The sequence below is a fragment of the Crossiella sp. SN42 genome (assembly GCF_023897065.1).
In the GTDB taxonomy this organism is placed as follows: domain Bacteria; phylum Actinomycetota; class Actinomycetes; order Mycobacteriales; family Pseudonocardiaceae; genus Crossiella.
In genome coordinates this window covers 1-56157 of record NZ_JAMHIV010000006.1, presented here as the reverse complement: position 1 = coordinate 56157, position 56157 = coordinate 1, and the positions used below count along the sequence as shown (strand labels likewise).

Genomic DNA, 56157 nt, shown 5'->3' with positions numbered 1-56157 from the left:
TGTGATGACGCTGAAGGAGAGCTCAAGGTTCTGGTCGTCGGCGACACCGACGCGCAGGAGGCAACGCTTGGCGTCGTTCTGCACCCGCACCGCTGGATGGCCCCCTATGTCGATCGGCTCGAAGGTCGTGAATTCCTTGCTCCGCCGGTAGATCCCGTCCAGCCCGGCCTGCCTGGTCTCCAGCCCGGCAGTCATGCTCACCGCCATCTCCGGCCGAGGATCCAGCCCAACCCACGTGCAAGCGGCCGTCGCGGCCGCGTCGTTGGTGATCGGACCGCCCTGCTTGCCGATGCCCAGTTCCGTGCGCTGTGTACTGGTCAACAACTCGCAGGGCTTGTCCAGCAACGCTTTCAGTTGCTTCGGCGTGGTCACCTTCGGCGCACTCGAAGGGACAGCTGAGCGCGTCGAACTTGTCGACGATGCCTCGGTCGGAACCGTGTACTCCACCCGGAAGCTGCACCCGCTCAACAAAACGACACCGCCCAGCAGCGCCGCGACCCGCGCCCAACACCACACTTCGGTCTTCTGCCGGGCACTGACTGATCCGTTTCCCTTACTGGTCAACGGTTTCCCCATTCCGCCAAGGCATCGCTCAGCCGTTCATCCAGTCGATCTCGGAGAAGTCCTCGTCCTCATCGGCGCGGCCTCGGCGCGGCGGGACGGAGCGTGGTCTGGGCTCAAGAGGTACCGTGGGCCGCACCGGAGCGAGCGTGTCGTCAGAGGTGTCATACAGCCGCATCTCCTCCGGCTCGGGGGAGGTGGGAGTTGGGGCCGGCTTCCGCTGGGCGGCCTCCACCTGGGCCAGCATCTCAGTCGCGCTGGCTCGTGCCTTGTCCCGGTAACGGGCGTCTTCGGCCTGAGACTCGGCGATCACCCGTTCCGCCCGCGCTTCGGCTTCGGCCAGCACCGCTCGCGATCGCGCAAGGGACGCCTCAAGATCATCAATCATTGTGACGTTTCTCCTTTGCTGTCAGCCTGTTCAGGGCCGTGGCACGATCAAGGTCAGGTCACCGAATGGATCTGTCGAGACCTTGCCGGCCAACGCGTCGAATTCGCTCCAGACCGTCTCCAGGTTCTTGGTGGTACCGGCGATGATCTCGTCCTGGAACTTCTTGTACTTGCCCTCGAACGCGGGCTTGAACTCCTCGTTCAAGCACTTTTTCAAGTAGGTCAACAAGCCCAAGCTCAGGTCGATCCCGACTCCCGCAGCCTGTCCAGCCGGTCCGCCCATGCCGCTGGCACTCTTGGCCGCACCCCCACCGACGTCCATGGCCATGCTGATTACGTTGAGCATGGGGGAGTCGGATTTGCCACGCAAGGTCTTGATCATGTCGTTAACGGCAAACGGGGCGTGCCCGCCGCAGACCGGGCTGTACAACCCGGCCGCCATGGACGCGGCGGACCGGATGATGCCCTCCATCACTCCAGCGTTGCCTGCCGACCATTCGCCCACACGTGCGATCGCCTGCGGCACGCTTTTGGCCTTCTGCAAGAACTTTTCCACGTGCGCGCCTGCTGCCTTGGCGGCGTCGCCATGCCAATGCTCGATCAAGCCTCGGAACTGTCTGTGCAGGTCCCCGTGGACCCCGGAGAGCCGGTCGGCAGCTGTCTGGAGGTTTCGGCCGTCTTCCCGGAAAGCGGAGAAGCTCATGCGGCGGAGCTTGCGATACGGCTTGAGAATGTTGGTCTGGAAGTCCAACTGGGAGAAGGTCCAGTCGTTGTAGACGGGGATGAACAGCTCGAAGAATCGCAATCCCGGCTCGCCTGCTGCCAGCAACTCGTCCGAGGTTTGCGCACCGCTGATGTTGTGCTGGAGGAACGCCTTGCCCTCGTTGACCGCGCGTTCATCCTGTTGAACTTGCGCTTCGTAGCTGGCGGCGTTCTTCACCGTGGCCTGCGCGATGCTCATCGAATCGGCTGCCATCGGTGTGCCGAACGCCTGCGCCACACTGTGGAGGATCTTGTAGAGCGTGTCGTCCACGTCAGCGCTCCCTGAAGGTGTGGGCGGCGCCTGAATCTGTGCCGGAGTACTGGCGAGCGGTCTGCTGCATGGCCGTCCCGATCGCTTGCGCATGCTCGGCGAATCCCTCAACCGACCGAACCAGGACAGCCACCAGCTCTTCGTACCGTGAGCCTTGGGCGGCGAACTGCTCACTGGCTGATTCCCGGTTCACCTGGCTGCTGGAGACCAGCAATCCCTGCTTGGCGATTTCCTGCACCTGAGCGGCATACGCCGCCCCTACCTGCGCGACCTCGGCTGAGGTCACCCCGAACTTCTTCGTGCTGGTCATCCCGACTCATCTCCCTCCCTGTCACGGCCGAACCGTCCCGCCCGGCCGTTCCCGCCCTACCGCGCCGTCCCCCCCATCGCCGCCGAGAAGCTCGGCCGACGAGGGCGAGGGCGAGGGCTCAGCCGCGTTGCTCCTCCACCAGCGCCCGTACCTGCGCCAGCAGCTGTTCTTGTCCGCCTGGGGTGATCGTGGCCCACCCGTTCCGCCGCACGTGCAGGTAGCGCCCCTGCGGCGTGTCGTGGAAGGAGACCACCCGGGCCGCTCGCCGCAGGCCGAGGCGGCCGTCCCGGACGGTGGCCCCGAACTGCCCGCCGCCCAGCACCGCGCCGAGCATGTGCGCCAGCTTCCGCGCGGTCGGCGCCGGTTCGCCGCGCTCGGTCAGGGCGTCGGCGAACTCCGGCGCGGAGGCGGCATCACGGCTGGCGTCCAAGGCGTCGGCACGAACGCTGACCGACTCGCCGGGCCCCGCAGGCATCGCCCCGACGAGGTCGACCATCGTGCCCAGCACCGCGTAGTCCGGCATCACGCCCAGCTGGACCTCGTCGCCGTATCGCACTGCCACAGCGGCCCATGGTCCGTCCACCGCCCCCACGGCCCGCACCAGCTCGCCACCCCACAACCGGAGGTCGACAGCCCACTGGAAACGCGCCAGCACCGTCACCGCGTCGCGCAGGTCCGGGCGAAGGCCTCCACGGACGGCCAGGCCGCGCTCGGTCAGGGCCGCAAGGACCTCGTGGCGGCGCTGGAGGCGTTCCTCCCAGCTGACGCCGCCGCTGGCGATCTCCAGATTCACCGGGGTCTCCCCCAGCTCGGCCAGCTCCCAGACCAGGTCGAACTCGGCGACCGTCAACGCGGTCACCGATGTGGGATGCGTGGTCATCGCTGTGGTGGTTCTCCGATCACCGGCGGCGGGATCCGCGGCAGATCATCCAACCCGTACAGATCATCGGAGAGGGTCTTGAACTTGTTCTCGTGCTCGGCGTCCTCTTCCGGCTGTCCCGCCGCACCGACTGGCGGCTGCAAGAGCGACTGACCGCCCGCGCCAGGTCGCCCGGCGCCCGGCATCGCCGGTCCGGTCCGGCCGCCCGGCTGGCCGGGCGCCACGCCCGCGCCGCCTCCTGGCATGCGCGCGCCCGCGCCAGGCCCGCCACTGCCCGAGCCGCCACTGGCACCGCCGCCGGTGTAGCCGGCGTAGAACCCGCCACCTGGCACGCCGCCGGTGCCACCGGGCTGACCGGCAACAGGGGCGGGAGCGGGGTCTAGTCGAGGCAGCACGGGGTTGCCACCGTTGCCGACCGCGCTGGGGGTCACACCCTGCAGCGTCGGATCCGGGCTGTCCTCCACCGGGCGAGACGGATCCTCGCTCCCACCGGGCAGACTGGGTTGGCCAGGATCGTGTCCCGGTTGCCCGGGACCGGTCCCCCCAGGGCCGGTTCCCCCGGGGCGTGGGCGACCAGGCTGCCGTGGATCACTCGGGTTGCGCCCACCCGGCGGCACCGGCGGTGGCTGTGGAGGCGGAGGTGCGGTGCCGGTGTCCAGGGCGATCTTCGGTGGCTCGGGCAGTACCGGCAAGGCGACGACGCGGTCCCGCGCGGTGGACTCGTAGCTGTAGAGCGCGCGGTTGGCCGCATCGTCTCGGGCGCGGTTGGCCATCAGCTGCTGCTGAACGTCGTGCTGCATGGCCACCACCGCCGCCGGGCTGAACACCCCCAGCACCAGCGACCCGACCCCGGGTTCGGAAACCGGCTTGTGCGCCTCGACCTTCGGCTTGGTCTCGGCGAAGGTCATCCCGTGCGAGGACGCCGAGCCCCCGCCGGTGGCCGCGACATCCTGCGCGCCCTGTGCCCAGGCGGCTGCTGGTCGCGCGGCCGCGGTCATGGCCTCGGCCGCTTGCCCGGACCAGCCGATTCTGATGGCCTCCAAGCCTTTTCGGACGGCGTGCTCGGCGTCGGCGGCGATGCGCTGCATCCCCCGCATCGCATCGACAGCATCATTTACCGCGCTGGTGCCCTGGCCTTGCTGCATCCAGGAATGCTTCTGTTCCAGCGGAACACCCTCGAACCGGTTCCGCCGGACCTGCGGCCCCTCACCCATGCCAGCCCCCTGTTTCCCTTCTACCCGCAGCTATCCGCGTAGCTTGATCAAGCCCTGCGTGGCCAACTCGGCCATCTCCAACGCCTTGGCACACAACTGCTCCGGCGTGTACGGCACTGGCTGGCTGTCGTAGGAGTACTGGATCCCAAGCCGCTGGCCGTCGGCAACGCTGACATCCACGAAGCAACCCCGATCGTCAGTCGGCCGCCGGTTCTCCACCGCGGGATATCCAGCAGCGCTGACCACCCGCGCCTTGACCGTGTTGCCCGGCTTCAGCCACACCTCAGCGCCCTGCTGGGTCGTCGGGGTGATGTAGTACGCGTAGCCATCTCGCGCCGTGGCCTTGGCCAGCCAGCAGCCCTTGTTCTTGAACTGCCCGATATCGTTCGTCTCGCGGACGGTGTCGATGCCAAGCTGTTTGGCCTGCTGCTCTGACACCAAGGCGCACACCTGTTGCGGGGTCAGCCCGTCTAGCTTGATTTCCTTGGGTCTGGCCGGAAGTCCAGCGGATGTTGCCGTTGCGCTGGCAGGCGTGTCAGGTGTGGTCGGTGTGCCCGGCGCCACCGTGCAGCCGGTGACAACTGCCGCCAGCAGGAGAACAGAAGACCAGCGGAGCAGACTAGTCAACGCGCTTGTATCCCTTCAACGCGCCAGCGATGTCGTCATCCGTGAACCCGTATTCTTTGGCAGTGACGCTGAGTTGTTCCGCTGTCGCCAGAAAGCTTTCTGCCAACGCCAAATAGCGCCTGTGATAGGAGTCTGGGGCGTCAACGAACCGCCAGCTCATGGCCACCGCCGTATCCTCGCTGACAGGATCGCCACCACACGGTGGCACCCGGAGCTTGTCCTGAAGCGCGCCGAGCTCGCGCCGCAGTTGCTCACCTTCACGCCGGAAGATCGCATGTGCCTGAAGGACCTGCTCACGACTCACTTTGATCTTCAGCTCGCCGCCACCCGACGGTGGCACTGCGTCCTCCCACCGGCCGTAATAGCCAGCCAGCTCGCTCATCCCAACCCCCTACTCGCGCCATCCCCGCGGGCCACGATAGCGCAGACGGCCTAGCGTGACCGACTGGTTCCCGTTCGGCCAGGAATGAGGGTTCAGTCTCACTCGAACGGCGGCATCGCACCGGCGCGTGGGAGTTCTCCCCGCGCGGACAGGTATCGGAACCCCTGGTCATATAGGAACTGCAACGCCCGGCGAAGCCTTTCCGTTGCCTCTAGGTCCGCGCGAGTGAAGCGCGTCGGGTCGGCTGCGGCGATAACCAATCGACGCCTCGCAGCCAGCACCGTCAGCTGGGGTACGTGGTGAGGACGGTCCTCGAATTCGACGTCAATCAGATCGCCGAGCGACAACACGATCGTCTCGCTGGGCGCTCCTGGCACATGTTCCATATCGGCTCCTTTTTCACAAAGCACGGAATCGGTGCACGAGCATGCAAAATGGGTCAGGCTGCCGCTCTACGTCACGGGGCAGAGTGCAGCGCTGCCTTGGCTCCGCACCCGGTTCCGGGGTTTCACGCCGGTCTCCATTGGCGTGCCTCACCAGCGACGGTCGCGGCGAGCTCGCGCACCTGCTCCTCGGTTGCATCCGCGGGCAGGCTGATCGCGAGCATGGTGTTCACCACCGTCCGCGCGCGAAGGCAGGGCTGCTGGACATAGTCGGCGAAAGCGGGAACTTGGTCTGCGGAGATCAAACCGTGGGTGCCGATGCTGTTGGGCACGCCCCGTGCGGCCAGGCAGGCGCTGAACTCCCGTGGGTTCGGCAAGCCGACGTGCGCCAGCATGCTGTGCCCGTTCCACGTCTCCGGCCCTTGGTCGTGCGGGATGACCAGATCGGCAACGTCCCGGAGCGTCTCGGACAGCAAGGCGGTCTGGCGGGCTCGGGCGCGAAGCCTGTCCTTCAGCCGAGCCAGCTGCAGGCGAGCGGCGGCAACGAGTGGATCTGCGAGCCGGTAGCTGAAACCCACCGCAGCGGGCGCGGTGGTGGCCGTGGCCGGTTCTTGGCCGTGCTGGCGGAGCACCCGGCAGGTGTGCGCGATCTCGGCTTCGTGGGTGAGCAGGAACCCACCTTCTCCGGAATCGAGCAGGTTGCCTTCCCGAGTGGAGAAGCAGCCGATGTCGCCGAGGGTTCCCGCTGGTGTGTCGTCGATGGTGGTGCCGATGGCCTGCGTGGCATCCTCGATCACTCGAAGACCGCGGGCGCCGGCGAACTCGACCGCCCGGCCGGCGTCTCCGGTGCGACCCCACTGGTGCACCAGCAGCACCGCCGCGGACTGCACGGTGATCTTTGCTTCGAGGTCCGCCAGGTCCAGTCCGACGCCGCTGGGGCCGCAGTCGACGAAGACCGGCCGTGCTCCGACGTAGAGCACCGGCGCGACCGAGCTTGCCGGGGCGAGCGCTGGCACCAGCACCTCGGCACCGGGTCCGATGCCCAGCACGGTCAGCGCCAGGTGGATCGCCGCGGTTCCGCTGGAGACCGCGACTGCCTCCGGCATTGTGAACCAGGCGGCCAACTCCAGCTCGTATTCTTTCGTCTCCATCCTGGAGTTCGCTTCCGATTCCATGCCCATTACCCCTTGCTCCAGAACGAATTTGGATGGATCAGGTGGGACGAGGTAGCTCAGGTTGCGGTCTTGTGGTCGTAGGCGATCAGCGCCGGGGCCAGTGCTTCGGTCACTTGTCGGGCGCGGGCCAGGTCGGGCAGCACGGGGCGGATGTCGAAGTTCTTGCGTGACTGGGGTTCCAGGTAGTCGTTGATCGTGTACTCCACCATCCACACCGCATCACCCATGTGCGGGATCTGGATGACCATGTCCACCACGGCAACCGAGTCGTTGAGGGGGTGGTGTTTGAAGGCGACCTTGCGGCCCGCGATCTCGACTACTTCCACTGTGGCTCCGGGGATCCCGGCGGTGGGACAGCTCCAGCAGGAACCGCCCGCCGCTCGTTCCTGTGGGCTGATGTCCCATGGACCGGCCCCGAATCTGGCGTACAGGACTGGCCTTGCCGGGTGATCGGTGCCGAAGACTCGGCACTCGCTGCCTCGGGTCGCCTTGTGGAATGCCGACAAGTCGAGCTTGCCGTCGGTCATCAGCGGCGCGAGATTGGCCCCGCCCAGCGCGTCGCAGGCGTAGACGGCGCCCCAGGGCGCGCGGTGCTCGGAAAGCTGGGCGAAGTACGGCTCGGCGGTGATCAGCGGGCGCTGTTGCGGCCGGGCCCAGGGTCGGCACGGCTGGCTTGAACGCGGGTGGACGCACGCCTGGTAGTCCGGCTCGCCGATGGAGTACGGCGCCGCCGCGTACTGATCTGGCACGGCGGCGGGGTCTCCGCACGCGCTGAGGCTCATGATGGTGCTGACGAGCGCCGTCACGGCCAGGGCTTTGCCACAGCGTGGCGACCCGCGCCTGCAGCGTCTACTTGTCATCGAATGTCCTTTCCCGTAACCCTTTCTAGGGGTGTCAGCTGTCTCTGCGGGCTGCATTTGTTGCCGCTGCTTGTCTTTGCGGCCACATGTTTCTGCGTTCACGGTTGCTCGGGTGCGAGTCGGGCCAGGGCGCGTTCATCGGCCAGCTCTCTGCGGACTTGGGGATTGGACAGGTAGTCGCACAGCGCGAGTTGCAGATCCAGGGTGTCCACGGCGAGCGTGGTCAGGTCGATGTCCATCGACAGCTGGTAATCGATGTGCCGGTAGAGCGGGGAGCCGTCGAGCATGCGGTGGCACCGCGTCAGGCCGCGGGCATAGACCCTCAGCACCGGCCGCCTTGGCAGGACTCCCCGCCACAGCGGCCGGGCCCCCTCGACGTCTTCCCAGCGCGCCGACCACTCAGTGTTGTTGCGAGAGAAGGCAATGCGCTCGGGGCTCATGCGCAGCGTGACGTAGCGGGCGCCAACCTGGCGCAGGTGCCGCATGCTGCGCCACGCGCACGCGACAAGCAGCAGCCACGGCACGGCCAGCCCAGCCACGGCCAGCGCGGCGAGATACCAGCGTGAGGTGAAGAATGGGTCGCCGAGGACGTCCAGCATCGCCGCGGTGGCCAGGGCTGTCCAGACGGTCACGCTCACCAACCAGGCCAGGACACGGCGCGTGCCATGCAGAAGAACCGCTTCCGATCTGGCCTGCACCTCGATCCAGCGCGTGCCGTCGAGGACCACGGTGGTCACTCGCGTGCACGGCTTCACCGGTGTGGCGGTGACGATGAGGCGCAGCAGTTCGTAACCAGCCACGGCGACCAGCACGGCGGCCGGGACGATCCATCCAGGACACGGCATGTCGGTTATGAAGGAGGCGAGGGCCGTGGCAGCGATGACGGTCGGACCGAAGCGCGCCGTGGCGGCGATCCGGTGCTGTGCCTGGCGGCGAGCCCACGCCGGCTGCGGTGTGGTGGTTCGCCTTGCGGGTTGGTTGCGGGTTGCCGCGATGTCGGCTCCCGGTGTCCGCGTGGGTCGGGCCGGCGAGCCAGCTGGGGTGGGCGCTGGCTCCGGTGGCGGGGCGGCGACTGCGGGGTCCCCTGTGCTCCCGGGCCTGTCCTCGTTGAAGATGTGGCAGCTCATGGTCGGTCCTTGCGTGGGTTCGATGGCGTTGCCGACGTGAGGTGCGGCCGGTACCACGGCCCGGCTCCGAGGGACGTCGGAGCCGGGCCGCGTCGGGGGCGCTGGCCGGTGGTGGTTCCGGTCTGTCCGGCCAGCGACCGCACCCGCTGGGGGGCTATGTCGTACTGCTCGCCGGCGGAAAGTGCCCGGGGCGCAAGGGCGGCAGACCGAGGAGCTGTTCCGCGACGATGATGAATCTGCCGATCGCCCGCCACTTCGTGACCTCGCGGGGCACGGTGAACGGCTCGTTGTCGTCGTACGGCGGTGCTGCGACGACGCGGTAGGCCAGCGCGCCGTCAGCGGAGGCGATGACGACATCACAGTGTCCGGCCCACCAGCACGCCCACCGCATTGCTGGGCGCTCGGTGCTGGGGTCGGTGATCTGGTCCTGTCGAAAACCCTTGCGCCGCAACCGCTCCGACATCAGGCGGATGTCGCGGCCCTCATCCTCAGCCGGGAGAGAGCCAGCTGGGAACCCGGGCGTCGTCATGCGCTTGCCTTTTCGTCGCCGTGCGGCGGCAGCTCGTGCCCGGATTCAAGTGCCCACCTGAGTGCGTCCTCCAGGGGCAAGGCGAAGCGGGCCAGGGTGGCGCCTGGATCGCGGGGGTGGTTCGTGGTGGGGCCGCCCCTGAGCCGAACGACCTGGGCGTCTCCAAGCTCGGGGAGGGTAACGACGTCGGTTGTCTCGTCACTGCACCGGATGAGCGCGTTCTCGGCGGCCCCGACTCCAGCCTGTGGCACGAGGGACCACCCGGCCTGCTGCGCTTGCTCGATCAGCACGGCATAGGGGTCGGAGCCCTCGGCACGATGGTGGCGGTCCACTGGTTCACCCCGCTGCGAGCAGGTCCGGGCTGGGTGATGCAGCCGGTGTCACCCGGACTCGGCGCGCCGAGGAGATGTCGATCGCGGTTGCCATCGCGCCGCGAAGGCGCCCGACCTCCAGGGGTTTGAGCAACGCGTGCTCGCCGGGAGGCGAGAGGATCGTGATGGGCTCGCCGAACTGGGAGACGACCGTGAGGTCGAACTCGCGTCCCAGTGTGTCGACGCACGGCACGGCGGAGCGAACCACCGCGGCGGCGCCGGTGATGGTGCAACTTGTCGTGCAGGAAAGTTCGTTGCTGGACAGGCATAGGCTCTGGAAGACCGCGCGCCGGAGGCGCTCGCGGAACTGGTGGGCCTGCAGGATGTTGAGGCGGGCGATTTCGCCGGGCGGGATGACGAGAAGGATGTCACCGCCGACGAGTGGCGTGATGGACAGCGATCGGCCTCGCCCGTTCAGGTCGCAACAGGGGACCCTGATGGTCTCCGGCGCGGCCGGGACAGTAGCCCTGGTCATGGTCAGCTCCTCCCGTGCGGGACGGATGCGAACTCGCGCACGTGGGCAGGAGATGAGCTGCTGCGGCTGGGTCGTGGATGCGCTCATCGCCTGCTCCGATGCCGTCCGCGCGATGGAACCCCGGCGGCACGAAGGTCGGGGGGCTCCGTGCCGCCAGGGGGCTGGGTGCCGAGCGTGGAATTGGCCAGCTGGTACAGGACCCGGATGGCGGCGGCCGCATGCCGACGCTCTTCGCGGCGCTCGCCGGCCGCGAGCAACACCTGGATCAACGCGCAGGTCGCGCGCACCGCGAGGTACGTGATCAGCAGGACAAGAGGAAGGGTCACTCCAGTCAGTGCCACCTCGGCCCCCTGATCTTGACCTCAACTCGGTCATGTAGTTTCTGTCGCCAGTATCCGAACTCGATACATCAGAGTTTGATACTTCCTAGGTTGATAATCAACCTTCGTCGGCGCATCCAAATGGGTACTGTTCGAAGCCACGCTGAGTGACTGAGGGAAGATGATCCCGACGCAACCGAGATGGGGCCGACTACAGGAAGGGTCTTCGGTGGCTGCTGTACGCACGGCGAAGAAGCTGGTGCTCGGCCAAGAGATCAAGCACATGATCGAGACGGCCGGAGTGACCCAGGCGGTCGCCGGAAGCTACATCGAGATCGGCCAGAGCAAGGTGTCGGGCCTGATCCGAGGCGAAGGCTCAATCACCGTAGGTGACCTCGAACGGCTGGCGACGAAGCTGGGATTCACCGACCCCAATTACATCGCGACGCTCCTGGAACTGCGGCGCGACAACCACAAGCGCGGGTGGTGGGACACCGGCTACCGGCGGGCGTACCACGAGGACATCCGCCTGCTGGTCGACGTCGAAGGGTGCGCTGATCGCATCCGCTCTGCCGAGGTCGAGATCCTTCCTGGACTGGGCCAGAGCCGTCGCTACGTTGAAGCTCTGCACGAGGGCTCCGGTACCGAGCCGGGCGGGCCGACCTTCGAGGACTACGTGACCGCTCGGCTGGCGAGACAGGAGATCTTCGAGCGGGCGAACCCGCCGGAGGTGCATTGGGTGCTTTCGGAAAGCTGCCTGCGCCGGATGCGGTGTGACGCCGCGGACATGGCTGAAGCCATCAGGTATCTGGTCACGTTGTCCAAGCGTCCCAACGTTTTCGTGCAAGTACTGCCGTTCAACTTGGTGCCCGGCAAGCGATCGCCGATCGGCAACCGGTTCACCCTCTTGCGGCTGCCAAGTCCGGGTCAGGCCGGGCCGATCGAACTTGCCTACACCGAAGGCGAGGGTCGCATCAGCTACCTCGACGACAAGGACGCGCTCAAGGCCCACGACGAGTCATGGACCCGATTGTCCGCGGCCGCCTTGGACTTCGTGGAATCCAGGAAGTTCATGGAGAAGGTGGCCGAGGCGTTCGAGGAGGTTGCGTGAAGGGAGTGCGCGGATGACCAGAGGTCCTGCGGCGTTCGCCGAGGACGAGTTCGTGAAGGCGATACGAAGCGAACCGGAGAAGAACTGTGTCCAGGTAGCCCGGCGGGACGGCTGGGTCGAGGTGCGGAACTCCCGGATGAAATGGCGTGCGGCAGACGACCACCGGCTGAGGTTCACCGCGTCGCAGTTCGACGCGTACCTCAACGGTGTCCGATGTGGACAAGTCGAAGGCCAGTGCATCGAGATCGTGGCAACAGGTAATGGTCTGTACCTGTTCCGCAGCACGATCGACGAGCAGAGCACGCCGGCACTGAAGTTCACCACGAGCGAGATCGAGGCGTTCCTCGGTGACGTGCGGGACGGCGAGTTCACCGAAAGCGCGATGGCGCGACGGATGGCCGCCTGATCCACTCGTGTGAGACTGAAGGGCTGTGACCGCTTGGCGGTTACAGCCCTTCGTCATGCAATCAGCACAAATGCCTAGGGAGACCTGGGAGCGACTGCTGACGAGGTGCTCGTCCGACTGTTGCAACCAGGTATCGTTCGCACGCCAGATGGGAGGGCGTCGAGCTCGCGGAAGCGGCCCCGATGAGCGTCAACCGATGGTGGGGCCGTAGCTCTTCGCCGCGTGACGCAGCTTCGTCAGCGCACCACGGAGCCGGGGCTTGAGCGCCTTGCCGATCACGATGCCGGGCAGGTGCTCCTGCACCACGATCCTGACCTTGGTATGGTCATCCTCGGCGACGGCCACACGCAAGTCGTCCAACGCCTGGAGCGTTCTCCGGTGCCCGGTCAGGGATTCCCGAGCATTCATCGTCACCTCGACGGCCCGGACGATCGCCTGGTGGAGTTCAGTCCGCATTCCCTTCTGCCACGTCGACGCCTCCCCCGCGCTGTCCCCGGTCCCGGCCCTGCTCCTGTTCAGGCTGTCCGCTGGTTTCCGGGGGCTGAGCGCGGTGGCCGGGAGGTCACCAGGAGCGGTCTGTTGAGCCAAGTCAGCACGGGAGGCCACCGGCGCCGTGACTTCCCGCGCGCCCGCGCATCCGGCACGGATGGTGAGTCCGAGATCGGCCGGGTTGAGCACGACCACGCCGAACCGTTGCAGCACAACACTTTTGGACACCGGGGATGCCAGGAGTGCTGTCTGCCTGTGGACATAAGCCAACGCCAGGGTGTGGGCCTCGCCCGGTGTGCCCCCCAGGTCGTTGACATCGATCTGGGCTTGGACCGCCAGTTGAGGTCGGTTCGCCGGGACCGAGGACACCCCGAGCAGCGCGAGTTCCTCCAGCACATCCTCCACCGACGGCGGATCGGCCTGATCTGCCGAAGCGACCCCGCGCAGCGTGTTCAAGGCGGGGCCGAGTTCAAGCAGTGAGCCGTCCGAAACCAGGGCGAACTGGGCGCGGGCCAGGATCGCGGCGAGGATGGCCGCGTCGCGGTCATCCAGCACGTCGGGGTCGAGCAAGTAGGCCAGCACCCTCGCGTCGATGACCATTGTGGACAACTGTGCCGCCTGCCCGTCGGGCTGGGCAGGCCCGACGGGCTCAATCGCTCCGCCGTGCGTGGCGCACGCCGCCGCCAGGCCTGCCAGTCGGGGCGGAGCTGGGTTATGACGTGCTCGGCGGTCTCGATGACGACCCGGCCTTCGGCATCGAGCCGACCGATCAGGCGACTGGGCAGGCCCCCGGGCAGCTGCTTGCACCACTCGGCCGGCAACTGCATCCGGCCCCGACCGTCCACGCTCACCCGCTGCCTGGTTCGCCCCTTGTCTCGAGGCGATCCTGACCGAGCGTTACTGATCATGCGCAGATTGTGGCTTACCGCTGCCACCGGGCTTCACCCGGATACCCCAAGGGCCAGTTCGCGGGCAGTGTGGATTTGCCGGACAACGTGGGTTTGCCGGACAACGTGGGTTTGCCGGGCAGATCGAGTTGCCGGGCATGTCGACCGACCGACAGCGTCCGCGGTAGCGAGCTGCCGTGAACGCTGCGCCTTAGGTTCGGCCGACAACACCAACCATCGGTCCACGCTGCCAGCGGAGGTCTCACGCCGATGACCTTCGAGACGGCAGCCCCGGCTGCGACACCACCGCACGGAGTCCGGGGTCCCGAACAACAACTGGGCGACCGCGGTTGCTGTCGATCTACCTAGTCATCCAGACTCGCACACGTGTTCGACCGAACGGTGCAACTCGCTCCCTCCCTCGGCCAGGTCTACGACCGCAGCAGACCGGTCTGGGTGGACCTCAACGAGCTGTACCGGCACGGCTTCCTCGGCGACGCCTCCTCCGCCACCCTGCTCATCCGCCAGCAGGGCCTCGTGGTGACCGGCCGGACACCGGGCACCCTGCACGCCTGGCTGCGCACCGAGGAGGGCTACTGCGCCGGGCTGATGTTCTTCCAGATCACAGCCCGCACCGAGAGCACCGCGCCACCGCTGACGCTCAAGCATCTGGTGCCCAAGGGGGCACTACGGCCGAGGGCACAGGAGGAAAGGGGACGGGAACCTCAGTACTGAATCCGAGGCGGGTGGCCACCCCACAAGCGGGTTGGTGATCAACTGAGGAGCAGTTTCGCGGCCACCGTCGCCCCGTCGGCCCGCACCGTGCCGGCCACGGCCTGCGCCCGCGCCCGGGTCTCCCGCGCCAGCGCGGTGCTCAGCGCGGCGGACAGAGAGTCCACGGTCGGCGTCGGACCGTCGTGGGCCGCACCGATGCCCAGCTCGGCCACCCGCGCGGCGAACTGCGGCTGGTCGGCGATCTGCGGCACCACCACCTGCGGCGCGCCGGCGTGGGTCGCGGTCGTCGTGGTGCCGGCGCCGCCGTGGTGCACGACCGCGGCCACCCGGCGGAACAGCGCCTGCTGGTTGACCTCGCCGACGACGAAGCAGTCGTCGCGGTCGTCGATCGGGACCAGGTCCGCCCAGCCGCGGGCGAGGACCACGCGGCGGCCCGCCGCCCGGATCGCCTCGATGGTCACCCGGCCGATGTCCTTCGGGACGTAGGAGGCCATGCTGCCGAAGCCCGCGTACACCGGCGCTTCGCCGACGGCCAGGAAGGCCTCGAGGTCGTCGTGGAGCGGGCGGTCATCCGGCAGCATCCACGCTCCGGTCTGCACGACGTCAAGATCCATCAGGCCCTCCGGCGGACACAGCACCGGGTCCGCCGCCAGCCACGGCCGTTCGGTGAAGATGTGATCGCGGACGTTGTCCACCGGCGGCAGGCCGATCTCCGCGCGGTGGTGGTTGAGCGGCTCGCGGTACAACGCGTTCGCCCGCTCAGCGCCGGCGTCCGGCTCCCCGGTGTCCCGACGTGGCGGTAGGCCGTAGGTCTGGAGGCAGGCGAAGACGTAGCGCAGGCCCAGCTTCTCGGCCACATCCCGCGCGCCGGCCGGCATCAGGCCGGTCGCCAGCAGTGCGTCACACCCCTCGGCGGCCGCCATGAGCGTGTCGAACCGGGCGGCGACCAGCTCGGCAGCGAACCGGCGCGCGTCGTCGGCGGTCGGTGGCTTCGCGCCGCCGACCAGTGAGCGCACCGACGAGCCGAGCGGCACGTGCGGCACGCCCACCCGTGCCAGGAGCGCCGCGAAGTCCTCATCCGGCGGCGCGACCACCCGTACCTCCGCGCCCAGGCCCCGCAACGCCACCGCGAGCCCCACCACCGGTTCGACGTCTCCACGCGATCCCACGGTGGTCAGCACTACCCGCATTTCGATCCCCTTTTCCCAGGTCACGGCTCCAAGCCGGGCAAGTCTGAAGCACGGCCCGGGTCTTGTGGCAAGCCCCCCGGTGCGCTATACGTTGAAGAGGGCAGGGAGCGCGGGCTCGGTCAGAGCAGGCGCGTGGCGTAGCGCGTGAGGGCGCCGTAGCGCACCGACGTGATCCGCACCCGCAGTCCCGACCTCGGCGCCTCGATCATCTTGCCGCCGCCGAACACCACATGATGGCCTCGGGCAGGCCACCGCGGCCTCGGCGTGCTGGCGGCATGTCGACCTCCCTCCGCAGCGAGGACCAGCAGGACGGATCAGCGGCGCCGCGGCGGATGCGACGCCTGTCGACGCTAGGCCGAATGGGTTAGCTCTGTCGGTTCGACACCGGAACGACCAGCAGGAAGACCAACTGCTCGCCAACCATTCCATGGAGTCGAACGTACGTTCGATTACGGTGGTAGGGTCGCTCGCCATGGACGTGCCGCTATCCCGAACTCCATCACCACACGGCGTGCTGCGTTGCCGCGTCGATAGCACCGGCTCGCAGGTGGCGGTCCTGCCCGCCCGATGTCCAGCTGGCGTGCACCACCTCGACGTGACCAAGCTCCAAGCCGCGGCGAGCGAGTCCGTGATCGTGATCCGGTGCCCTGCCTGTGCCGTCGACGATCCACATGGCGATCATCAGTGGCGGCTGACGGTCCGCGCCCCCTTGCCCGCTCGCGCCGAACTTGATGACGTGCCCTACCACGCTCTTCGACTGAGGCTCGGCTGCAACTGAGTGCACGGGGAGGATCCGGCTAGATCCTTCACCAGGCGCCGGCAGCGCCGTTGCAGGCTCCGTCGGCGGGCCTTTCGGCACCGCAGTGCGCGTGGTGGTGGATTCCCGCTGAGAACTACTACCCGGGAACCAGTTCCACCCGGGCGCTGCGCGTGACGGTGCCAAGTTGGGTCGTGGGGTCGCTGAATCGGGTGATATCACGGCCACGCGTGGTACGCCGCCTGGCGGCTTGGCGAGCAGTAGGACAGCTGGTGGCGCCAGTGCCCCAGCTCGCGTGATCGAGACAATCGCACGTACCAGGGCACCGGCATTCTGCGGACCAGAGTGGGGTGGGGCGCAGACCATAATCCTGGCCTGCGCCCCACCCTGCGTACGGAACTCAGTATCTCCGCAGTTCAGTACCTACTGATCTGCTGATCTCGGCCCGGGTGTCGGGCTATCGCCATGGGGCTCACCCACCACCTCGTACGTCTGTTTCCCGTGTCCGACGCTGACCTTGACCGGGTTGAGCAGGACAGGAATCCCCATCACGAGCACGAGCAGAAAGGCCAGTCCGATCGCGACATAGACCATGAACCCGAGCGGGGTACCAGTGGCCAGGTGCGCGATCATCACTACGCTCGCCACGAGCAGCGACCCGGTAACCATCCCTTGCCACAGCGTCGCAGTGGTCCTGGGCGAGGCCACCACAAACTGGAAAACCTGGGCACGCCCGGCACCGTCCGGGTCGACGGGCTGACCGGCCGCGCTCGCCTTGTCCTCTTCGGCAAGGCCAGGCGGCGTCTCGTTGCCCTTGCGCTCACGGTCGTAGAGATCAGCCCAGACCCGCATGACCTGGGTGACCGCGTGCGTGTCCAAGCCGCAGGCCTCGAGGAACTTGCGCACCTGGTCGCTCTGCTGCGGCAGGGCCTCCCGCTTGGGCTCGAGCAGGCTGTACAGCGAGGAGGAGGGGATACCCGAACGCCGGACCAACTCGGCCCGGCTGGCGCCGGAGCGGGCCTGCAACATGCGCAGCAACGCCAAGAACTCCGCCGTGTCCCCGGCCTTGAGCTCCGTCGCCGGGGTCGGCACCTCGGCGGGGTGAGCCGTTACCGGCGGTGAGGCGTGAAGGCGGGCGGCCCTGCCCGCTCGTCCCTGGCCCTGAAGGTAGAGCCGCTGCTCCCTGATCACCCCGTCCCGACTCCGCAACTGCGGACGGACTTTCACCCCGGTCAAAATCTCGATCAGCGAAGCAGGGTCAGCCCCGAAGGCGCGCAACACCTGAAGGGCGTTCTCCAGCTCCACCACTTCCTGCCCGTCCGGCCGGGTCCTGACCATGCTGTGGTGCCGGACAGCCTGCCACGCCTTGGCCGCGACTCCGGACTGGCCGAACAGCGAGTGCTCGTGGGAACGGAGAACCGTCTGCAAGAAGTCCAACTCCACTGCGGAATGCGCCAGAGCGGCGGGCAGGATGGCCCCCGCTTCGAGGCTCGGGGCGGCGTTGCTGATGGGGATCGCGTCGATGATGCCGGCCTGCACGAGGCGGCCGGTCACGTTGTTGGTGGCCTGGTTGTTGCTGGTCACGGTGCCTGCCCGTCACCGCCGGCCAGCGCGGCCGCGGCGGCGGTGCGTAACCGGCCCAGCATCCGCGCGCTGCCGAAAAGCAGCGCCCAGACCAGCAGCGGGACACCGAACGCCCATGGCAGCAAGTGGCCGAGACTGTGCAGCCAGATGCCCGTGCCCGTGATCACGGTGAAGACGAGCACCAGCGGCATGGTCACCGCGTTCGTGGGCGCGCCAGCGGGAGTGGGGGGACGGTCCGGCGCGGACGCTGGATGCGGGACAAGGGACCCCATGGGCCCTCCTACTCAACGAAGTGGCCACTGCCCCGCCGCCGGCGATGGCGACGGGGCAGACGGATCGGCCGGAAAGAGAGGGTGGTGCGCCCCCGGGAAACGGCTGCAACCGCATCGCAGGGGTGTCACGATGGCGTGACTACTTCAGGGTTTCAGAATCGACGCGCGGGATCAAATTGACAGCACATACCCTCAATCTACATAGACCAAAGGAACTACAAAACTTTGTCCCGAGAATTCCAGCGGCCGCCACGATGCCAGATTTTCTGGCCCTTGACATCTGACCATTCACCTGGCGTTTTGGCAGGTAGGGGCCTTCCAACGTTCCATCCGAGGTGCTGGAACAGCACCTGGACCCGTAGTATGGCGTGCGCCCCCGGCAACGGGTGGCACCTCTCAACGAGGCCCTTGATGCCAACGGATCGGCCAATCAAGGTCTGAACGGCCTCCCGCTGCAACGGGGGGCCGTTCCCGTCTCTCAGGTCTAGACATCCACCTTCGCCCTTCCCAGCGGGCTGTCACCATTCTCGCAAGCACTGTCCGGCTTGCGTGCCGATAAGTGAAAGGTCGTCGCGTTCCTGGACGGAGCGGACAGCGTCACAGGCCGAGTAGCCAGCCCACTCCGAACCCGCCCGCCAGCCCCAGCAGCAACACCAGGGCGAGCAGGAGCGCCAGCGTCCACGCCGACAGCGACCACCGCGGCAGGTCCGGGCAGGCCGCGCCGGCCGGTTCCTCCGCCGCAGCCAGGGCGGGGCGCGCTTCGGCGCCCGGCAGTGCGCGCATCTCGACCAGGTGCGTCTCGGCGAGTTCGGGATGCCGCGCGAGCGCCTGGCGGCGGTGCAGCCACCGGGAGATCAACCCGTTGTCCGCCCCGCAGCTGAGCAGGTACATCTCCAGTTGCTTGTGGGTGGGCAGGGTGTCGCGGTTGCAGATGTTGTGGATCGTCTGCCGAGAAGTCGGGCGCCCCAGGACCGCGCTGCGCTGCGCCAGTGTCTGGTAGGACACCCCGACCATCTCGCGAATGATGCGCAGCGCGGCCACGAAGTCGGCCACCGTCCCCAGCGACTCCGGCTGGGGCCAGATCGTGGTGTCGATGCCGGGCAGGAGCACCCGGCCGACGCCGATGCTCAGTTGGTTGATCCTGCAGACGGTGGCGTCGACGACCTGCAGCGACGGGTGACACCTGCTGGTCAACGTCCTGGACATGACGCAGACCAACGAGGAGTTGCGGTGCCCGCACTGCCAGGGCACCGGGACCTACGACCACCGGCGTGAGTTCGACCGGTGCGTGATGTGCAACGGGGAAGGCCTCCGCCACGGTGATCAACGCGGTGTGGCCGCGGTGCGGAGCCGCGGTACTGAACTCAGTGGGTCCGTATGTACTGAGCTACTGAGTTCATCCTCCTGCACGAAGAGCGCGGGGTACTCGACCCGGCTCGGCGGGACCAGGAGCGCGGCCGGCCCGTCCGGTGGTGCCCACCATCTCGGTGGTGGGCACCACCGGCGTGTCCTACACCGAGCGCAGCATCCGGAGCGAGCCAGACTCGGTCTGTGGCGGCACCAGCGGGTCCACCAGGTTCTTCACCTCCACCCAGCGGGCCTTCCAGGTCCCCTCGACCTCCTCGGCCGAGACCCCGAACCCGTGCAGCAGCAGCGCTTCCAGTACCGGCCACTTCGGCAGCGTGCGCCCGGCGAAGACCCGGTGCAACGTGCTGGCCGAGTCCGGCACCACGCAGGGCATCGTCTTGCACAAGGCGCGCAGGGAGGGCTCGCCCTTCTCCCTGCGCAGCTGGCAGAGCTGGAAGGCCAGCTCCGCGATCCCCGCGCGCGCCGCGGCGGAGAGCACCATCTTCTTCACGAAGGTCTCCTTCCTGGTGGTGACCCCCGCGAGGGTCGCCACCAGGTCCGCAGCGTCAGGGGCAGGCCGGTGCCGCCGGCGGGGAAGGCGGGGCGCCGTTGCCCTTGGTCAGCAGTCGGATCGCCACCTCCCCCAACGCGACGGTGATCATGCCGACGACCGTGGCCGTGAACAGTGGCTCGTGGCCGGTGAACAGCAGCATCGGGAAAAGGACCAGGTTCACGGCCACGATGAGCACGAAGGCCTTGAACCAGTCAGAGGTTTTCTTCAACCATCACTCTCCTGTAAATCAGCCGCACCAGCCAGGTGTGGGCTTTCGGGTATGGACTTCTCACGAGAGCCACTCGCGAGATAAGGCATCTTACACATAGGGCGACACAGACGTCATCCCGGCGTGTTATGCCACCACGGCCGTGTCGCCAGAACACCCCGATAGGTGACGAAGCGTTGATCTACTTGCCCCAGAAATTGCTACCGGCCAGTAGCACACAAAGGACCAAGTGGTCCGGACCATGGGCTTTCCGGCGAAACAAAATGAAACATGGGAGCGCGCACAGGTATCGATTGCTGGCGGAAAGTTGTCCAGATAGAGAAAGAACCTCTCGGTGGCTAGCCGAGAGGTTCTTTGATTCCCCGATGCCCACACCTGGCTGGTTTTGGCGATCTACAGGACTTCGGGAGTCTGTGGTTGGCAGCGCCCGGTCAGCACGCTCGCCCGGCGACACGCCGGACCTGGAGCAACTCGGTGGTTCCGGAACTCGCGCGAACCAGGCCGGGACATGCCGACCGGAGGTTGCCGTCCTGGGCGTGAGCGCGGTGTCGCCGGGCCCAGGACCGCGAGTTCACGGCACGAGAAGTCCGCCAGGCGGGGACACCCGCTGGCCACCACGGACGCGAACGTTCTCCTGCCACACGGTCATCCTACCGCTGGCACCACGGGAGAGCAGGCCGAATACGGCCAGGATCGCATCGCGTGCACGTGCTGCACCCGCAGCACCATTCGGAGGTCTGCACCAAGCCGTGCGCATGGTTCGTCGACGGCCCACGCGGCCCCGCAAGGCCCGCTGGTCAGCCTCCCGCACGGGCGAGACTAACCACTGGAGGAGGTCTGCCCGCGTCTGTGTCGCTGGGACTACCTGAAGAACCACACGCTGCGCGGTCACCAGGTGAGCGGAGGGGGGACCCTCCGGCGCCACGCGCAACCACTTCGTCACCCTGCGGGACGCCGCCATCGGATCGAAGTCCAGCCGGTCGCCATCGGAGAACAAGTTGGCGGCACACTGGTCGCCCAAAAGGCGTGTGACCTGTGTTTCCATGCAACTTCACTCCTAATTTGGCGAACGGCGACATTCGATCTGGCGGCGCTACGTCATGCCGAGGACTTAACCACCCGAATGGGCTTAGGGCAACCTCAATACCTCATTCGGGATGGGTTGGAACACTCTGAAACACCCTGCAACATTCTGCCGTTCCCATGAAACAGACTCAGACTTAAGGAAGTGTTATACATACGCGCCCGTTGTAGACCCGACACGGTGATGTGACGCAAGCGAGATAAACCCAGTTCAGGGTGTCACGTCCAAATTCGTCTTGCCCCTGCGGCGTCACTTTCCGGGTTTGTCATTTGAGAGAAAATCTGTCCTCCGAATTGATCTTTTTCCGCTGACCTCGCTCCCCTGACCACCGGGCAACCACAGCGGCCGAGCCGCCGTGGTCCGCACCGCCCAGGCACCGGCGCGTGCTGTGCGGCGGAGGACGGCCGGCGCCGGTGAACACCGGGGCGCGCTCCTCCGCCTTCGCAGGCCGGGTGCGGTCAGTCGAGGATCTCGGTGATCTTGACCGTGATCCGCCGACGACGAGGTACCAGTGGTCGTCGTAGGGCACCTCCAGCACGAAGGAGGTGAACTCCTGGAAGCCGCCGTAGTACTCGTACTAGTTGGTAGTCCTCGGCGGGGTCGGGGTGCGGGGTGTCGGTGGTGCCGGACACGAGGTGCTTGCCTTTCCGGAGGGTTCAGGCTGCGGTTGTTCTCGGCCGATGTCAGCGGGGAGTCAGGCTGCCGCCAGGGAAGCCGGGGCGCGGGCCTTGCTCAGGACGAGGGCATCCCGGCGCGGATGCCACACCAGGATCGAGTTCTTCTGCGGGCTGGCCCTCGGAACATCCCCACGGGCGTGGGGCGCACAGCATCGACTCGAACTGGCGCTCAGCCCCAGCGGAACATCCCCACGGGCGTGGGGCGCACGTTGACCGAGGTGAACTCCCCCGGCGCGAAGGCGGAACATCCCCACGGGCGTGGGGCGCACCCGACGTCCCGTTCTGGCTCACCGCGTGTGTGCGGAACATCCCCACGGGCGTGGGGCGCACGAAGGCTGCTGTTCAGCGTGGTGCTGGCGCACCGGAACATCCCCACGGGCGTGGGGCGCACAGGGCCAGGCGCTTGCGGGTGGCGGTGGCCATCGGAACATCCCCACGGGCGTGGGGCGCACCGGGACGGCGCGGCCACGCTGGAACACGCGGTCGGAACATCCCCACGGGCGTGGGGCGCACCCCCTGGAAAGGATGTCGGCCAAGGCGTCGAGCGGAACATCCCCACGGGCGTGGGGCGCACGGCACCCGCGTCCACTCCCGGCACTCGGTGGGCGGAACATCCCCACGGGCGTGGGGCGCACACTTCGCGACCTGCACGTTTACCACGGCACTTCGTGTTCTTCAGCGTCCTCACCCTGAGCTGTCCAGCGGATCAGGGTGAGCCCGTCAGCCTCGTAGGGCTGGCGCCGGCGCTCTCCGGCGGTGCGGATGGCAAAGCCCTGCTCGGTGTCGGCTGGGTAGACCAGCACCGCCGCGCCGTCCCCGATCACCGCGCTCACGTTGTCCCACAACAAGTCCCGGACCCGGGCCGAGACGCTGCCGACGAACATCCCCGGCATCGTCTCCAGCATCCACCGGCTCAGCGCCCCGTGCACGTGGTCGGGAACCGCGGTGGTGGCCAGCACAACCATCGACGGCACAACAACCTCCCCAGCTCAGCCGATGCTGTGTTCGGCATAGTTGACCCCCGCCGGCAGCACCCCCAGCTCGGGATCCCACAACGACACCAACTCCACCGCCTCGTGTTCCGGCACCGGATCGGCCTCCTCAGGGGCGAGGAGCTGCTGGATGTCGGTGACGATGCGGGGCAGCAGCTTGATCAGTCGCAGCTCGTCGCGGAAACGGCGGCGGGCCTGTTGTTCCGGGTTGCTCGCGGCGTGCAGGGCGAAGGCCAGCGGGATGGTGGTACGAGCCTTATACAGATCGGCGATGTCGTGGACGAAGGCGTGTTGCTTGCCGCTGTGGACAAAGCCCAGCGCGGGGGAGCAGCCCAGCGCCAGGATCGCGGTTGGACGATGCCGTACAGGCAGGTGTTGGCCGCCGACAGCGCCAGGTTGACCGGGTCCTGCTCCTCCCACCGCGCTGGGTCGTAGTCGCGCCGGAACCGGGGAATCCGGTGTTGCTGGGCCAACTGCTTGTACAGCGCCTTGACCCGCTGCCCTTCCAGACCACGCAACTGCGCCAGAGTCGTACCCGGCGGGAGTCCGGTGCCGAAGCGTTTCTCATACATCGCCACCGCCACCCGCAGCCTGATCTGCTCATCGGCCCAGGCGCGGGCCTGGTGCTCCAGCCACCGGGTGGTCAGGGAGTCGGGCAGGATCCCGGCGTAGCTGCGCACCCCACCGGCGCCGGTGCACACCACGGTGGCGCCGTGGCGGGCGATGGTCGCCAGCGCCGGTTGGGTGATGGAAGTGCCAGGGCCCAGCAGGATGCAGGACAAGGCAGCCACCGGCAACGCGATCCGATCCACCCCGCGCGGGGTGTCGATGCGGGCATGTACCCCGGTCTCGTCCTGCACGATCCGCACCAGGTCCAGGTAGAGGAAGCTCAGCGAGTCGGCCACCCGCGGCAGCATCACCACCGACGGCGCGGCCAGACGCCGCCGCGCCGGGCCGGTCACCAAGGGCTGCGCACCGGGGCGAGGCTGAGCAGGCCGCAGCCGTAGGCCTTGCCGCGTCCGATCCCGCGCAGCACGGCCTGGCGGGCGATCTCGGCGTCGGTGATGGTGGCGATGCCCTGGAAGCGGGTGCGGGGGTGACGGATGGTGTCCTGGCTGCGGGCGGAGCGCTCGGCGGTGATCATGGTGGTCTGGGTCTGGTTGAGGGTCAGGCCGTGTTCGGGGGCGCGGAGTTCCCACCAGGCCAGGGCTTCGGCCTCGGTGCGGGCGATGCGCTGGCCTTTGCGGTAGGGCGGTTGGTCACGGGCCAGGCGTTTGCTGCTGCAGGCCACAATCCGGTAATGCACCACCACTCCGGGGCGCAGCTGTTCGATCAGCGGGGTGATCTCGCGGCACTCGTGCGTGCCGTAGTCCTCGACCAGGTTCTCCGGTGCGGGTTCGATCTGGCTTTGCACCAGGATCTGCGGGCCGGCCGCATCGTTGTCGAGGCGGAAAAGGACGCCGGCATGCCGGCGCGGTTGGTCGCTGGGCTGATCAGGGAACAGGGACATGACGGTGCGGTGCATGCCGACGGCGTTGTGCAGGTCGGCGCGGCTGCGCTGGTGGCGCAGGTTCGGGGTGATCCGGGTCAGCCAGAGGGTCATGACGTGGTGGATTCCAGGTAGGTGTGCAGAGCGGTGAGGTAGTCGCTGCCGTACCCGCCGCACAGCGCGGCGGGCAATGCCCGGGTGTGCAGGTAGACCCGCCGGTCGTGGTGGGCGCGCTCGTGCGGGTGGAAAGAGGAGGGCAGGTCCGGGAGTTCCTCACTGCGGCAGACCTCCTCCTGTGGTCCGGGTGGGGCTTCCAGGACGAACTCCACGCTCACCGTGGTCTTGTCCTTCCCGCGGGGTGCCGGGCGCGCGAGGGGGAGATGGTCGAGTTCGGCCGCGGCGTGCTCGATCGGCGCGGGGGTCAGTAGCAGCGGGGCCTCGGCGGGGCAGCTGCGCCGTCCGAGGTAGGGCGCCCAGACCGGGTGGGCCAGTGCCGCGGCGATGCCGGTGATGACCTCGGCGGGGCCCTCCAGGGCCGCAGTGAAGGCCGCGTCGGCCAGGTAGTGCCGGCGAGAGGTGATGGTGGCGGTGTCCAGGGAACGGCGTTTGCCCTCGGAGGTGGGCACGGTCTGCTCCGGGCGGCGTCCGCCGCCGACGGTGTGGAAGTCGCTCATCCGGACACCGGGCCGGTCGATCCGGACGGTGAGCACCAACTTGTCCCACCGGGCGTCCAGCGGTGTGGTGCGGGGATGGCCGTGGGCGGAGCTGATCAGCCCGAACAGCCCGGAGCGGGTCGGGTAGCGGTGGGTGTCGCGATCGTTGAAGGCCGCCGCAATCCCCCAGGACTGCATCGGGCCGGCCAGGTGCAGCAGGATCCCGATCACCGCGCCTCCGGCGCCGCCGCGGCCAGGGCCGCACCGATAAGCTGACCGAAGCTGGCGTGGCGCTGCCCGAGCCCGTCCAGGGTTTCCTGTTGCAGGGCGGCGTGTCCGGCAAAGGGCAGGGTCTGGGTGCCCAGCAGGGTGTTGACCTGGGTCGCGTAGGTGGCCAGGCCCTGGCGCGAGGGTGCACCGAAGCCGCCGGTGCCACTGGCCGGGGAGACCGGTTTCTCAAACGCCGCGGCCAGGGAGACCGGGCGGTCGGCGCGGACGGCGAGGTAGGCCAGGTCGGGGACGGTGAACGGGGCGGTGCTGTTCTTTTTGGCCTGCGGCATCGCGGTGCAGAAGGTGTCCAGGAACGCCTCGGTCACCGACAGCGCGTGCGCCGCATCGCCGTTGAGGTTGGTGGTCAGGTCGGTGAGGTTGATGCTGGCGTAGCGGTAGAAGACCCCGGTGGTGAACTCGTTCTGGCTCAGGTGACCGCCGCCGGTAAGTTCGGCCGGGTTGAGGTCATCCACCGCGGTGAAGAAGTCCACTTCGATCTCGGTGGCGTGGGTGGTGAAGGCGTGAGCGACCTGCACCGCGCCGTCCACTTTGGACCCCGGGACCTCGGCGAGCATCCGGCCGAACAGGGCGGTGCTGCTGTTGCGGCTGGTGATCAGCTCGACGATCTGCTTGCGGGGCAGCACCTCGGCCAGGTCGAGCGCCTTGTCCCGCTTGTTTGCCTTGCCACCCTTGGGTTTGCCGTCCTCCTGCTTCTCACTCGTCTTGTCCTGGGCGGTCAGGGCCTGTTCCAGGGTGTCGCGGTGGCCCAGACAGACCTGGACCAGCTCGGCGATCGAGTCCTGGGGAAGGTAGACCAGCACGGTCAGCCCGGCCTTGTCGATGCCCAGCTCCGCGGAGGCGGCCACCGCACGCCCGGCGAGACCGGCCAACTCCTGCGGCCACTGGTGCACCGCGTGGAGGTCTTCGGCGATCTTCTTGGTCAGCCGGCGGGTGCGGACGGCGGGGTCGGCCAAGCGCTGTTCGACTTCCAGGCGCACGGCGCGTTTCCAGCACTGGCTGGAGACCCGGGCGCGTTCCTTTCCGCCGTATACCACCGATTTCGGCGATCCGAGGTCATCGCGGTTGAGGTTGGCATAGGGCAGGGTGTGCAGGAGGTGGAGGTCGAGGTAGCGGGCGGGGGCGCTGGTCACGTCTTACTCTCCGTTGTCGGCGGTGTCGGGGTCGAGATCGATGAGGGTGCGGTAGAAGTCCTGGAGCCATTCCTTGGCCACCAGGCGCGGGGTGTGTTCCCAGCGGCACAGGTCGTGGAGCAGGCGCACCCAGTCCGGGCTCGCGTTGACCTCGTTGAGGCGGCGGATGACCACGGGCAGGTGGCGGTGCAGGCCGGTGAGGCTCTGCCGGCAGAGCACCCGCAGATGCTGTTCGGCGCTGTGGGGGTTGATCGCTTTGGGCTGGCCGGGACGGGATACCGCTGCCCGAGCCAAGGACACGCCCACCGTGGGCAGCTCCCACCACCTCGCCGCTTCGGCGGGTTCGTCGGGGACGGCGTTGTCCGGTGACGTGGTGGACTCCTCGGAACCAGCGTCCTCGGGCGGGGTGGTGGGGTTGTTGCGGTGGTGGGTGGCGGCGGGCTGGGCGGCGATGAGGGCGGCCACGGTGTAGTAGGCGCGTTCGCGTCCCGGGCTGGGATCGCGGGGCAGCCAGCGGGCGAGCACCTTGTGGGTGGCGGCGTTGGCCTCCTCCGGGTTGCGGCGCTCCGCGCGGCGCAGGTTGGCCCGCGCGCTGGGTGAGGTGGCGCAGAGCCGGTGGATGTGGGCGACGAACTTCACGTACCCGGTCTCACCGGACGGGGCGACGGTGGTGCTCACCTGTTCTCCTTGCCCCACTGGGGGTTGTCGAAGTTGCGGCGGGCCGCGGCCAGGGCCTTGACCACGGCGGGCTTGGTCCCCTCGGCCTCCGACAGCACGGTGTTGATGGCCCGGTGGGCCAAGGTCCGGAAGGCGGCCGAGGAGGTCTCGATCTTCTCGGCGCGCAGCCGGGCCCAGAACTCTTCCTCCGCGGCCGGCCAGTAGAGCTGGGCCGCGCGTTCGGGCCAGGGCCCCCGTTTCTTCCGGTCGGTGGTGTCGAGGACCTGCTGCCAGGCCCGCGCCAGCACCGCCTCCAACCGGGTCCCGACGGCCTCGGCGCGCTCGCGCAGCAGGCCGATCTGGTGCGGGATGCGCGGATTGTTCTCCTCCAGCCAGTTCAGCACCGGCGGGGTCACGGAGGAGAACCACCGCTTTTCCCGGGTTTGGCCGTCCTGATCGAAGCCGTAGGCCCGTACCCGCAACCGCGCCCGCACCTGCTCAGGCAGCTCGGCGAGGGTGGCAAAGGCCGTCGGGCGCCGGGGTTGGGCGCTGCTGGTGCTGGTGGAGCGCAGCAGCGCGTCGAGGTCACGCCAGAGGCTGCGCTCGACCTTGGCCGGGCGGCCGTAGAGGTTGCTGTCCTTGCTGAGCTGATAGATCAGGTAGGGATCGGGCACCTCAGCGGCGGGCTGGCGCCAGGCCCAGGTGACGTAGGCGTCCACGACGTGCTCCCCGGTGGCATCGGGGCAGAGCAGGACCGCGTGCCGGGAACGCCCGGTGAGCAGCCCTCCGGGCCAGCTCGGCCGCGGCGGCAGCCCCAGCGGGTCCACGGGCTCGGTGCGTTCCCACGGGCACAGGCCGGGTTCCTGCTCGGGGTTGCCGACCGGGGCGGGCAGCCCGGCCAGCAGGGACTCGAACAGGGTGTTGCCGATGGGGTGGTAGGACAGGGTCGAGCGCAGGATTCCTTTGGTGGAGTTGGAGAACCGGGCGCCGTTGACGGTGCGGGCGGTGCACTTGCCTGCCGGGCCGTAGTAGTGCTGGATCAGCAGGTGCAAGACGGCGTCCCGGGTGCGGATGGGTTCGGGTAGCTGATCGGTGAAATGGCCGAACCAGACCTGGTTGTTGCCGGTGGGCCGCCCGAAGACCAGCTTGTTGATCCCCGAGGAAGACGGGCACTGCTGGGCGAGGGCGGGTTCTTGCATCCACGGCCGAGGCCCGAACAGGTCGAAGGCCTCGGAGTGCTGGGCGAAGTAGGACTCGATCGCCTCGGGGTCGAACCGGCCGCTGCCCGCTTCGGCGGGGTCGAGCAGGTGGAAACGCCGGTCCAGCCAGTCGTCGGGGCTGGGGTGTTCGGCGGGGTCGCTGGGGGCCAGGCCGGTGATCCGGGCGGCCAGCGCGTAGAGCACCCGCCACAAGGCCGCGGCCGCCGGCGGGATCGACACCGCGAGGTCGTCGATGTCGTGTGCCTGGGTGAACAGCTCCCGCAACCCAACCCAGGACACGCTGGCTCCCCGGCGCACCGGAATCCACTCCCGCTCCAGCAAGTCGAATCCGACCTCGGTTGTGCCCATTATTTGTGCCCCATCCACAAAACCACCTTACGAAAGCTTGTCGACCGAGTCGCCAGGTTGCCCTAAAAGGTAGCCACCACGGACCAACACAGAGCGAAGCAACCCATTCGGGTGAACCTCCACGTCCCATCTCAGGTCGACCCGAAGCACACGACCTCCCACCGACAACATTCTGAGCAGCGGATACGCGATGGGTCGCGCTTACGGAACCCTCAACCTTGTCTCGCGCGAGCGATCAACACACTGTCGTCTTCTGCCTCACGCCTCGCGTCCGCTTGACTTGACGAATCCGCAGGTCATAGGGTCCCGTCCCATCAGAGCCAGAACCTGGAGGGAGCAGTAGCAGGTGAGCCGATGGTGGGTCGCGGGTGGCGCGGTGGTCGTCCTGTTCTTCTTGATAGATGAAGTTCGAAGAACGGTGATCGCACGCGCCGCATTCAAGGGATCAAGCTCGAAGGACCGAGCTGAAATCCTTGAGGTCGCAAACAGATGAGTCGACCCTTAGACTAAGTCACAGAAAACGCATATCCACTCAGCATCCAGGCGGTCAACCCTCTCCGACTCCGCCAGACTAGAATCACCAGGGCAACCTATCAAGACCGGTGGACAACCTCCACTTTCTAAGTGGCGAAATCTGTCGGAATGCAACGAGTCCCATCAAACATGTGAGGGTGTTCCAGCGACCGTGTGTCGATCGCTAGAGCCTGGAGACGCCTCCATGCCTCCTCACGCTGGTGGGGAACGGTGTCGTGGGGCGTGCACTCGCCCCACGACACCGATGTCAACCGCAGGGAGTCCGCGCCGTTCAACTCAGCTTGGTGACCACCAGACCGAGACGGTCGTCCAGGGAGAACCTGCGCCTGCCGATCACTACCGACCCGGACCCGGCCTCGGTCAGCGGCAAGGGAATGATCCGCAAGTCCCCTAACCACGGCGTGTTCTCCCAGCTCGCCGGCAACCGGGCAGCCTCGCTGTCGCAGTGCTCGTTCAGCAACGAGGCACGGACCGGGATCGAGCAGCCCATCACCATCCGGATCACCGCCGCCGACGGACGGGACTTCGCCGCGGCATGCTCGCCCGGAAGCGCGATCCACCGGTTGCGATCCAGCCACCGCCGCCCCTGATCATCGACGAAGCAACACACCACCCGCTGGGTATCGGCCCCCAGCCGGGTGGTCAGCTCCACCTCCCGGCGCTCCAGCAGCCCCGCATCCACCACCGGCGCCTGCGACAGCTCCTCCAACCGGGAGATCACACCGGCTTCCGGCACCATCACCCACCCGGCTTGATCACGCTGGGCAAGCCGCTGGCCTTCATACTCTGTCCACCAGCGCTGATCGTCCTGGTCCATGCTGAACTCGTCATAGACCTCACCGACCAGCCCGGACACCTCCCCGGGGATCGCCACCGGCTTGCCCTGTCGGGCCCGCAGCACCGTCAGCGTGCGCTCCAGCAGATACCGCGGATAGATCGACCGCCACACCGGCGGCATCGCGAACTCCCCGGACTCCTCCACCGGCACCAGCACCACCAACCTCGCCTGCCCCGGCCACGCCCCCCGCTCCCGCTCGGGCCGCTCGTGGCGGTGGCACCGTCCCGCCCGCTGCAGCAGCTGGGCCACCGGCGCCACATCGGTGATCACCAGATCGAAGTCCACATCCAGGGACTGCTCGATGAGCTGGGTCGCCACCACAATGCTCGGCTTCTCCTTCCGGCGAGGACCTTTCCCATGCCGGGTAAGGACATCGGCGGCGACCGCGGCCCGATCCTCATCCGGCAGGCGGGCATGCAGCAACGACACCTCCACCTCCTCCCCAGCCCACTCCAGGAGGTCCTCAAAGGTGGCCTGGGCGGAATCGACGGTGTTGCACACCACCGCCACCCGTCCACCCCGCACCCGCAGCGGCGTCAACAGCTCCCCCAGCACCGCCGACCGGCTTTCCCGGCTGTTCTCTGGGCTCTCCGGAACGTTGATCAGGTCCACGGCCAAGGTGGAGGTCCGCATCACCGCCATCTCCGCCACCGCCGCCGGGCTGGGCCTCACCGTGTCACCGCCGGCGGCATCGACGAAAAGCCACCCCGGATAGTCGATCGCGAAACTGCCCGGCCGGTGAGCCTTGCCGCGGCTGCCCCGCAGGTAGGCGTTGATCAACGCGTCGCTGATCACCCGCGGCAACGTCGCCGACAACAACACCACCGGGACCCGGTAATGCCCCAACCAGGTCAGCAACGTGGCCAACAGCGACTGCATGTAGGCGTCGTAGGCGTGCGCCTCATCGATCACCACCACCTTGCCGGAAAGCCCCAGCAGACGCATCACGTTGTGCCGCACCGGCAGCACCGCCATCAACGCCTGATCCACCGTGATCACCGACATCGGCGCCAACAGGCCCCGCTTCGCCCCGTACAACCACTGCAACGCCGTCCTGGCCACCGCGGACTCATCCGAGACCATGCCTGCACCTGATCCGGTGGCCAGGTGCAGGCGGGACATGCTGTGCACCAGGGTCACCGCCGAGGGCCCGGTCACCGCCCGCTGGGTGAACTGCCGCACCCGGGTGTGCATCTGATCAGCGGTGGCCATGGTGGGCAAGGCGAACACGACGCCTGAGACCCCGGCGGCCTGCCCCAGCATCGACGCGGCGACCAGCGCGGTCTCGGTCTTGCCGTCCCCCGGCGCCGCGGTCACCACCAACAACCCTGCACCCTTCACGCCGGTGGCCAGCTGTTGCTGCACGCTGCGCTGCAACGCATTCGGCGCGAACCCCCACACCGCGCTCACCTCGGTGGCCGCCACCACCGCCTGCCCCAGTCCGGCCTCCCGGATCACCTCCGGCATCGCCGCCAGGCTTCCCGCATACCACTGCGCGACCGTGCGGGCCGGGTCGTCCTGGCGGGCGGTGATGAAGGAGAGCTGGCTGACCAGCCAGTCGGCCAGCACCACCACCCCGGCCACCAACGCCGCGGCCGGCACCTCGAAGGTCACCGGCATCGGCGGGGCGCCCAGCGCGGTGTGCAGGTGCTCGACCAGCAGGCGCCGCTGCTGGGCCCACTGCTGCTCGCCCATGGCCTCCGGCCAGCGGTAGAGCCTCGCCTCGCGCTCACCCACCTCGTGGAAGCAGCCATGGTGGCCCCCGATCACCTGAGCGGCCACGCACTGCGGAGAAGCCCGCCACCGGCGCGCCCGCGCCGCGCCGAGTTCGGCCAGCAACGGCGCCACCGCGATCTGGCCCGCCAGGTCATGCCTGACCTGCGGAATCGAGCCGTCCACCGGGTAGCCGGCCAGGTGCTCAAGCTCGGCGAAGGCGGCCTTGTCCAGTTGCTGGAACACTGCGGTGATCTTGCCCAGATCGTGCAGGCCCGCCCACAACGCCACCAACCGCCGAGCATGCTCCCCGGTGACCCCCATCCCCCGCGCGATCACCCCACGCTGAGACGCAGACAGCACCACCTCCCACAACACCCACGCCGCCGCGGCCGCATCCGCCCCATGACAGGCCACCGGGTACCGCTTCCGCAACCCCCTGGACTTGCCCCACAACCGCCACTCCACCAACGCCCACCCATCCACTCCCAGAACACTGGCAACACCACGGCACCCGAATGGATACCGTGACCCCCTGACAACTCCAGGCCCGGGACCACTCGCACTACCGAACGCCAGCGGCGCTGCCCCTTGAAAACTCAACATGGCGCGGAAACACCGCAGGTCACGAAGTGTCCGCCCCACGCCCGTGGGGATGTTCCGGCGGCCAGGTCGGTGCGCGCCCACTCTCCGGTGTCCGCCCCACGCCCGTGGGGATGTTCCGATCACCACCCCCCACCTGAATGGACGCGTCCGGTCCGCCCCACGCCCGTGGGGATGTTCCGGCCTCGGTGAGCAGGTGGGCGTTGGCGGTGGCGTCCGCCCCACGCCCGTGGGGATGTTCCGTCGTCTCCGTTAGTCGCGCCCGCGAACTGGAGGTCCGCCCCACGCCCGTGGGGATGTTCCGTGATCTGTGGATGTAACGCGGACGCGGTGGATGTCCGCCCCACGCCCGTGGGGATGTTCCGCCGGAACCGATGGTGCTGGTGGAGGGCACGGCGTCCGCCCCACGCCCGTAGGGATGTTCCGTTGTCCAGTCATGACACGAACGGACGCGTCCAGTCCGCCCCACGCCCGTGGGGATGTTCCGAGTCGATGGTGCCACCGTTGGCCGCCGGGCCAGTCCGCCCCACGCCCGTGGGGATGTTCCGAACCGCTCCTGACACAACTGAGGCCCCGTTGTGTCCACCCCCATGCCCGTGGGGATGTTCCGCCGTGCTCGCCGACGATCCGGTCCGCGTCCGTCCCACGACCCGGCGGCCGGGTCGGACAGCGAGCATAGGTACCGGCCTTCCGCTACGGGGTCGGCGAGCGTGAGCTGAAGTGCGTTGGCGGCTTCTCCAGGTAGGCCTGCATCTCCTGGCGGGCCTGGGCCATCCACACTTGGTCAACGCTCATCGCTGACCGGCTCCCGTCGCCCACTAACGTCCTCGGCAGCTACTGGTCCGTGCCGATCTCGGCGGGGACCGATCGGCTGCTCTCCAGATTCTCTGCACTCCGCACGCAGGACCGCGACCAGCCGTCGCGACCTGCTCGCACCGACTTTCAGTCGACGACGCAATCCCTCGGCTGAGATCGGCCGCTGATGCTCGGCCCGATGCCGGGCGTCCTCTTCCCGCGCCCTCGCCAACAGGTCATCGGAACGGGCGGCCGGTCCGTCCTGTTTCTGCGCGGAATGGCTGGCCTTCGCGGGGCTCACCCGGCAAATGGCCTCCGACGCCGCTACCGTTCCGGCGTCACGGGCCTCCGACTGACCAGCTGCCGAGGGATGCCTGTGCGGCTTGCGGGAACCACCTGCCTGAGCGGAGTCGACAACAGCCTGCAGCAGGCCCGGTCCCACCTCAGCCCAGCCGATCAACAACAACGGACCGACAGCGTCGAACGCCGCCCGGCCGAAATGCCCGCTCACCAGCGGTTCGGCGACGTTGAGCGCCAAAGTCACCACGCTACAGAAGACCAGAAGGCGACGTGCCGGACGAAGAAGGTGCGGTGCCGCCCCAGTCGTCACCAGATGCCGGATCGCCAGCAGCAGGCCGAGGATCGACAGGTCGACCGCCGGGGCGACGAGCGGAGCCACCCAGACGGGCACCCCGAGGCGGAGAGCCAGGTTCAGCACGTTGCCGAAGCCGAACAGGAAGGTCAGGCCAACTACCGCGGCCATGATCAACGTGATCCAGCGGATGATCGGTGACTGGTCACCAACCGGGCGGGCTGGCGCTTCCGCTGCCGAGGCCCTCATCACGCACCGCCACCTGGTTCGCCGAGCCGGAAGCTGTGCTCGATGACCAGCCTGCCGAGCAGAAACTGCTGGCCAGAGGGGGATGGTCTGCGTTGTATCCTGCCGGGGGCACCACACAGACGAGACCGGATGACCATCAACTTCCGGCGCGTCTTTTCTCTTCTTCCTTAACCTCCCCAGATTGCGGCCTTGTCGCACCTGCTTCGTGATGTGACGGCAGCGTTGTCGGCCGAGCGGTTGCCTGCTGCACTGATGGAGCTGGCCAGGTGCAGCGTGACTGGAGCGGCGTTCCGCCAGGCAACTGTCGATCTTGACGCGATTGACCTCGACAAGGCTTGTCGCCGACGTTCTCCGCCGACGGTTCGGCTGCCCCGGAGCGCTTCCTGGACCGTCTGCTCAACCCACGCCGTCCGGGCCTAGTGCGGCCAGGGCTCGGTTGTGTGGACCTGTTGCCAACATCGAGCGCGACCTGTTCAGCAGCAGAAGACGTTCAGGGTATCCATCGGTGGTGAGAGCTCGCCGTGGAGCAGTGGCGCTGGTCGACAATCAAGAGAGCAGGGGCCAGCATCCCGAGTCCTCGACGCAGCCGGACGCATCCGTTCTGCAGGCCTGAACTCCCACTTGACCTCGAGACGACTGAGCTGATGTAGCGAGGCAGGCCCGACTCAGACACTTGTACCGCTACCGGGCATCGGGGATGCTTTCCGAACAGAGCGCAAGGCAGGGCGCACCCGATCCGACGCCGGGTGCGCCCCAGTCAATCGCTACCTCACGCGCTTCTTGACACCTTTATTTACAATCTTTTTGAGATACTCAGTCAACTGCTTGACGTCATTCGGTGTGTTCTGGAGATTGTTCCACTTGCGCTCCTCGCCCTCCCCGAACTTCCAGACGCCCGAGGTCCAGGCCACGTGTGGCTTAAGGCTCTCCACCGCTTTGCGAATGTCGTCCTCTCTGATCCGCTCCACCGGGATGTCCTCGGTCAACTCGTCCATAATGAAGCCTAGCGACTGGATTCCTACGCCGTGCGTGAGCCTCGAGTCCTTGGGCGGCTTCCGCCATTCTTCCTGAAAAACATCTCGCACCACCGACCAGAAGAGGATCAAGTGGTCGAGGATCGCCTTTACATCACCGCTTCCGTCACTCGGATCGCGATACTGGAAGAGAGAACCGTTGAACAGACTGTGCTCCAGCATCTTCAGAACACTGTTGTCCTTGATGTAACCGTTCGGCGCGGTAGGTGTCGCGATGCGCCGGTAGAAGGGGCTACGGCGCTGCCCGTTCAACCTCGTCATCAGTTCGGCCGGCAGCTTGCGCTTGAGGTATGCGGCTGGCAACTGGCCAGAAGTGTTGGGCAGCAACTCGTGAATGAGCCCCTTCGGCAGCGCCCTGGTGGAGTTCACCAAGATGAACTGAGAGCGTTGCTCTTCTTCGGCGTCGGTAATGAATCCGACGACCGCGACCGGAAACTCAGCGATGTTGGCGTCCCGGATGGCAGCGCTGCGCTGTTGCCCGTCGACGAGCCACGCGGGCTTGTCGTTCTCCGGCAGGGTCTCGTCGACAGGGATGACGAGTTCCCCTAGCACCGAGTAGTCAACCTGTTCCCCTTGCATCAGCGAGGGAACGAACTCGACTCTGCTGTCGAACGCTACGACGATCGCGTTGGGCAGCATCGCACCGTCCGACTCGAGATACCGACGGATGCTCCTGATGTGGCTGAGCACCTCTGGTCGCTGGTAACCGAGCAACTGCTCGTCCTCGTCCCGCCGGATGCGCGAAACTGCCGCGAAACTGTGCAACTTCTTCCCGTCGACTGCGAAGCAGTAGATGCGCCGCCGTCCTTGGCGCACCTCGAGCGCGGGGAGCCGCAGCGTGTACTGGTCAGCCACTTGTTCTCCTCATCTGAGCGGCCTCACCAGTGCGGCGGCCGGCAAAACTGAGCTTGCGCATCTTGGCTTCGAGCACTGTGAGGTTATGGAATCCTCTTCGCTTGTTCCGCTCAGTACCGCGGAAAATCGCGATCTCAATTCCGTGCTTCTGACAGAGTGCACACGGACAGTGCTTCCACGGCATCTCCTCCAAGGTGCGCCGGTACCGAGGGAGATAAGACTTCTTTTTGGCACCTTCGCCCAGTACCAGCTTCTCGTACTGCTCCAGCGCACTGAGCGTTTCTTCGATGCCTGCCCGGCACTGGTCGTAGTCACGAAGCAGGGCGAGACACTTTCTCTCGAGCGCTATTACATCCGCTTGGGACACCAAACCAGCCAAAACGCGCCTTTTCAATGCAGGATTACCGTCAACCTGCGGCACCCTGATCGCTGCGTATGTGTCATTGGCCGTGTGGTAGTTGTTGCGCTCATCCATGAACGCCTGCCGGAAAACCGAAGTGCTGTCGAAGCTTGCCACGCCATGCTCGGCGAACTTCTCCATGCTGTCCACTCGGTTGATACCCAAGAGGTGAAGTGTGGTCTGATCCTCCAGCCGCGACTCGATCTCAACAAGACAGTCGAGGATCTCGCTGGTCTTGAGCGGCACCATGCCACCGAGGGCGATGCGGTGGTACCCCATTTTCTGCAACTGGACGACACTGTCGGCGTAACTGGCTGGACTCCAGCCCTGGGCCGCACCAACAGGCTCGAGGGGACTTTCGCGATCCTTGACCGCGCTGATGAACTGCTCGGCCAGATCCAGCGAGATTATCCGCCGCTTTTTCCAGGCGGGGTCGACGTCGTCCTCTGCCCCTGAAGGAACATAGCCGAAAATAACATGGTCGATACTCACGCCCGCGTCGAATCCGCAGCCATCGTAGAAATCAAGTACCTCTTCGATCGAGTACGGCGGGTACTCCTCGTCGATGTAGTTGAACGCACCGCAGTCGCCGAGACTGTCCATCTCGTCTGGCAGCCGGAAGAACCTCCTGACGCCCAGCCGGTATAGACGCGCCCGCTGCGACGCAGCGTACTTCCCGGCACTGCGAGAATCTGCGGGATCAACAATGGCTTTACTGAGGAGAATACCGTCGTATGGACGAGGCGCCACGATCTCGTGCGCATAGACGTCATCTCGTTGTCGAACTCGGGTCGCGAGATACTCATCGTTGAGAAAGTCATAAGTCGGACTGACCAGGTCCTGACTGTCGGGAAAGTAGAATCTCACGAAGGGTTCGACCTCGACCTGACGTATTCGCGGACAATAAAGTTCGACAAAATGCTGATGTGCCTGGGAGTGTTCTGCAGTTCGTTCCAGGCGATGTTGAGCTCCTCCCAGCGCCCCTGCGTCCACCGGCACCTGCCCGCGATCGAGCTGAGTTCCCGGCGGATGAGACCGACCATGTCGTCAGCGCCAGGGTCGACATGGGTCATGACGCGATCCATGAGTCTACCCATCGCACGGATGCCAACACCGTGCATCAACCTGCTCTTCGTCGGTGGTAGTCCCCACGCGTCGGGGAAGGTCTCCTTCACCGCCGTCCAGTAAGAGATGAGGATCTTACGGATGGCTGTGGTGTCAGTCGTGCCCGCCGACAGGTTACGGAACAAGAAGAGCGCACCCGAGGAGGAGTTGAGCGACTCCTCGATCGCAGTAATGAGGCTGTTGTCAGTGACCACGGCAGAGCTGCGCTGCTCTTGGGGAGTCGACGCTCGCTTGATCAACTTTCGGAACGGCGAGTCCCGATCCTGGTTGAGCACGTCGACGAGCGCGGAGGGCAGTTTTCTCGCGGACACCTTGGTGGGCAGCGGTGTTGGAACCTCGGGAAGAAGTTCCGACACCAGGTTCGTCGGCAGCGGCGAGACGGTGTTGACGCGGAGGAACTGGTCACGTTGCGTGGCAAGATCTTCCGCCACGAACCCAGCGACGATGATCGGCAGGCCCTTGTTCGTCGTCTTCGCCAGCGCCGCACTGCGCTGCTGCCCGTCCACGATCCAAGCTGGCCGGGGATCATCCGGCGAGTCCGGCAGCGGGATTTCGATCGTGCCGCTCACGGCCATGGAGTCGTACCCGGTCACTGGGCCGGGACTCGCCCGGAACCGCACGGTTTCGGGCAGAGCCAGGATCAAACCGTTGGGGAACAGCACGTCGTTCCCGTCGAGATACTCCAGGATCTGGTTCACATGCTGCTTCTTCTCCGGCCGCTGATAGCCGAGCAACTTGCCCGCAGCGTCGCGTGAGATCCGGGCGACGTCAGCAACCTGGCTCACCTCGTGCGCAGCGAGAGCGAAGACGTACAAGGGAATCGTGGGATGCTGCTTGATTCTCAACGCCCGACGCTTGATCATCGCTCCCCCATCACTTCCAGGAACAACTGTGCGAACCGACTCTGCTCGCATGCCAGGCCGCTGTCGCGGAGCATGCGGTGCAGCCTGCTCCGCGAATGGCCCGGGTGTTCGACGACCTTGCGGCGGATGAAGTCCTTGACCTGAGCGTCTGTCTGCGGCACCCGGTTGTACCGCATCGGGTTCGCCACAGTCTCCGCCCAACTCGCCCAACTGCGGCAAGTCGCATCGGCCGTCAGTACGCCGCCTGAGCAACGGGCCAGCCAGGACGCCGCCATCCTGGCGTTGAGGCCTGTCATCGTGCCTCCCAACGCGCTGCGCAATGCGCCATTGGCCGGCAAGCGCCGCATGCCCTCGACATCCTCACTGCCACCGACGAGGAGGACGTCTTCGCTTGACCGCGCCAACTCGTGCAACTCGGGGTGCAGAACGGCCCCGTACACGTCGGAAAGCACCAAGAGCACAGACCGCTGGCCTCCCAGCTCCGCTACCCGGGGGGTACTCATCTGCTTCTGCAGTCCCTTCCACCAGAGCCTCCGGTCAACGGGGGAGGTGGCGACCGAGTCGTTGTGCCGAGGGCTGAACGTGGCGGCGTACGCGGGGAACTCACTCGACACCGGCTGGAGGCCGAGCCCCGCCGACGCCACCCAGAGTTCGGGGGCGAAGCCGGCGGAAGCCGCCACTCGCATGAGCTCCCAGGTCTGAACCCAGTGCTCGCCCTTGTAGAGCCGGGCTAGCGGAATCTTCGACGCCCCTCGCTTCAGCCGTTCGTGCCACACGCCGAGACGCTGCGTCACGCTTCCCCCTGGCAGAGACCTCACCTGGAGCTCAGGAGCGGCAGCAGCGATCTTGCGATCGGTGCAAGTCACCACCACGACCAGTTGTCTCACGCTCCCAAACTCCCGCCTCGTAACTCGCCCACAGTGCAGATTACTCATCTCTCAGTTACCGCGTTAGGATGCTCCGAGCTACCCAACACTATTAAGGAGGTGACGTCGATGAGCCGACCGGCGATCGTACTACTCAGTGGTGGACTCGACTCCACGACGGTGCTTGCCATCGCGAAGGACAAGGGGTTCAAGCCCTACGCCCTGAGCTTCAGGTACGGGCAGCGGCACAGCGTGGAACTCGAAGCCGCCGCGCGTGTGGCTGCATCCCTCGGCGCAGCCGATCACAAGATCGCCGAGATCGACTTGCGGTTGTTCGGCGGTTCAGCACTCACCTCCGACGTCGCGGTGCCCAAGCACGACAGCGTCGACGACATCGACGCGGACAGCATCCCGGTGACCTACGTCCCGGCCCGTAACACGATCTTCCTCTCGTTTGCGCTCGCCTACGCGGAGGTCGTCGGCGCGTCGGACATCTTCACGGGGGTCACCGCGGTTGACTACAGCGGTTATCCGGACTGCAGGCCGGAGTACATGGCGGCGTACGAAAAGATGGCCAACTTGGCTACCAAGGCAGGCGTGGAGGGGCAGGCTCGATTGAAGCTGCACTCGCCGCTGATCACTATGTCCAAGGCAGACATCATCCGAGAAGGGCTGCGCCTGGGCGTGGACTACTCGATCACCTCCAGTTGCTACGACCCCGACGCGGAGGGCGCGGCGTGTGGGCGCTGCGACACCTGTCTGTTGCGTCTCAAGGGGTTCGCCGAGGCAGGCATGAGCGACCCCGCGCGGTACCAGATTGCTCGCGCATGACATATTTGATCAAGGAGATCTTCTACACCCTGCAGGGCGAGGGCAGTCACGCTGGCAGGCCTGCTGTGTTCTGCCGGTTCTCGCGGTGCAACTTGTGGACCGGCCTCGAGAAGGATCGGTCACGGGCGATCTGCCAGTTCTGCGACACGGACTTCGTTGGCACCGATGGTGAGGGTGGCGGTCGGTTCGCCACCGCCGTTGAACTCGCTGAGGCAGTGGAGCGCCAGTGGCCCTCGGACAGCCGCGATCATCGGTTCGTCGTCTGCACCGGAGGGGAACCGCTCCTGCAACTGGACGAAGCGGCGATCGACGAGCTGCACGCGCGCGGTTTCACCGTGGCCGTGGAGACCAACGGCACGCGCCAGGCACCGGTCGGCCTCGACTGGATTTGCGTGAGCCCGAAGGTGGGTGCTGAGCTCGTGATCACCAGCGGGGACGAACTCAAACTCGTCTACCCACAAGTCGGCGGCGACCCGGCCCAGTTCGAGCACCTCGACTTCCAGCACTTCCGTCTGCAACCGATGGACGGCGCCGATGTCGAGGAGAACACGCGAGCGACCGTCCAGTACTGCCTCAAGAACCCCCATTGGTCGTTGTCGCTTCAGACACACAAGTATCTCGGGATCCAGTGATGGAGATCTTTCGCGAGTTCACCTTCGAAGCAGCTCACCGCCTGCCAAATGTGCCGGAGGGCCACAAGTGCGCCAGGCTGCACGGGCACTCCTATCGGGTCGTCCTGCATGTCGAGGCACCCGTCGACCCGCAGGCTGGCTGGGTCATGGACTTCGGAGACGTGAAGGCTGCCTTCAAGCCGCTAGAGGCCGAACTCGACCACCACTACCTCAACGAGGTGGGCGGGTTGGAGAATCCCACCAGTGAGAACCTGGCCGTGTGGATCTGGGACCGGCTGCACCCGGCCCTCCCCGCGCTTTCGGCGGTGACCGTGCGCGAGACCTGCACCTCCGGGTGCACCTACCGAGGCAGGTGAACGTGCACGACGTGCAAAACGAAGTGGATCGACGTGGTATCGCGGTCGACCAGGTGGGCATCGCCGGCTTGCGCTACCCGGTGTCGTTCAGTGACGGCGAACTCGTCCAGAACTCGATCGCTGAGGTCTCCGTGACGGTGCGCCTTCAGGCCGAGCGCCGAGGAACCCACATGAGCCGCATGGTGGCCCTCGCTGACGAACACCTCCAGAGCTTCGACCCTAGGCAGATGCCGCAACTGCTCAAGGCGGGAGCGCACGAACTGGACGCCCCTGCAATCGAGATGACGGTCTCGTTCCCGGTCTCGACGCGGGTCACCGCCCCTGCCTCCGGCGCCGAGTCGTTCGCCGTCCACGACCTCACCGTCGCAGGTCGGCTCGACGGTGAGGTCTGTCGGGTCAGTACGTCAGTTCGAACTGAAGTCACGAGCCTGTGCCCATGTTCCAAGACGATCTCCGACTACGGCGCGCACAACCAGCGTAGCGAGGTGACTCTGACCGTTCAGGGCAGCGGAGATACCGCCTACCCGCTCTCCGTTTCGAAGATGGTCGCGCTGCTCACGACGAGCGGGTCAGCACCCGTGATCCCCCTGGTCAAGCGACCCGATGAACGGGTGTTGACGATGCAGGCGTACGACCACCCCGCATTCGTCGAAGACATGGTCCGGGACCTCTCCACAGCCTGCCGTGCACGACGGCTCCCTCACCGGGTGCACGTGCGCAACCTTGAGAGCATCCACAGCCATGACGCCGTTGCGGTCATCACCAGCAGTGACTTCGCCTGACCCAGTTGCCCGCTGCACGCCCACCATTTGCACGAGGAATCGATGAGCCAGACCAGCACCGACTCCACCTCCTTATCCCACGGACCCCGCACCGCAACGCGGCGCCGCGTCGTGGGTTCTACTGCCGTGGTCCTGTACCTGGGATCGATCGTGCTGGCCAACTGGCTCATCGACGAGTTCGGCATCGTCCCAGTCGGGTTTGGGCTCGCCGCGCCGGCAGGAGTCTTCGTTGTCGGTCCCGCCCTTGTTTTTCGAGACCTGGTCCAGTGGTCACTCGGGAAACGCATATCGCTCATCGCACTTGCGGTGGGCACAGCACTCTCGTTCGCGGTAGCTGAACCAGCGGTCGCGACTGCGTCGGCCGTAGCCTTCGCACTGAGCGAACTCGTTGACTTCGTTCTGTTCACCTGGCTCTCCCCTCGCTGGACGAGGGCAGTCTTCTTCGGCGGCCTCGCGGGATTGGTCCTGGACTCGGTTGTGTTCCTGCTGATCGCTTTCGGCTCGCTGGAATTTCTGCCGGGCCAGATACTCGGAAAGCTCTACGGAGTGTTGGTGGCCACGGCGATCATTGGCCTACGCCGACGACGGATCACTGACTCTCCAGCGGTTTGATCGCGGATGCCGCTACTGAGCCCACACCATGCTGTGAGGCGCGGGAGCTTCAGCGAACGAAACGTACTCGGCCTTCCTCTCTGACTCTCATGGTCGGGGCATATGTCATACGCGGCCTAGTTGTTCAAGCGGGCCAGGACCGGGAGTGATCGACCCTGCAGTGGAGACAGGGCAGGTAATGATGGCTCCGGTCATCATTCGAACCCTCACTTTGCTGTGACCCGGCCAGTTCATGCTGGCTGCATTGTCTGTGAGGTGTAGCCGAAGTTCGCACTGTTGCCGTGTAGCCCGATACTGGCGAACTCCTCCTGCGTGTTGGCTGGTGTTGCCCTCGCTCACGCCAGCGACTCATCAAGAGCTGCGCGCATGTGGGCCAGAACTGGCGGCCGTGACTGCACGAGGCTCTCGACTGGTTCAACAAGAGGGATGGGTTACTCCATCAGCGCCCTTGCGACGAGGTACCCGGTCCTCCTGCGCCCGAGCGGTGGTTTGGAAGGTTTCCCTACGAACGGCTGTTCAGCTTGACCGATCACGCGGCTACCGTTGCGGGAGAACGTGGACGGTGTCCTTCCCTCTGCCGTTGGCCGGCCGCGATCCCGCCGCCATGGCTCTGTTCTCACCGCCCTGGAACAGGAAGAGGATCGGCATGTCTGACGGCAGGCGTGTTCGGGTGACGCAGGTGGTTGCGTTGCTTGTGGCGTTGGTGGTTCTTGTGTTGGTGCCTGGGCAAGGGGGTAGTGCGGCGCCCGCGGTGCCTCGGTACAAGGTGTTGGGGTTGTACCAGGGGACTTGGGATGCGGCGCACATCTCGTTTGTCAAGGAGGCTAATCCTTGGTTTTCGCGGATGGCTGCGCAGCACAATTTCTCGTATACCGCGAGTACTGACTGGAACATTCTGGCCAATGACTCCGCGTTGAACCAGTACCAGGTGGTCATGTTCTTGGACGCGTTGCCGGGGTCGGCGGCGCAGCGGAGTGGGTTCCAGCGGTATGTGGAGCGGGGTGGGGGGTGGCTGGGGTTCCATGTGGCCGCTTACAACGACAATCCCCATGGGTGGGGCTGGTACCACAACACGCTGTTGGGGACGGGGCGGTTCCGGAACAACACCTGGGGGCCGACCACGGCCAAGCTCAAGGTGGAGAACCGGTCGCATCCGGCTACGGCTGGGCTGCCTTCGGTATTCACCTCGTCGGTGAGTGAGTGGTACAGCTGGACGAACGATCTGCGGCAGAATCCGAACATCCAGATCCTGGCTTCGGTGGATCCGTCGAGCTTCCCGTTGGGGACGGATCCGAACCAGACCTGGCGGTCGGGGTACTACCCGATCATGTGGACCAACAAGAATTACCGGGTGTTGTACACCAACTTCGGGCACAACGCCATGGACTATCCGAACAACCGGCCGCTGTCTTCGACTTTTGCCAGTGAGACGCAGAACAAGTTCTTGATTGACGGGCTCAACTGGCTGGGGAGCCGCTGATCCAGGACTCCGGGCGCATGCTGAGCAGGACCGCGTCCGGGGTCTGGTTCGCTTCGACGAAGGCGGCGGCAGCTTCCGGGGGTAAGTAGCGGCTGACGATGCGGAGCAGGGTCGCGTGGGGTGGGTTGGGCTGCCAGGTGACCGGGCCTTCGACGGTGACGTAGCCGTACGGGGGTTCGGCGTGCTGGACGGCCAGGCTGAACCGGCCGGCGGCGCGGACCAGTTGCGCCTTGCGGGAGCTGTCGCGGGTCCACACCAGCACCTCGCCGTCCCGGTAGTCGTACCAGACCGGGACGGCGAGGGGGCCGCGGTTCTCGCGGGTGACGGCCAGGATGGCGACGTGGGGGGCGGCGAGGAAGTCGGTGCGGTCCTGCACGGACATGGGCACTGGCGAATCTCCTAGCCGGGTTGGGGTCCTGGTCGGCGGCCGGTTCCTGGTCACGTGGCCGAGAACCTGGTTGTTGATCGTCGCAGGGCTGGGGTGGTCAGGGGAGGGTGTCTTATATATCCCGATGTGACTGTGATTTTTGGTAGTGCTGGGCGATAAACCAGTGGGCCGAGGGGCCGGCGGCGGGGTTCACTGGGGGCCGATATGGATGAGAAGAAGATGGTTCGGGTGTCCAAGCGGCTTTCGCGGCACCTGCGGCACGCACCCGGCGAGATCGGGCTCGAGTTGGGCGACGGGGGCTGGGTTTCCGTCGATGAGTTGCTGAAAGCCTTGGGGCAGCACGGGTTCCGGGTCAGCCGGGCCGAGCTGGACGAGGTGGTGGAGCGTAATGACAAGCGGCGGTTCGCCTTTGACGAGACCGGGACGTTGATCCGGGCGAGTCAGGGACACTCGGTCGCGGTGGAGCTGGGGCTGGCGGAGGCCGCGCCGCCGGAGGTGTTGTTCCATGGCACGGTGGGGGCCGCCTTGGACGCCATCTGGCGGGAGGGGTTGCGGCCGATGCGGCGGCATCACGTGCACCTGTCCGCCACGGAGGAGACCGCGGTCCGGGTGGGGGCACGGCGGGGCAAGCCGGTGGTGTTGCGGGTGGACGCGGCGGGGATGTCCGTTGCCGGGTACCGGTTCTACGTCAGCGCCAATGGGGTGTGGCTGACGGATCGGGTGCCGCCGGAGTACCTGCGCCAGGTGAGTGAGTAGTGGGCTGGTCAGTGATCGTGGAGCCAGGGCTGGTGGTGGATGTGCTGGCCCAGTTGGCCAGGAAGCGCAGGGCTTCGGCGGAGCGGGAGCCGGGCTCGGCGGTGTAGACCACGAGCTTCTGGTCGGCCGCGTCGCGCAGGTCCATGGTCTGGTAGTCCAGGGTTATCGGGCCCGCGATGGGGTGTAACAGGGTTTTCTGGCCGAACTCCTGGGCGCGGACGCGGTGGGCAGCCCACCAGTGGCGGAAGTCCGGGTCCTTCACCGAGAGCTCGCCGACCAGGGCGGCCAGTTTGGGGTCGTCGGGGTAGCGGGAGGCGTCCTCGCGCAGGTGGGCCACGCAGTCGCGGACGACCTGGTCCCAGTTCTGGAACATCGGGCGCACCCTCGGGTCCAGGAAGGTCAGGCGCAGCAGGTTGCGGTCCGCGGGCGGGAGCGTGGCGAAGTCGAGGTAGAGGGCGGCGCCGAGGGCGTTCCAGGCCAGCACCTCCATGCGCCGGCCGAGCACCATCGCCGGTAGGCCGGGCAGGCCGTCGAGCAGCTGCTGGGTCTGGCGGCGTACTGAGGTGGCCGGGGTGCGGGAGGTCTGGCCGCGGACGGGTTCGGCGACGCGCAGCAGATAGGCGTGTTCGTCCTCGCGCAGGTTGAGCGCGCGGGCGAGGGCGTCCAGGACGGCGCGGGAGACGTTGCGGGTGCGGCCCTGTTCCAGGCGCACCAGGTAGTCGACGCTCACTCCGGCCAGCTGGGCCAGCTCCTCGCGGCGCAGGCCGGGGACGCGGCGTCGGCGGCCGTCCTCGGGCAGGCCGCGGTCGGCCGGGTCCACCCGCGAGCGGCAGGCGCGCAGGTATTCGCCGAGTGCGGCGCCTGCGGGTGGGGTGCGGTCCATGGGGTCCATTCTGGCGGAGGCGGGGTGGGGTTGCCTGGTACTGCCAGTCCCAGGGACGGGGCGTCCCAGGGACGGAGAGGTCCTGGTAGGGCGGCTGCGGGATGGGGAGAGTCGGTGGCAGCACAACAGCGACCAACGACTTCTGGGAGTCAGCACATGACCACGTGGTTCATCACCGGCGCGTCGCGGGGCTTCGGCCTGGAGATCGCCCGGCAGGCGCTTGACCGCGGTGACTCGGTGATCGCCACCGCCCGCGATCCGAAGGCGGTCCAGGCCGCGTTGCCCGGTCACGGCGAGCGGCTGCTGGCCGTGCCGCTGGACGTCACCGACGAGGCGGCCGCGGCCCGGGCGGTCGCGGACGGGGTGGCCCGGTTCGGCCGGATCGACGTGCTGGTCAACAACGCCGGGCGCGGGCTGCTCGGCACCGTGGAGGAGCTCAGCGACGCCGAGGTGCGGGCGGTGTTCGACACCAACGTCTTCGGGCTGCTGTCGGTCACCCGCGCGGTGCTGCCGGTGCTCCGGGCGCAGCGCGCGGGCAAGATCCTCAACATCAGCTCGGTCGGCGGTGTGGTGAGCTGGGGCGGCTGGGGCGCCTACTGCGGCACCAAGTTCGCGGTGGAGGCCTTCTCCGAGTCGTTGCGGCTGGAGCTGGCGCCGCTGGGCGTGCAGGTCACCTCGGTGCAGCCGGGGCCGTTCCGCACCGACTTCCTCGACTCCTCCTCGCTGGTCCGCGCGGCCACCGTGATCGAGGACTACGCGGCCACCGGCGGGGTGATGCGGAACTGGGCGGACGAGACCAACCACAGCCAGCAGGGCGACCCGGTGAAGGCGGCCGAGGTGATGATCGCGGTGGCCGACCGGGAGGTGCTGCCTGCCTGGCTGCCGCTGGGCAGCTCCGCCGTGGCCGATATCGAGGCGCACCTGGCCGAGGTCGCGCGGGAGCTGGAGGAGGTGCGTGCGCTGGCGGTGTCCACCGACTTCGCCGGTGCCGTGGCCGGGTCCCAGCTCCCGCGATGACCAGGGGTCAGGCCGCGCTGATGGCCGGGGCGATGCGCAGCGCGGCCACCAGGTCCTGGTACAGCTCATCGGTGGCGAGCAGCTCCGCGTGGTTACCGAGGGCCCGGCGCTTTCCCTTCTCCAGCAACAGGATCTGGTCGGCGTCGAGCACAGTGGACAGTCGGTGCGCGATGGTCACCACCGCGCCGCGGGCGGAGATCCGGTTGATCACGTCCTGCACCGCGGCCTCGGTCAGGCCGTCCAGCTGGGCGGTGGCCTCGTCCAGCAGCAGGATCTCCGGGTCGCTGACCAGGGCGCGGGCCAGTGCGATCCGCTGGCGCTCGCCGCCGGAGACCGCGGCGCCGGAGAGCACCGTGTCCAGTCCGTCCGGCAGGTCGCGGGCCCGCTCGGCCAGCCGGACGGCCTCCAGTGCGGCCCACAGCTCCTCGTCGGTGGCGTCGTTGTGGGTGTAGCGCAGGTTCTCCCGCAGCGTGCCGGGCACCAGCGGGGTGTCCTGCTCCACGTAGACGATCCGCCGCCGCACCTCGGCCAGCGACCACTCGTCGTAGGGGGCGCCGTCCAGGGCCAGCTCGCCGCGTTCGGGCTGCAGGAAGCGCAGCATCAGGGAGAACATGGTGGTCTTGCCGGAGCCGGACGGGCCGACGATCGCGGTGTGCCCGGTGCGCGGGATGTCCAGGCTGATGCCGTCCAGGGCGGCCGGGGCGCCCGGCGCGTACCTGGCGGTGACCTCGCGGAAGGAGAGCACCGGGGCCTGCGCGGCCCGCACCGGCTCCTTGGGCAGGCGCTCGCTCTGCTCCACGGACAGGTTCTCGATCTCCCTGATCCGGGCCGCGGCGGCGAGGCCGGACTGGAGCTGGGTGAAGGTGCGGGTCAGGGTGGAGACCGGCTCCATGACCTGGAAGGCATAGAGCAGGAAGGCGACCAGACTGGACACCGGCAGCGCGCCGGAGCTGACCCGCCAGGCGCCCAGCGCCAGGATCAGCAGGATGGCCAGCTGGATGCCCCAGCTCGCGGTGGTCCAGGCCACCGCCTCGATCCGGACCGCGCGCACGCTCTGCTTGGCGGACTCCTGGGCCTCGGTGAGGATCCGGCCGCTCTCCCTGGCCTCGGCGCGGCTGGCCTTGACCGTGCGGATGGCGCGCAGCGCGCCTTCCAGCACGCCGCCGAGCCTGCCGACCGCGGCTTGGGCGTTCTGCTGGGCCGCGGCCAGCGGGGACATCAGCACCGCCACCACGATGCCGACCACGATGAGCACCAGCACGGTGGCGCCGAAGAGCACCAGGTCAAGCACGCCCATCAGGATCAGCGCGCCGGCCAGTGCGACCATGCCGTTGACGAAGTTGACCACGCTGTCGGTGGCTGCCTCGCGCAGCAGCACGGTGTCCGAGGTGACCCTGGTGACCAGCTCACCGCTGGACCGGTTGGTCAGCTCGCCGATCCGGACCCGGAACAGCCTGCGCACCATGGTGCTGCGGGCGTCCAGCACGATCCGCTCGGCCAGCGTGCCCAGCAGGATCCACTGGGCCAGGCCGAGCAGGGCGCCGAGCAGCAGCAGGGCCACCAGCAGCGCCACCATGGGCAGGATCGGCTCGGCCGTGGCCAGGCCGTCCAGCACCGACTTGGTGACCAGCGGCGTGGCCAGGGTGGCCCCGGTGGTGCCCAGGCCCAGTACCAGGCCGAGCAGCAGCGTCCGGCGGTGTGGCCGCACGAAGGACCACAGCACCTTGGTGTTCTGCCAGCGTGGCGATTCGGCTTGCGGCATGTCCTTGCCCCCAAGGAGTTCGGTTGGGTCGAGCAAGAACGTACCACCGTGGGACACAGTTGTCCCAAAATTTGTGACCTAAAGTTCCTAACTGGGATTACTGAGTACTAGAGTGTCGATATGACCAGCGCCACTCGGGAGTCAGCCAGCCGCAGCCGGACCCGCAGGGCCATCCTGGACGCCGCCGTGGTGGTGCTCGCCCAGCGGTCCTCCGCCTCGATGGCCGAGATCGCCGATGCCGCCGAGGTCGGGCGCAGCACGCTGCACCGCTACTTCCCGGAGCGCTCCGAGCTGATGACCGCGATCTTCCGGATGACCGTGGACCGGCTGCGCTCCGCGCTGGCCGAGGCGAAGCTGGCCGAGGGCACCCCGGCGGAGGCGCTGCGCCGCGCGGTGCACGCCTACTTCGAGCTGACCCCGGCGATGATCCAGGTGTGCAGCGAGGGGCAGCAGCGCAATGCCGACGACTGGCTGGTCGAGGCATTCGTGGAGGCCGACAAGCCGGTGGCGCGACTGATCGCCCGCGCGCAGGCCGAGGGCTACCTCGACCCGGCGGTGAACCCGGAATGGATCTACAAGGTGCTGTGGTGGAACGTCTACGCCGGGATCGAGGCCACCGGCGAGGGCCTGATGGGCAAGCACCAGGCGGCCGAGTCGGTCATCCGGCTGCTGGAGCGGGGGCTGCCGGCTTCGGCAGGTTCATGACCGCGGCGGCCACCACCTCGCCGATGGTCTCATCGCTCAAACCGCTGCGGCGCAACAGCTCCACGCCCTGCACGGTGGCCAGCAACAGCCGGGCCGCGGTGGTGGTGTCCAGGTCGGGGGCCAGGTCGCCCTCGGCCACCGCGGCGGCCAGGGCGTCGGCGACCAGGCCTTCGAGCGCGAGGAAGGTGGCCCGGGTGCGCTCGCGCACCTCCGGGTCCTCCTCGCCCAGCTCGGCCGCGCCGTTGACCAGCATGCAGCCGAACCGGTCCTTGTCCCCCGGCCTGGCGACCAGCCGGACGAGCTGGTCACGCAGGTTCCGCAGGGCGGGCCCGTCGCCGCGCAGGCCCTCGCAGATCGCCCGCACCTGACGCTCGCGGTTGATGTCCAGCGCGCGCAGGAACAGCCGCCGCTTGTCGCCGAAGGCGCCGTACAGGCTGCCCTTGCCGAGGCCGGTGGCGTGCATCAGGTCGTCCAGCGAGGTGGCCGCGTAGCCGGAGCGCTCGAACTGGGCGCAGACGGCGGCCAGCACCTCGTCTTCGTCGAAGCTCCGCGGCCGTGGCATGCCCCGAATGCTAGTCCGCTCAACTGGCCCTTTAGATAGAACGAACGTTCTGTATGATAGTGGCATGAGCGCCGAAGCCAAGGTCTCCGCTCCGCGCGAGCGGCTGCTGGCCACCGCCTCCGAGCTGTTCTACGCCGAGGGCATCCAGGCCATCGGGGTGGACCGGCTGGTCAAGGACGCCTCGGTGACCAGGGCCACCTTCTACCGGCACTTCCCGGCCAAGGAAGACCTGGTGGTGGCCTACCTGCGTGCGCAGCACGAGCAGATCCGCGGCGGCGTCGAGGCGGCCATGGCCGGCCAGGGGCCGATCGAGGCGGTGCACACCATGCTCGGCGCGTTCGCCAAGGCCAGCTGCGGCCCCGGCTTCCGGGGCTGCGCCTTCCTCAACGCGGCCGCGGAGTACCCGGACCCGCGGTCCGCGGTGCGGGCGGTCGTGCGGGAGCACCGCGGCTGGTTCCACGACGGGCTGCGCGGCAGGCTGACCGAGGCGGGGCACCCGGACCCGGACCACGCGGCCACCGCGCTGGTGCTGCTGCGGGACGGCATCATGTCCGGCGGTCACCTGGACCAGCCAGCCGACGTCCAGTCCACTGTGGACAGACTGGTGGACGGCGTGCTGGCCGGAAGTTGTTGACCACCGACTTTCGCCGGGTATTCAGTGGATTTGCGCCACATGCGGCCGAACAGGTGATTTCCGCCTGCCGACCAGTGACCGATGATCGGCACACAGCCGTGTTCACCTGCGGACACGATGATCCGCGCGCGACAATCCCAGTTGGACAACGGATTTGCCAGTTTCGGCGGACCGTCGAGTGATCTAGCGTCGGCGCGTGTTCACTACCGCCGCCCCGGTTCAGCACACGCCTGGCAGGCTGCTCGTGGACGCCGAGGAGATCGAGGCCACCAGGGCCGCCTTCGTCGAGGCGATCAACGAACTGGCCCCGCTGTTGCGACAGGCCCAGCACAACCTGATCAGCTGGCCCGCGGCCTCGGACGAGGTGAGCAGGGAGGCGGCCGGGGAGCAGACCCGGCGCGGGGTGCAGTCCGAGGACTCCGCGCTGGCCGTGCTGACGGTGTACCTGGCCGAGCTGTTCCACGCGGTCGAGCAGCTGGACGCGGCCGCGGCCGAGTACCGCGCCGCCGAGCAGCGTGCGAGCACTGGTTTTCGTGTCTGAGAAGGGAAGGACCGGCATGCGAGGCGCCCATGGACGCTGCTGGCTGGCCGTCCCGCACCTCAAGATCTACCTGGACCTCCACTGTGGACCCGGCGTCGGCGTGACCGAGCCCGCGGTGACCACCTACCGGCAGCTCGCCGAGGCGCTGCACCGGGTCGATGAGAACCTGCACAACCGGCTGGCCAAGCTGCGCACCGGCTGGCAGGGCGCGGCCGCCGCGGGCACCGCCGAGGCGCTGGCCCCGCTGGCCACCTGGGCCGCGGAGACCAAGGTCGCGATGGACACCGAGGCCTGCGCCACCCAGGAGTGCGCCGACGCCTACGCCGACGCGCGCAACCAGGTGCCGCCGCCGCGGTTCTTCCCGGCCAAGCCGGTGACCGCGGTCGCCTGGCTGCCCGCGCTGGTGGACAACCGGATCGACTACGAGCCGGTGGAGGTGCAGGTCGACGCGGCGCACGCGGAGGCGGCGCGGGCGATGGAGGTCTACGAGGAGCGGGTGGACACCGCGCTGGCCGCGTTGCCGCCGCTGGTGAACCCGCCCCGGCTGGACATCGAGATCGTCGCGCCCGGCTCGCTGCTGTCCGGGCTGTCGCTGCAGAACCCGTTGGGGCTCAACGCCTCGGTCTCGGTGAGCCGGGCCGCCCATCCGGCCGCGCAGGTGCCGCACGCGCCCGTGGCGCACCCGGCGCTCCCGGATCCCGCGCCGGTGCCGTTGGTGCACCAGGAACATCCGGTGCCGCGATCGTCCACTGTGGACCGTACTCAGGTGTGGTCGGCGATTGGCGATGGTAATCCAGCAGACGATCACCGGACGCAGCAGCACAATCCGCCGCGACCTAGCATGACGGTGCGATCGGTGCCGGAGCCGAGGACCGAGAAGTCCACTGTGGACCGCAAGCGCTCGGACGCGGACCAGGAGCAGGGCGGGTTCGGCTTGCGCAACGGGGTGCTGGGCTATCACCCGGCGCCGCGGCCCGCGCTGGAGACCGAGGAGGAGACGCCCGCGGTCATCGGCCAGTCCCCCGTGCCGTGACCGCGTTCGCGCTCTCCGCCGCCGCGGTGGACCTGTTGTGGCAGCGGCTGGAACTGGGTCCGCAGCCACTGGTGGTCCGGGTCCCGGCGCAGGCGCACACCGAGGCCCAGCGGGCCGAACAGGCGCTGGCCGTGGACGCCGAGCTGGCCGCGGCCGGGCTGGTGCTGCGCGGCGGGGTGCACCCGGAGCTGGTGGCGCTGCTGCGGATGCTGGCCCGGCCGGAGCGGGAGCTGGACGCGCGGCTGTTCCTGGAGCAGCCGGTGCGCGCGCTGGCCGCCGCCGCGGGTGAGCAGGCCGCGCTGGTGGTGCTGGCCGAGAACCACTGGCAGGTCACCGTGCTGGAGCCGACCGGGCTGACGCACGCGATCCTCTCGCCGCTGCCCGAGCGGCCGCCGGGGCCGGGCGAGAGCGTGTCGGTGCGCTCAGCGGCGCTCAGCGCGGCCGCGGCCACCGGGGACCTGGAGGCGTTCGAGGCGGCGCTCGGCGAGCACGGGGTGCCCGCCGCGCAGGCCGCGGCGCTGGCGCTGATGTTCCGGGAGCCGGTGGACTACGGGCAGTTCGGCGCGGCCATGCTGGATGCCACCGGTCGGCGGCGCCGGGCCGAGCGGGTGGTGGCCTTCCACGACACCGCCTACGGGCGCTACCTGGTGGAGGAGCACCGGGCCAGCGACGGCACCGCGTGGACCACGGTCAGCCCGGCCGACGGCAGGCGGCTGCACGGCCAGCTCACCACACTGACAGCTGATCTTGACCTCGCTCGAAGTCCAGCAGCTGCCGCTTCTTCGCCAGTCCTCCCCCATATCCGGTGAGGTTGCCGGTGGACCCGATCACCCGGTGGCAGGGCACGATGATGCTGATCGGGTTCTTGCCGTTGGCCAGGCCGACCGCGCGGGCCGCGGCGGGGTTGCCCAGCCGCTGCGCGAGCTCGCCGTAGGTGGCGGTCTCGCCGTAGGGGATCTCCAGCAGCAGCTGCCACACCGAACGCTGGAACTCGGTGCCCAGCAACGTCATCGGCAGGTCGAAGGAGCGGAGCTCACCGGCGAAGTAGGCGTTGAGCTGCTCGATCGCCTGGCCGAACGCCGAGGGGTCCGGCTCGCCGAAGCTCTCCTTCGACGGGAGGTGGCGCTGCTGTTCCATGTAGATCCCGGCCAGCGCGCCGTCCTGGGCGACCAGGGTCAGCGGGCCGTACGGGCTGTCCAGAATGGTGTTGGTGCGCATGGGTTTCCTCAGGCAGGCAGCAGGTTGATCGGATGGTCGCCGGTGGCCCAGAGGTGCTGGACCGCGTAGGCGCGCCAGGGCCGCCACAGCGCGGCGTGCCGGGTCAGCGCGGCCGGGGTGCTCGGCAGGCCAAGGGTTTGCGCGGCCAGGCGGACGCCGAGGTCGGTGGGGATGAACGCGTCCGGGTCGCCGAGGGCGCGCATGGCGATGGTCTCCACCGTCCACGGGCCGAACCCGGGCAGCGCGGCGAGCTGGGCGCGGGCCGCGGTCCAGTCGCTGCCGGGGCCCAGGTCCAGGTCCTCGTTGGCCAACGCGTCGATCAGGGCGAGCAGGGTGCGGCGGCGGGACTCGGGCATGGCCAGCGCGGCGGGGTCCAGCTCGGCCAGCGCCTGCGGGGTGGGGAAGAGGTGGGTGAGGCCGCCGTCCGGGTCCTCGATCGACTGGCCGTGCGCGGCGACCAGGCGGCCGGCGTGCGTGCGGGCGGCCGCGGTGGAGACCTGCTGGCCGAGCACCGCGCGCACGGCGAACTCGGCCGGGTCCACGGTGTGCGGCACCCGGCGGCCAGGGTTCTTCTCCAGCAACGGTTTCAGCACCGGGTCGGCGCTCAGCTGCTCGTCGACGGCGGCCGGGTCGGCGTCCAGGTCGAGCAGCACCCGGCAGCGGCTGATGGCCACCGGCAGGTCGCGCACGTCGGTGAGGGACAGCCGGCAGCCGATGTGGTCCGGCTGGGGCCAGAGCTCGACGATGCCGTGACCGTGCGGCAGGCGCAGGGTGCGGCGGTAGGCGCCGTCCCGCCACTCCTCCACACCGGGCACCGCGGTGGCGGCGAGGTGGCCGAACAGGTTGTCCGGGCAGAGCGGTTTGCGGAAGGGCAGCCGCAGCAGCACCGCGCCGGTGGTGGCCGCCGGGATGCCGCGGCCGGCGCGGGCGCGGAGCTCGCTGGGGGACAGCGCGAACACCTCGCGCACGGTGTCGTTGAAGGTGCGCACGCTGCCGAACCCGGCGGCCAGCGCGATGTCGGTCATGCTCAACGCGCTGGTCTCGATCAGCAGCCGGGCGGTCTGCGCGCGCTGCGCCCTGGCCAGCGCCAGCGGTCCGGCGCCGAGCTCGGCGTTGAGCTGGCGCTCCACCTGGCGGGTGCTGTAGCCGAGGTGGGCGGCCAGTCCCGGCACGCCCTCGCGGTCCACCACGCCCTCGGCTATCAGGCGCATGGCCCTGGCGACCGCGTCGGCGCGGTGGTTCCACTCCGGCGAGCCGGGGCTGGCGTCCGGGCGGCAGCGCTTGCAGGCGCGGTAACCGGCCTGCTGGGCGGCGGCCGCGCTGGGGTAGAAGGTCATGTTGCGCGGCTTGGGCGGCCGCACCGGGCAACTGGGCCGGCAGTAGATGCCGGTGGTGCGCACCGCGGTGAAGAACCAGCCGTCGAACCGCTCGTCCTTGGCCTGGACCGCCCGCAGGCACCGCTCGAAGTCCTCGTGCACACCGACCAGCATCACCGCTCGCCCGCGCCCGCGCTAGCGAGAATCCGACATCCACCTCGCGGGGCGGGTCAGGGTCGCATGGGTTTGCCGTTCACCGTGCTGTTTGTGATCTTGAGGTTGTCCACGAACTTGATGGTGTTCGCGGTGCTGGCCACCCCGTTGAACTCGCAGTCGGTCAGCTCGAGGCCCTTGACGTGCGACTCGGGCAGGCCGCTGACGTTGAGCACCGAGGCGGCCTTGGTGCTGCCGCAGTTGGTCAGGCGGAACGGGCCGAAGACCGGTGGCGTGCTGCCGGTCTGGTTGTTGTAGGTGGAGTTGACGAAGACCACCGAGCGGACGTAGGTGCCGGTGACCGAGTCCAGGTTGATGTTGGTGGAGAAGCCGCCGCGCAGGGTGTTGGACTTGACGTAGAGCGCGAACTTGGTCTCCCCCACCACGTTCAGCCGGTAGGCGTAGACGTTGCGGATGCCGCCGGTCTGCTCGCTGCCGCAGGTGATCGCGCCCCAGTTGCCGTTCATCCGGCAGTCCGCGACCACGATGTTCTGGCAGGGCACGTTGATCCGGCGGCCGTCGGCGTCCCGGCCGGACTTGATCGCGATGTTGTCGTCGTGCGCGCCCAGGTCGCAGTTGACGATCACCACGTGGTCGCAGGACTCCGGGTCCACGCCGTCGGTGTTGCTGGCCGCGGTGCTCGGGTCGGTGCTGACGCCGTCGATGGTGACGTTGCGGCACAGGGTCGGGTGGATCTGCCAGAACTTGGGGTTCTTCAGCGTGATGCCCTGGATCAGCACGTTCTCGCACCGGTACGGCTCGATGAAGGTGGAGCGCATGGTGTGCCCGGAGCCGGGGACGATCCGCTTCTCCGGCGGGATTCCCTTGGCCACCAACGATTCCAGGTAGGCGCGGTCGTTGCCTTTGTTCCACGGCGAGGTGCCGCCCGCGTCCAGGACGGCCTTGCCGGTGAGCGCGATGTTCTTCTCGCCGTAGGCGTAGATCATCGGCGAGCGGTTCATGCACTCGATGCCCTCGTACCGGGTGAGCACGGCGGGGAACTTCGTGCCGTCGCCGCTGAACTTGAGCACCACGCCGGTCTCCAGGTGCAGGTGCACGTTGCTACGCAAGCGGATCGCGCCGGTGAGGTAGGTGCCCTTGGCGACCGTGACGTGCCCGCCGCCCGCCTTGGCGCAGGCGTCGATGGCCTTGGCGAAGGCGGCGGTGTTGTCGGTCTTGCCGTCGGGCTTGGCACCGTAGTCGGCGGCTTTGAAGAGGCGGTCGGGGAAGGTGG

At 67.7% G+C, this 56157-nt stretch carries 58 protein-coding genes and 2 CRISPR repeat arrays (1 of these 60 only partly in view); of the genes, 16 read left to right on the top strand and 42 right to left on the bottom strand.

Going from position 1 to position 56157, the window contains the following annotated elements; all coding sequences use genetic code 11:
• From M8C13_RS08855 to M8C13_RS08785, 15 genes are all read right to left on the bottom strand, one after another.
• Positions 1–576: the 5' portion of a DUF3558 domain-containing protein gene (locus tag M8C13_RS08855; protein ID WP_252480013.1), read on the bottom strand. It extends 87 nt beyond the left edge of the window; 576 of the gene's 663 nt are visible here — the first part of the coding sequence; its start codon is at positions 574–576; the stop codon falls past the left edge of the window.
• A gap of 16 nt (positions 577–592) precedes the next feature.
• Complete coding sequence (locus M8C13_RS08850) at positions 593–949, bottom strand: hypothetical protein (protein WP_252480012.1); 357 nt, start codon at positions 947–949, stop codon at positions 593–595.
• 30 nt (positions 950–979) lie between these two features.
• On the bottom strand, positions 980–1981 hold the full coding sequence (locus M8C13_RS08845) for a WXG100 family type VII secretion target (protein ID WP_252480011.1): 1002 nt from the start codon (positions 1979–1981) through the stop codon (positions 980–982).
• Between the two features lies 1 nt (position 1982).
• Complete coding sequence (locus M8C13_RS08840; protein ID WP_252480010.1) at positions 1983–2291, bottom strand: hypothetical protein; 309 nt, start codon at positions 2289–2291, stop codon at positions 1983–1985.
• Positions 2292–2409: 118 nt separating this feature from the next.
• Positions 2410–3171, bottom strand: coding sequence for an ESX secretion-associated protein EspG (locus M8C13_RS08835; protein WP_252480009.1), 762 nt, complete (start codon positions 3169–3171; stop codon positions 2410–2412).
• Complete coding sequence (locus tag M8C13_RS08830; RefSeq protein ID WP_252480008.1) at positions 3168–4259, bottom strand: hypothetical protein; 1092 nt, start codon at positions 4257–4259, stop codon at positions 3168–3170. The genes M8C13_RS08835 and M8C13_RS08830 overlap by 4 nt, the downstream gene beginning before the upstream one ends.
• Before the next feature lie 156 nt (positions 4260–4415).
• Complete coding sequence (locus M8C13_RS08825; RefSeq protein WP_252480007.1) at positions 4416–5012, bottom strand: DUF3558 domain-containing protein; 597 nt, start codon at positions 5010–5012, stop codon at positions 4416–4418.
• Positions 5005–5394, bottom strand: coding sequence for a hypothetical protein (locus M8C13_RS08820; RefSeq protein WP_252480006.1), 390 nt, complete (start codon positions 5392–5394; stop codon positions 5005–5007). Before M8C13_RS08820 ends, M8C13_RS08825 begins: the two co-directional genes overlap by 8 nt.
• 98 nt (positions 5395–5492) lie before the next feature.
• Positions 5493–5780, bottom strand: a complete 288-nt coding sequence (locus M8C13_RS08815; protein ID WP_252480005.1) for a hypothetical protein — start codon at positions 5778–5780, stop codon at positions 5493–5495.
• Between the two features lie 122 nt (positions 5781–5902).
• A complete protein-coding gene (locus tag M8C13_RS08810) occupies positions 5903–6928 on the bottom strand; it encodes a DegT/DnrJ/EryC1/StrS aminotransferase family protein (protein ID WP_256508788.1) in 1026 nt (341 codons plus the stop codon).
• An 80-nt stretch (positions 6929–7008) separates the two neighbouring features.
• On the bottom strand, positions 7009–7758 hold the full coding sequence (locus M8C13_RS08805) for a hypothetical protein (RefSeq protein WP_252480004.1): 750 nt from the start codon (positions 7756–7758) through the stop codon (positions 7009–7011).
• A gap of 152 nt (positions 7759–7910) precedes the next feature.
• Positions 7911–8624, bottom strand: a complete 714-nt coding sequence (locus M8C13_RS08800) for a hypothetical protein (RefSeq protein WP_252480003.1) — start codon at positions 8622–8624, stop codon at positions 7911–7913.
• Between the two features lie 469 nt (positions 8625–9093).
• Positions 9094–9402 carry a hypothetical protein gene (locus M8C13_RS08795; RefSeq protein WP_252480002.1) on the bottom strand — a complete coding sequence of 103 codons (309 nt, stop codon included), beginning with the start codon at positions 9400–9402 and terminating at the stop codon, positions 9094–9096.
• A gap of 402 nt (positions 9403–9804) precedes the next feature.
• Entirely contained in the window at positions 9805–10314 is a 510-nt protein-coding gene (locus M8C13_RS08790; RefSeq protein WP_252480001.1) for a hypothetical protein, read from the bottom strand.
• A gap of 83 nt (positions 10315–10397) precedes the next feature.
• Positions 10398–10655 carry a hypothetical protein gene (locus M8C13_RS08785; protein WP_252480000.1) on the bottom strand — a complete coding sequence of 86 codons (258 nt, stop codon included), beginning with the start codon at positions 10653–10655 and terminating at the stop codon, positions 10398–10400.
• Between the two features lie 208 nt (positions 10656–10863).
• On the opposite strand from M8C13_RS08785, the gene M8C13_RS08780 reads away from it, so the two are divergent.
• Both M8C13_RS08780 and M8C13_RS08775 read left to right on the top strand, forming a co-directional pair.
• Positions 10864–11745, top strand: coding sequence for a helix-turn-helix transcriptional regulator (locus M8C13_RS08780; RefSeq protein WP_252479999.1), 882 nt, complete (start codon positions 10864–10866; stop codon positions 11743–11745).
• A gap of 13 nt (positions 11746–11758) precedes the next feature.
• On the top strand, positions 11759–12151 hold the full coding sequence (locus M8C13_RS08775; protein ID WP_252479998.1) for a DUF397 domain-containing protein: 393 nt from the start codon (positions 11759–11761) through the stop codon (positions 12149–12151).
• A 189-nt stretch (positions 12152–12340) separates the two neighbouring features.
• Here the strand turns inward: M8C13_RS08775 and M8C13_RS08770 are convergent, their stop codons facing one another.
• Positions 12341–13240 carry a hypothetical protein gene (locus M8C13_RS08770; RefSeq protein ID WP_252479997.1) on the bottom strand — a complete coding sequence of 300 codons (900 nt, stop codon included), beginning with the start codon at positions 13238–13240 and terminating at the stop codon, positions 12341–12343.
• Positions 13241–13914: 674 nt separating this feature from the next.
• On the opposite strand from M8C13_RS08770, the gene M8C13_RS08765 reads away from it, so the two are divergent.
• Complete coding sequence (locus tag M8C13_RS08765; RefSeq protein ID WP_252479996.1) at positions 13915–14262, top strand: hypothetical protein; 348 nt, start codon at positions 13915–13917, stop codon at positions 14260–14262.
• A gap of 38 nt (positions 14263–14300) precedes the next feature.
• Here the strand turns inward: M8C13_RS08765 and M8C13_RS08760 are convergent, their stop codons facing one another.
• The 19 genes from M8C13_RS08760 to M8C13_RS08670 all read right to left on the bottom strand — a co-directional run bounded on the left by M8C13_RS08760 (position 14301) and on the right by M8C13_RS08670 (position 39130).
• A complete protein-coding gene (locus tag M8C13_RS08760) occupies positions 14301–15452 on the bottom strand; it encodes a glycosyltransferase (protein ID WP_252479995.1) in 1152 nt (383 codons plus the stop codon).
• Between the two features lie 1180 nt (positions 15453–16632).
• Entirely contained in the window at positions 16633–17793 is a 1161-nt protein-coding gene (locus tag M8C13_RS08755) for a helix-turn-helix transcriptional regulator (RefSeq protein ID WP_252479994.1), read from the bottom strand.
• On the bottom strand, positions 17790–17975 hold the full coding sequence (locus M8C13_RS08750; protein ID WP_252479993.1) for a hypothetical protein: 186 nt from the start codon (positions 17973–17975) through the stop codon (positions 17790–17792). Before M8C13_RS08750 ends, M8C13_RS08755 begins: the two co-directional genes overlap by 4 nt.
• Before the next feature lie 687 nt (positions 17976–18662).
• Positions 18663–19271, bottom strand: coding sequence for a hypothetical protein (locus M8C13_RS08745; RefSeq protein WP_252479992.1), 609 nt, complete (start codon positions 19269–19271; stop codon positions 18663–18665).
• Positions 19272–19575: 304 nt separating this feature from the next.
• Positions 19576–19965, bottom strand: coding sequence for a hypothetical protein (locus M8C13_RS08740; RefSeq protein WP_252479991.1), 390 nt, complete (start codon positions 19963–19965; stop codon positions 19576–19578).
• 13 nt (positions 19966–19978) lie between these two features.
• Positions 19979–20194 (bottom strand): hypothetical protein, encoded by a 216-nt coding sequence (locus M8C13_RS08735; protein WP_252479990.1) that lies wholly within the window; start codon positions 20192–20194, stop codon positions 19979–19981.
• 1880 nt (positions 20195–22074) lie between these two features.
• A CRISPR array of direct repeats spans positions 22075–22590; the repeat unit is 29 nt; unit sequence CGGAACATCCCCACGGGCGTGGGGCGCAC.
• An 18-nt stretch (positions 22591–22608) separates the two neighbouring features.
• Positions 22609–22920, bottom strand: coding sequence for a type I-E CRISPR-associated endoribonuclease Cas2e (cas2e, locus tag M8C13_RS08730; RefSeq protein ID WP_252480205.1), 312 nt, complete (start codon positions 22918–22920; stop codon positions 22609–22611).
• A gap of 188 nt (positions 22921–23108) precedes the next feature.
• Positions 23109–23909: a type I-E CRISPR-associated endonuclease Cas1e gene (cas1e, locus tag M8C13_RS08725; protein WP_252479989.1), complete on the bottom strand. Its 801-nt coding sequence runs from the start codon at positions 23907–23909 to the stop codon at positions 23109–23111.
• Positions 23906–24550, bottom strand: a complete 645-nt coding sequence (cas6e, locus tag M8C13_RS08720) for a type I-E CRISPR-associated protein Cas6/Cse3/CasE (RefSeq protein WP_252479988.1) — start codon at positions 24548–24550, stop codon at positions 23906–23908. Before cas6e ends, cas1e begins: the two co-directional genes overlap by 4 nt.
• On the bottom strand, positions 24547–25320 hold the full coding sequence (gene cas5e / locus M8C13_RS08715) for a type I-E CRISPR-associated protein Cas5/CasD (protein WP_252479987.1): 774 nt from the start codon (positions 25318–25320) through the stop codon (positions 24547–24549). The genes cas6e and cas5e overlap by 4 nt, the downstream gene beginning before the upstream one ends.
• Positions 25317–26510 (bottom strand): type I-E CRISPR-associated protein Cas7/Cse4/CasC, encoded by a 1194-nt coding sequence (cas7e, locus tag M8C13_RS08710; protein ID WP_252479986.1) that lies wholly within the window; start codon positions 26508–26510, stop codon positions 25317–25319. Before cas7e ends, cas5e begins: the two co-directional genes overlap by 4 nt.
• A 3-nt stretch (positions 26511–26513) precedes the next feature.
• Positions 26514–27188, bottom strand: coding sequence for a type I-E CRISPR-associated protein Cse2/CasB (gene casB, locus M8C13_RS08705; protein ID WP_252479985.1), 675 nt, complete (start codon positions 27186–27188; stop codon positions 26514–26516).
• Positions 27185–28735 carry a type I-E CRISPR-associated protein Cse1/CasA gene (casA, locus tag M8C13_RS08700; protein WP_256508786.1) on the bottom strand — a complete coding sequence of 517 codons (1551 nt, stop codon included), beginning with the start codon at positions 28733–28735 and terminating at the stop codon, positions 27185–27187. The genes casB and casA overlap by 4 nt, the downstream gene beginning before the upstream one ends.
• A gap of 805 nt (positions 28736–29540) precedes the next feature.
• A complete protein-coding gene (gene cas3 / locus M8C13_RS08695) occupies positions 29541–32426 on the bottom strand; it encodes a CRISPR-associated helicase Cas3' (protein WP_252479983.1) in 2886 nt (961 codons plus the stop codon).
• A 28-nt stretch (positions 32427–32454) separates the two neighbouring features.
• Positions 32455–33033: direct repeats of the CRISPR family, unit length 29 nt; unit sequence GTCCGCCCCACGCCCGTGGGGATGTTCCG.
• A 174-nt stretch (positions 33034–33207) separates the two neighbouring features.
• Positions 33208–34059 carry a hypothetical protein gene (locus M8C13_RS08690; RefSeq protein ID WP_252480204.1) on the bottom strand — a complete coding sequence of 284 codons (852 nt, stop codon included), beginning with the start codon at positions 34057–34059 and terminating at the stop codon, positions 33208–33210.
• 764 nt (positions 34060–34823) lie between these two features.
• The gene (dbpB, locus tag M8C13_RS08685) at positions 34824–35948 is read right to left on the bottom strand and encodes a DGQHR domain-containing protein DpdB (protein WP_252479982.1); all 1125 of its coding nucleotides are present in this window, start codon (positions 35946–35948) and stop codon (positions 34824–34826) included.
• Positions 35941–37215, bottom strand: coding sequence for a tRNA-guanine transglycosylase DpdA (dpdA, locus tag M8C13_RS08680; RefSeq protein ID WP_252479981.1), 1275 nt, complete (start codon positions 37213–37215; stop codon positions 35941–35943). Before dpdA ends, dbpB (M8C13_RS08685) begins: the two co-directional genes overlap by 8 nt.
• Complete coding sequence (gene dbpB, locus M8C13_RS08675) at positions 37212–38336, bottom strand: DGQHR domain-containing protein DpdB (RefSeq protein WP_252479980.1); 1125 nt, start codon at positions 38334–38336, stop codon at positions 37212–37214. Before dbpB (M8C13_RS08675) ends, dpdA begins: the two co-directional genes overlap by 4 nt.
• Positions 38333–39130, bottom strand: a complete 798-nt coding sequence (locus tag M8C13_RS08670; RefSeq protein WP_252479979.1) for a hypothetical protein — start codon at positions 39128–39130, stop codon at positions 38333–38335. The genes dbpB (M8C13_RS08675) and M8C13_RS08670 overlap by 4 nt, the downstream gene beginning before the upstream one ends.
• On the opposite strand from M8C13_RS08670, the gene queC reads away from it, so the two are divergent.
• The 6 genes from queC to M8C13_RS08640 all read left to right on the top strand — a co-directional run bounded on the left by queC (position 39104) and on the right by M8C13_RS08640 (position 43895).
• Positions 39104–40033 carry a 7-cyano-7-deazaguanine synthase QueC gene (gene queC / locus M8C13_RS08665; protein ID WP_308202775.1) on the top strand — a complete coding sequence of 310 codons (930 nt, stop codon included), beginning with the start codon at positions 39104–39106 and terminating at the stop codon, positions 40031–40033. The genes M8C13_RS08670 and queC overlap by 27 nt on opposite strands.
• On the top strand, positions 40030–40665 hold the full coding sequence (gene queE / locus M8C13_RS08660; RefSeq protein WP_252479977.1) for a 7-carboxy-7-deazaguanine synthase: 636 nt from the start codon (positions 40030–40032) through the stop codon (positions 40663–40665). The genes queC and queE overlap by 4 nt, the downstream gene beginning before the upstream one ends.
• Complete coding sequence (gene queD, locus M8C13_RS08655; protein WP_252479976.1) at positions 40665–41021, top strand: 6-carboxytetrahydropterin synthase QueD; 357 nt, start codon at positions 40665–40667, stop codon at positions 41019–41021. Before queE ends, queD begins: the two co-directional genes overlap by 1 nt.
• 2 nt (positions 41022–41023) lie before the next feature.
• On the top strand, positions 41024–41803 hold the full coding sequence (locus tag M8C13_RS08650) for a GTP cyclohydrolase I FolE2 (protein WP_252479975.1): 780 nt from the start codon (positions 41024–41026) through the stop codon (positions 41801–41803).
• Between the two features lie 42 nt (positions 41804–41845).
• The gene (locus M8C13_RS08645) at positions 41846–42415 is read left to right on the top strand and encodes a VUT family protein (protein ID WP_252479974.1); all 570 of its coding nucleotides are present in this window, start codon (positions 41846–41848) and stop codon (positions 42413–42415) included.
• 562 nt (positions 42416–42977) lie between these two features.
• Complete coding sequence (locus tag M8C13_RS08640) at positions 42978–43895, top strand: ThuA domain-containing protein (protein WP_252479973.1); 918 nt, start codon at positions 42978–42980, stop codon at positions 43893–43895.
• On the opposite strand, the gene M8C13_RS08635 is transcribed toward M8C13_RS08640, so the two are convergent.
• Positions 43873–44277 carry a pyridoxamine 5'-phosphate oxidase family protein gene (locus M8C13_RS08635; RefSeq protein WP_252479972.1) on the bottom strand — a complete coding sequence of 135 codons (405 nt, stop codon included), beginning with the start codon at positions 44275–44277 and terminating at the stop codon, positions 43873–43875. The genes M8C13_RS08640 and M8C13_RS08635 overlap by 23 nt on opposite strands.
• A gap of 210 nt (positions 44278–44487) precedes the next feature.
• Between M8C13_RS08635 and M8C13_RS08630 the strand changes: the two genes are divergently transcribed.
• Positions 44488–45039 carry an RNA 2'-phosphotransferase gene (locus M8C13_RS08630; protein WP_252479971.1) on the top strand — a complete coding sequence of 184 codons (552 nt, stop codon included), beginning with the start codon at positions 44488–44490 and terminating at the stop codon, positions 45037–45039.
• On the opposite strand, the gene M8C13_RS08625 is transcribed toward M8C13_RS08630, so the two are convergent.
• Entirely contained in the window at positions 44972–45922 is a 951-nt protein-coding gene (locus M8C13_RS08625) for a helix-turn-helix transcriptional regulator (RefSeq protein ID WP_252479970.1), read from the bottom strand. The genes M8C13_RS08630 and M8C13_RS08625 overlap by 68 nt on opposite strands.
• 156 nt (positions 45923–46078) lie before the next feature.
• Here M8C13_RS08625 and M8C13_RS08620 point away from each other — a divergent pair, with 156 nt between their 5' ends.
• Positions 46079–46939, top strand: coding sequence for an oxidoreductase (locus tag M8C13_RS08620; RefSeq protein WP_252479969.1), 861 nt, complete (start codon positions 46079–46081; stop codon positions 46937–46939).
• A gap of 7 nt (positions 46940–46946) precedes the next feature.
• Here the strand turns inward: M8C13_RS08620 and M8C13_RS08615 are convergent, their stop codons facing one another.
• A complete protein-coding gene (locus M8C13_RS08615; RefSeq protein WP_252479968.1) occupies positions 46947–48701 on the bottom strand; it encodes an ABC transporter ATP-binding protein in 1755 nt (584 codons plus the stop codon).
• Between the two features lie 120 nt (positions 48702–48821).
• Between M8C13_RS08615 and M8C13_RS08610 the strand changes: the two genes are divergently transcribed.
• Positions 48822–49406, top strand: a complete 585-nt coding sequence (locus tag M8C13_RS08610; protein WP_252479967.1) for a TetR/AcrR family transcriptional regulator — start codon at positions 48822–48824, stop codon at positions 49404–49406.
• Here the strand turns inward: M8C13_RS08610 and M8C13_RS08605 are convergent.
• The gene (locus tag M8C13_RS08605; protein WP_252479966.1) at positions 49360–49968 is read right to left on the bottom strand and encodes a TetR/AcrR family transcriptional regulator; all 609 of its coding nucleotides are present in this window, start codon (positions 49966–49968) and stop codon (positions 49360–49362) included. The two genes, M8C13_RS08610 and M8C13_RS08605, sit on opposite strands and share 47 nt — an antisense overlap.
• Positions 49969–50032: 64 nt before the next feature.
• Between M8C13_RS08605 and M8C13_RS08600 the strand changes: the two genes are divergently transcribed.
• From M8C13_RS08600 to M8C13_RS08585, 4 genes are all read left to right on the top strand, one after another.
• Positions 50033–50602 carry a TetR/AcrR family transcriptional regulator gene (locus tag M8C13_RS08600; protein ID WP_252479965.1) on the top strand — a complete coding sequence of 190 codons (570 nt, stop codon included), beginning with the start codon at positions 50033–50035 and terminating at the stop codon, positions 50600–50602.
• 196 nt (positions 50603–50798) lie between these two features.
• Positions 50799–51143 carry a hypothetical protein gene (locus M8C13_RS08595; RefSeq protein WP_252479964.1) on the top strand — a complete coding sequence of 115 codons (345 nt, stop codon included), beginning with the start codon at positions 50799–50801 and terminating at the stop codon, positions 51141–51143.
• Between the two features lie 16 nt (positions 51144–51159).
• Entirely contained in the window at positions 51160–52176 is a 1017-nt protein-coding gene (locus M8C13_RS08590) for a PPE domain-containing protein (RefSeq protein WP_252479963.1), read from the top strand.
• Positions 52173–52985, top strand: coding sequence for an ESX secretion-associated protein EspG (locus M8C13_RS08585; RefSeq protein WP_252479962.1), 813 nt, complete (start codon positions 52173–52175; stop codon positions 52983–52985). The genes M8C13_RS08590 and M8C13_RS08585 overlap by 4 nt, the downstream gene beginning before the upstream one ends.
• Here the strand turns inward: M8C13_RS08585 and M8C13_RS08580 are convergent.
• The 3 genes from M8C13_RS08580 to M8C13_RS08570 all read right to left on the bottom strand — a co-directional run.
• Positions 52903–53394 carry a methylated-DNA--[protein]-cysteine S-methyltransferase gene (locus tag M8C13_RS08580; RefSeq protein ID WP_252479961.1) on the bottom strand — a complete coding sequence of 164 codons (492 nt, stop codon included), beginning with the start codon at positions 53392–53394 and terminating at the stop codon, positions 52903–52905. The two genes, M8C13_RS08585 and M8C13_RS08580, sit on opposite strands and share 83 nt — an antisense overlap.
• Before the next feature lie 8 nt (positions 53395–53402).
• Positions 53403–54872, bottom strand: a complete 1470-nt coding sequence (locus M8C13_RS08575) for a DNA-3-methyladenine glycosylase 2 family protein (RefSeq protein WP_252480203.1) — start codon at positions 54870–54872, stop codon at positions 53403–53405.
• A gap of 68 nt (positions 54873–54940) precedes the next feature.
• On the bottom strand, positions 54941–56157 hold a 1217-nt coding region (locus M8C13_RS08570), incomplete at its 5' end, for a glycoside hydrolase family 28 protein (RefSeq protein WP_252479960.1).

Excerpts from the sequence above, each read along its gene's own strand:
- M8C13_RS08775 (WP_252479998.1), top strand. The coding sequence starts at position 11,759 with ATGACCAGAGGTCCTGCGGCGTTCGCCGAGGACGAGTTCGTGAAGGCG.
- M8C13_RS08790 (WP_252480001.1), bottom strand. The coding sequence starts at position 10,314 with ATGACCAGGGCTACTGTCCCGGCCGCGCCGGAGACCATCAGGGTCCCC.
- M8C13_RS08605 (WP_252479966.1), bottom strand. The coding sequence starts at position 49,968 with ATGCCACGGCCGCGGAGCTTCGACGAAGACGAGGTGCTGGCCGCCGTC.
- M8C13_RS08795 (WP_252480002.1), bottom strand. The coding sequence starts at position 9,402 with ATGTCGGAGCGGTTGCGGCGCAAGGGTTTTCGACAGGACCAGATCACC.
- cas3 (WP_252479983.1), bottom strand. The coding sequence starts at position 32,426 with ATGTTGAGTTTTCAAGGGGCAGCGCCGCTGGCGTTCGGTAGTGCGAGT.
- queD (WP_252479976.1), top strand. The coding sequence starts at position 40,665 with ATGGAGATCTTTCGCGAGTTCACCTTCGAAGCAGCTCACCGCCTGCCA.
- M8C13_RS08830 (WP_252480008.1), bottom strand. The coding sequence starts at position 4,259 with ATGCAGCGCATCGCCGCCGACGCCGAGCACGCCGTCCGAAAAGGCTTG.
- M8C13_RS08590 (WP_252479963.1), top strand. The coding sequence starts at position 51,160 with ATGCGAGGCGCCCATGGACGCTGCTGGCTGGCCGTCCCGCACCTCAAG.
- M8C13_RS08610 (WP_252479967.1), top strand. The coding sequence starts at position 48,822 with ATGACCAGCGCCACTCGGGAGTCAGCCAGCCGCAGCCGGACCCGCAGG.
- M8C13_RS08580 (WP_252479961.1), bottom strand. The coding sequence starts at position 53,394 with ATGCGCACCAACACCATTCTGGACAGCCCGTACGGCCCGCTGACCCTG.
- queE (WP_252479977.1), top strand. The coding sequence starts at position 40,030 with ATGACATATTTGATCAAGGAGATCTTCTACACCCTGCAGGGCGAGGGC.
- M8C13_RS08600 (WP_252479965.1), top strand. The coding sequence starts at position 50,033 with ATGAGCGCCGAAGCCAAGGTCTCCGCTCCGCGCGAGCGGCTGCTGGCC.
- M8C13_RS08615 (WP_252479968.1), bottom strand. The coding sequence starts at position 48,701 with ATGCCGCAAGCCGAATCGCCACGCTGGCAGAACACCAAGGTGCTGTGG.
- M8C13_RS08620 (WP_252479969.1), top strand. The coding sequence starts at position 46,079 with ATGACCACGTGGTTCATCACCGGCGCGTCGCGGGGCTTCGGCCTGGAG.
- M8C13_RS08690 (WP_252480204.1), bottom strand. The coding sequence starts at position 34,059 with ATGAGGGCCTCGGCAGCGGAAGCGCCAGCCCGCCCGGTTGGTGACCAG.
- cas6e (WP_252479988.1), bottom strand. The coding sequence starts at position 24,550 with ATGACCCTCTGGCTGACCCGGATCACCCCGAACCTGCGCCACCAGCGC.
- M8C13_RS08760 (WP_252479995.1), bottom strand. The coding sequence starts at position 15,452 with ATGCGGGTAGTGCTGACCACCGTGGGATCGCGTGGAGACGTCGAACCG.
- M8C13_RS08850 (WP_252480012.1), bottom strand. The coding sequence starts at position 949 with ATGATTGATGATCTTGAGGCGTCCCTTGCGCGATCGCGAGCGGTGCTG.
- M8C13_RS08840 (WP_252480010.1), bottom strand. The coding sequence starts at position 2,291 with ATGACCAGCACGAAGAAGTTCGGGGTGACCTCAGCCGAGGTCGCGCAG.
- dbpB (WP_252479980.1), bottom strand. The coding sequence starts at position 38,336 with ATGATCAAGCGTCGGGCGTTGAGAATCAAGCAGCATCCCACGATTCCC.
- M8C13_RS08810 (WP_256508788.1), bottom strand. The coding sequence starts at position 6,928 with ATGGAGACGAAAGAATACGAGCTGGAGTTGGCCGCCTGGTTCACAATG.
- M8C13_RS08630 (WP_252479971.1), top strand. The coding sequence starts at position 44,488 with ATGGATGAGAAGAAGATGGTTCGGGTGTCCAAGCGGCTTTCGCGGCAC.
- M8C13_RS08820 (WP_252480006.1), bottom strand. The coding sequence starts at position 5,394 with ATGAGCGAGCTGGCTGGCTATTACGGCCGGTGGGAGGACGCAGTGCCA.
- cas2e (WP_252480205.1), bottom strand. The coding sequence starts at position 22,920 with ATGGTTGTGCTGGCCACCACCGCGGTTCCCGACCACGTGCACGGGGCG.
- M8C13_RS08645 (WP_252479974.1), top strand. The coding sequence starts at position 41,846 with ATGAGCCAGACCAGCACCGACTCCACCTCCTTATCCCACGGACCCCGC.
- M8C13_RS08635 (WP_252479972.1), bottom strand. The coding sequence starts at position 44,277 with ATGTCCGTGCAGGACCGCACCGACTTCCTCGCCGCCCCCCACGTCGCC.
- M8C13_RS08815 (WP_252480005.1), bottom strand. The coding sequence starts at position 5,780 with ATGGAACATGTGCCAGGAGCGCCCAGCGAGACGATCGTGTTGTCGCTC.
- M8C13_RS08745 (WP_252479992.1), bottom strand. The coding sequence starts at position 19,271 with ATGTCCAGGACGTTGACCAGCAGGTGTCACCCGTCGCTGCAGGTCGTC.
- casA (WP_256508786.1), bottom strand. The coding sequence starts at position 28,735 with ATGGGCACAACCGAGGTCGGATTCGACTTGCTGGAGCGGGAGTGGATT.
- M8C13_RS08835 (WP_252480009.1), bottom strand. The coding sequence starts at position 3,171 with ATGACCACGCATCCCACATCGGTGACCGCGTTGACGGTCGCCGAGTTC.
- M8C13_RS08625 (WP_252479970.1), bottom strand. The coding sequence starts at position 45,922 with ATGGACCGCACCCCACCCGCAGGCGCCGCACTCGGCGAATACCTGCGC.
- M8C13_RS08770 (WP_252479997.1), bottom strand. The coding sequence starts at position 13,240 with ATGGTCATCGACGCGAGGGTGCTGGCCTACTTGCTCGACCCCGACGTG.